General features: G+C 68.5%; 52 protein-coding genes, 1 tRNA gene and 1 pseudogene (1 of these 54 only partly in view). 23 read left to right on the forward strand and 31 right to left on the reverse strand.

Annotated elements, in window-relative coordinates; all coding sequences use genetic code 11:
* The 4 genes and pseudogenes from NK1_RS35040 to NK1_RS20335 all read left to right on the forward strand — a co-directional run.
* Positions 1-798: pseudogene (locus tag NK1_RS35040) on the forward strand (hypothetical protein); the annotation flags it as partial.
* Positions 799-1,082: 284 nt separating this feature from the next.
* On the forward strand, positions 1,083-2,915 hold the full coding sequence (locus NK1_RS20325) for a phosphoenolpyruvate carboxykinase (GTP) (protein WP_063010868.1): 1,833 nt from the start codon (positions 1,083-1,085) through the stop codon (positions 2,913-2,915).
* A gap of 269 nt (positions 2,916-3,184) precedes the next feature.
* Positions 3,185-3,409, forward strand: a complete 225-nt coding sequence (locus NK1_RS20330) for a hypothetical protein (RefSeq protein WP_146161217.1) — start codon at positions 3,185-3,187, stop codon at positions 3,407-3,409.
* A 199-nt stretch (positions 3,410-3,608) separates the two neighbouring features.
* Entirely contained in the window at positions 3,609-3,893 is a 285-nt protein-coding gene (locus NK1_RS20335) for a hypothetical protein (protein ID WP_036506885.1), read from the forward strand.
* Between the two features lie 15 nt (positions 3,894-3,908).
* On the opposite strand, the gene NK1_RS20340 is transcribed toward NK1_RS20335, so the two are convergent.
* Complete coding sequence (locus tag NK1_RS20340) at positions 3,909-4,697, reverse strand: class I SAM-dependent methyltransferase (RefSeq protein WP_063010870.1); 789 nt, start codon at positions 4,695-4,697, stop codon at positions 3,909-3,911.
* 173 nt (positions 4,698-4,870) lie between these two features.
* Here NK1_RS20340 and NK1_RS20345 point away from each other — a divergent pair, with 173 nt between their 5' ends.
* Complete coding sequence (locus tag NK1_RS20345) at positions 4,871-6,109, forward strand: glycosyltransferase family 4 protein (protein ID WP_063011039.1); 1,239 nt, start codon at positions 4,871-4,873, stop codon at positions 6,107-6,109.
* Positions 6,110-6,157: 48 nt separating this feature from the next.
* On the opposite strand, the gene NK1_RS20350 is transcribed toward NK1_RS20345, so the two are convergent.
* Positions 6,158-8,140 (reverse strand): hypothetical protein, encoded by a 1,983-nt coding sequence (locus NK1_RS20350; RefSeq protein WP_063010873.1) that lies wholly within the window; start codon positions 8,138-8,140, stop codon positions 6,158-6,160.
* A gap of 231 nt (positions 8,141-8,371) precedes the next feature.
* Here NK1_RS20350 and NK1_RS20355 point away from each other — a divergent pair, with 231 nt between their 5' ends.
* Together NK1_RS20355 and NK1_RS20360 are read left to right on the forward strand one after the other, a co-directional pair.
* On the forward strand, positions 8,372-8,875 hold the full coding sequence (locus NK1_RS20355; RefSeq protein ID WP_084461263.1) for a DinB family protein: 504 nt from the start codon (positions 8,372-8,374) through the stop codon (positions 8,873-8,875).
* A 71-nt stretch (positions 8,876-8,946) separates the two neighbouring features.
* On the forward strand, positions 8,947-10,266 hold the full coding sequence (locus NK1_RS20360) for a hypothetical protein (protein WP_063010875.1): 1,320 nt from the start codon (positions 8,947-8,949) through the stop codon (positions 10,264-10,266).
* Positions 10,267-10,284: 18 nt separating this feature from the next.
* On the opposite strand, the gene NK1_RS20365 is transcribed toward NK1_RS20360, so the two are convergent.
* Complete coding sequence (locus tag NK1_RS20365) at positions 10,285-10,767, reverse strand: MarR family winged helix-turn-helix transcriptional regulator (RefSeq protein WP_063010876.1); 483 nt, start codon at positions 10,765-10,767, stop codon at positions 10,285-10,287.
* Positions 10,768-10,862: 95 nt separating this feature from the next.
* On the opposite strand from NK1_RS20365, the gene NK1_RS33875 reads away from it, so the two are divergent.
* Genes NK1_RS33875 through NK1_RS20380 form a run of 3 tightly spaced genes read left to right on the forward strand, consistent with a single transcriptional unit; the run spans position 10,863 to position 12,668 of the window.
* A complete protein-coding gene (locus tag NK1_RS33875; protein ID WP_084461264.1) occupies positions 10,863-11,501 on the forward strand; it encodes an SgcJ/EcaC family oxidoreductase in 639 nt (212 codons plus the stop codon).
* Positions 11,502-11,509: 8 nt separating this feature from the next.
* Positions 11,510-12,217, forward strand: a complete 708-nt coding sequence (locus NK1_RS20375) for an SDR family NAD(P)-dependent oxidoreductase (RefSeq protein WP_218023146.1) — start codon at positions 11,510-11,512, stop codon at positions 12,215-12,217.
* Between the two features lie 10 nt (positions 12,218-12,227).
* Positions 12,228-12,668, forward strand: coding sequence for an SgcJ/EcaC family oxidoreductase (locus NK1_RS20380; protein WP_063010880.1), 441 nt, complete (start codon positions 12,228-12,230; stop codon positions 12,666-12,668).
* A gap of 80 nt (positions 12,669-12,748) precedes the next feature.
* Here NK1_RS20380 and pgfA read toward each other — a convergent pair whose 3' ends face one another.
* Positions 12,749-13,888: a cell envelope lipid trafficking protein PgfA gene (gene pgfA, locus NK1_RS20385; RefSeq protein WP_063010882.1), complete on the reverse strand. Its 1,140-nt coding sequence runs from the start codon at positions 13,886-13,888 to the stop codon at positions 12,749-12,751.
* A gap of 233 nt (positions 13,889-14,121) precedes the next feature.
* Here pgfA and NK1_RS20390 point away from each other — a divergent pair, with 233 nt between their 5' ends.
* The gene (locus NK1_RS20390; protein WP_063010884.1) at positions 14,122-15,321 is read left to right on the forward strand and encodes an acyltransferase family protein; all 1,200 of its coding nucleotides are present in this window, start codon (positions 14,122-14,124) and stop codon (positions 15,319-15,321) included.
* Here NK1_RS20390 and NK1_RS20395 read toward each other — a convergent pair.
* From NK1_RS20395 to NK1_RS20405, 4 genes are all read right to left on the reverse strand, one after another.
* Entirely contained in the window at positions 15,302-20,017 is a 4,716-nt protein-coding gene (locus tag NK1_RS20395; RefSeq protein WP_084461266.1) for a DUF3367 domain-containing protein, read from the reverse strand. The genes NK1_RS20390 and NK1_RS20395 overlap by 20 nt on opposite strands.
* Entirely contained in the window at positions 19,998-20,168 is a 171-nt protein-coding gene (locus NK1_RS33880) for a DUF2613 domain-containing protein (RefSeq protein ID WP_083871340.1), read from the reverse strand. The genes NK1_RS20395 and NK1_RS33880 overlap by 20 nt, the downstream gene beginning before the upstream one ends.
* A gap of 127 nt (positions 20,169-20,295) precedes the next feature.
* Entirely contained in the window at positions 20,296-21,396 is a 1,101-nt protein-coding gene (locus NK1_RS20400; RefSeq protein ID WP_063010886.1) for an isochorismate synthase, read from the reverse strand.
* Between the two features lie 94 nt (positions 21,397-21,490).
* Complete coding sequence (locus NK1_RS20405) at positions 21,491-21,994, reverse strand: universal stress protein (protein ID WP_039781540.1); 504 nt, start codon at positions 21,992-21,994, stop codon at positions 21,491-21,493.
* 345 nt (positions 21,995-22,339) lie between these two features.
* Here NK1_RS20405 and NK1_RS20410 point away from each other — a divergent pair, with 345 nt between their 5' ends.
* Positions 22,340-22,783 carry a VOC family protein gene (locus tag NK1_RS20410; RefSeq protein WP_157104367.1) on the forward strand — a complete coding sequence of 148 codons (444 nt, stop codon included), beginning with the start codon at positions 22,340-22,342 and terminating at the stop codon, positions 22,781-22,783.
* A 30-nt stretch (positions 22,784-22,813) separates the two neighbouring features.
* Here the strand turns inward: NK1_RS20410 and NK1_RS20415 are convergent, their stop codons facing one another.
* Positions 22,814-23,161 (reverse strand): DoxX family protein, encoded by a 348-nt coding sequence (locus NK1_RS20415; protein WP_063010890.1) that lies wholly within the window; start codon positions 23,159-23,161, stop codon positions 22,814-22,816.
* A 130-nt stretch (positions 23,162-23,291) separates the two neighbouring features.
* Here NK1_RS20415 and NK1_RS20420 point away from each other — a divergent pair, with 130 nt between their 5' ends.
* Positions 23,292-24,290 (forward strand): sigma factor, encoded by a 999-nt coding sequence (locus NK1_RS20420; protein ID WP_063010892.1) that lies wholly within the window; start codon positions 23,292-23,294, stop codon positions 24,288-24,290.
* A gap of 106 nt (positions 24,291-24,396) precedes the next feature.
* Here the strand turns inward: NK1_RS20420 and NK1_RS20425 are convergent, their stop codons facing one another.
* A complete protein-coding gene (locus tag NK1_RS20425) occupies positions 24,397-25,734 on the reverse strand; it encodes an acetyl-CoA C-acetyltransferase (RefSeq protein ID WP_063010894.1) in 1,338 nt (445 codons plus the stop codon).
* Positions 25,735-26,036: 302 nt separating this feature from the next.
* Here NK1_RS20425 and NK1_RS20430 point away from each other — a divergent pair, with 302 nt between their 5' ends.
* Positions 26,037-27,398 (forward strand): 3-oxoacyl-ACP reductase, encoded by a 1,362-nt coding sequence (locus NK1_RS20430; RefSeq protein ID WP_245660701.1) that lies wholly within the window; start codon positions 26,037-26,039, stop codon positions 27,396-27,398.
* 1 nt (position 27,399) lies between these two features.
* Positions 27,400-28,269: a MaoC family dehydratase gene (locus tag NK1_RS20435; RefSeq protein ID WP_063010898.1), complete on the forward strand. Its 870-nt coding sequence runs from the start codon at positions 27,400-27,402 to the stop codon at positions 28,267-28,269.
* Between the two features lie 133 nt (positions 28,270-28,402).
* Here the strand turns inward: NK1_RS20435 and NK1_RS20440 are convergent, their stop codons facing one another.
* The 6 genes from NK1_RS20440 to NK1_RS20465 form a co-directional block, all read right to left on the reverse strand.
* Positions 28,403-29,905 (reverse strand): DUF5685 family protein, encoded by a 1,503-nt coding sequence (locus NK1_RS20440; protein WP_157104368.1) that lies wholly within the window; start codon positions 29,903-29,905, stop codon positions 28,403-28,405.
* A gap of 68 nt (positions 29,906-29,973) precedes the next feature.
* Positions 29,974-30,573: a TetR/AcrR family transcriptional regulator gene (locus NK1_RS20445; protein ID WP_030514254.1), complete on the reverse strand. Its 600-nt coding sequence runs from the start codon at positions 30,571-30,573 to the stop codon at positions 29,974-29,976.
* A 91-nt stretch (positions 30,574-30,664) separates the two neighbouring features.
* Positions 30,665-31,843 (reverse strand): glycoside hydrolase family 3 N-terminal domain-containing protein, encoded by a 1,179-nt coding sequence (locus NK1_RS20450; RefSeq protein WP_063010902.1) that lies wholly within the window; start codon positions 31,841-31,843, stop codon positions 30,665-30,667.
* Between the two features lie 82 nt (positions 31,844-31,925).
* Positions 31,926-32,954: a phosphogluconate dehydrogenase (NAD(+)-dependent, decarboxylating) gene (gnd, locus tag NK1_RS20455; RefSeq protein WP_062995149.1), complete on the reverse strand. Its 1,029-nt coding sequence runs from the start codon at positions 32,952-32,954 to the stop codon at positions 31,926-31,928.
* Positions 32,955-33,236: 282 nt separating this feature from the next.
* Positions 33,237-34,319, reverse strand: a complete 1,083-nt coding sequence (locus NK1_RS20460; RefSeq protein WP_063010903.1) for a glycoside hydrolase family 183 protein — start codon at positions 34,317-34,319, stop codon at positions 33,237-33,239.
* 172 nt (positions 34,320-34,491) lie between these two features.
* Positions 34,492-36,327 (reverse strand): acyl-CoA dehydrogenase, encoded by a 1,836-nt coding sequence (locus NK1_RS20465; protein WP_063010905.1) that lies wholly within the window; start codon positions 36,325-36,327, stop codon positions 34,492-34,494.
* A 286-nt stretch (positions 36,328-36,613) separates the two neighbouring features.
* On the opposite strand from NK1_RS20465, the gene NK1_RS20470 reads away from it, so the two are divergent.
* From NK1_RS20470 to NK1_RS20485, 4 genes are read left to right on the forward strand one after another with little or no spacing between them, the layout of a single operon-like run.
* Complete coding sequence (locus tag NK1_RS20470; RefSeq protein ID WP_063010907.1) at positions 36,614-38,152, forward strand: arylsulfatase; 1,539 nt, start codon at positions 36,614-36,616, stop codon at positions 38,150-38,152.
* 2 nt (positions 38,153-38,154) lie between these two features.
* Positions 38,155-39,093: an HAD family hydrolase gene (locus NK1_RS20475; RefSeq protein ID WP_063010909.1), complete on the forward strand. Its 939-nt coding sequence runs from the start codon at positions 38,155-38,157 to the stop codon at positions 39,091-39,093.
* Between the two features lie 20 nt (positions 39,094-39,113).
* Entirely contained in the window at positions 39,114-40,034 is a 921-nt protein-coding gene (locus NK1_RS20480; protein ID WP_063010911.1) for a formylglycine-generating enzyme family protein, read from the forward strand.
* Between the two features lie 21 nt (positions 40,035-40,055).
* Positions 40,056-40,661 (forward strand): alpha/beta hydrolase family protein, encoded by a 606-nt coding sequence (locus tag NK1_RS20485; RefSeq protein ID WP_063011045.1) that lies wholly within the window; start codon positions 40,056-40,058, stop codon positions 40,659-40,661.
* A 279-nt stretch (positions 40,662-40,940) separates the two neighbouring features.
* Here NK1_RS20485 and NK1_RS20490 read toward each other — a convergent pair whose 3' ends face one another.
* The 4 genes from NK1_RS20490 to NK1_RS20505 all read right to left on the reverse strand — a co-directional run bounded on the left by NK1_RS20490 (position 40,941) and on the right by NK1_RS20505 (position 44,541).
* Positions 40,941-41,642 (reverse strand): class I SAM-dependent methyltransferase, encoded by a 702-nt coding sequence (locus tag NK1_RS20490; RefSeq protein ID WP_063010912.1) that lies wholly within the window; start codon positions 41,640-41,642, stop codon positions 40,941-40,943.
* Between the two features lie 76 nt (positions 41,643-41,718).
* Positions 41,719-42,825, reverse strand: coding sequence for a glycoside hydrolase family 183 protein (locus tag NK1_RS20495; RefSeq protein ID WP_063010913.1), 1,107 nt, complete (start codon positions 42,823-42,825; stop codon positions 41,719-41,721).
* A 150-nt stretch (positions 42,826-42,975) separates the two neighbouring features.
* The gene (locus NK1_RS20500) at positions 42,976-43,719 is read right to left on the reverse strand and encodes a crotonase/enoyl-CoA hydratase family protein (RefSeq protein ID WP_063010915.1); all 744 of its coding nucleotides are present in this window, start codon (positions 43,717-43,719) and stop codon (positions 42,976-42,978) included.
* A 36-nt stretch (positions 43,720-43,755) separates the two neighbouring features.
* Positions 43,756-44,541, reverse strand: a complete 786-nt coding sequence (locus NK1_RS20505; protein ID WP_063010917.1) for an alpha/beta fold hydrolase — start codon at positions 44,539-44,541, stop codon at positions 43,756-43,758.
* 249 nt (positions 44,542-44,790) lie between these two features.
* On the opposite strand from NK1_RS20505, the gene NK1_RS20510 reads away from it, so the two are divergent.
* Together NK1_RS20510 and NK1_RS20515 are read left to right on the forward strand one after the other, a co-directional pair.
* The gene (locus NK1_RS20510) at positions 44,791-45,123 is read left to right on the forward strand and encodes a hypothetical protein (protein WP_063010918.1); all 333 of its coding nucleotides are present in this window, start codon (positions 44,791-44,793) and stop codon (positions 45,121-45,123) included.
* Between the two features lie 73 nt (positions 45,124-45,196).
* The gene (locus tag NK1_RS20515; protein WP_063010919.1) at positions 45,197-45,976 is read left to right on the forward strand and encodes an enoyl-CoA hydratase-related protein; all 780 of its coding nucleotides are present in this window, start codon (positions 45,197-45,199) and stop codon (positions 45,974-45,976) included.
* A 58-nt stretch (positions 45,977-46,034) separates the two neighbouring features.
* Here the strand turns inward: NK1_RS20515 and NK1_RS20520 are convergent, their stop codons facing one another.
* The 9 genes from NK1_RS20520 to NK1_RS20560 form a co-directional block, all read right to left on the reverse strand.
* Entirely contained in the window at positions 46,035-46,334 is a 300-nt protein-coding gene (locus NK1_RS20520; RefSeq protein ID WP_063010920.1) for a hypothetical protein, read from the reverse strand.
* A gap of 387 nt (positions 46,335-46,721) precedes the next feature.
* Positions 46,722-46,792 (reverse strand) — tRNA-Gly (locus NK1_RS20525).
* A 146-nt stretch (positions 46,793-46,938) separates the two neighbouring features.
* Positions 46,939-48,222 carry a cytochrome P450 family protein gene (locus NK1_RS20530; protein WP_374726634.1) on the reverse strand — a complete coding sequence of 428 codons (1,284 nt, stop codon included), beginning with the start codon at positions 48,220-48,222 and terminating at the stop codon, positions 46,939-46,941.
* 265 nt (positions 48,223-48,487) lie between these two features.
* A complete protein-coding gene (locus NK1_RS20535; protein ID WP_063010923.1) occupies positions 48,488-49,765 on the reverse strand; it encodes a cation:proton antiporter in 1,278 nt (425 codons plus the stop codon).
* On the reverse strand, positions 49,766-50,386 hold the full coding sequence (locus NK1_RS20540; protein ID WP_063010925.1) for a hypothetical protein: 621 nt from the start codon (positions 50,384-50,386) through the stop codon (positions 49,766-49,768).
* A gap of 49 nt (positions 50,387-50,435) precedes the next feature.
* Positions 50,436-51,932 carry a flavin-dependent monooxygenase QhpG gene (gene qhpG / locus NK1_RS20545; protein ID WP_063010932.1) on the reverse strand — a complete coding sequence of 499 codons (1,497 nt, stop codon included), beginning with the start codon at positions 51,930-51,932 and terminating at the stop codon, positions 50,436-50,438.
* A gap of 618 nt (positions 51,933-52,550) precedes the next feature.
* Positions 52,551-53,615 (reverse strand): hypothetical protein, encoded by a 1,065-nt coding sequence (locus NK1_RS20550; protein WP_063010934.1) that lies wholly within the window; start codon positions 53,613-53,615, stop codon positions 52,551-52,553.
* Positions 53,616-53,775: 160 nt separating this feature from the next.
* Entirely contained in the window at positions 53,776-54,168 is a 393-nt protein-coding gene (locus NK1_RS20555) for a rhodanese-like domain-containing protein (protein ID WP_063010936.1), read from the reverse strand.
* A gap of 44 nt (positions 54,169-54,212) precedes the next feature.
* Positions 54,213-54,737, reverse strand: coding sequence for a cysteine dioxygenase (locus tag NK1_RS20560; protein WP_063011048.1), 525 nt, complete (start codon positions 54,735-54,737; stop codon positions 54,213-54,215).
* A gap of 313 nt (positions 54,738-55,050) precedes the next feature.
* Between NK1_RS20560 and NK1_RS20565 the strand changes: the two genes are divergently transcribed.
* Positions 55,051-55,503, forward strand: coding sequence for a DUF6325 family protein (locus tag NK1_RS20565; protein ID WP_063010938.1), 453 nt, complete (start codon positions 55,051-55,053; stop codon positions 55,501-55,503).
* A gap of 187 nt (positions 55,504-55,690) precedes the next feature.
* Positions 55,691-55,882, forward strand: a complete 192-nt coding sequence (locus NK1_RS20570; RefSeq protein WP_063010940.1) for a winged helix-turn-helix transcriptional regulator — start codon at positions 55,691-55,693, stop codon at positions 55,880-55,882.
* Between the two features lie 109 nt (positions 55,883-55,991).
* On the opposite strand, the gene NK1_RS20575 is transcribed toward NK1_RS20570, so the two are convergent.
* Together NK1_RS20575 and NK1_RS20580 are read right to left on the reverse strand one after the other, a co-directional pair.
* The gene (locus tag NK1_RS20575) at positions 55,992-56,597 is read right to left on the reverse strand and encodes a DJ-1/PfpI family protein (protein WP_063010942.1); all 606 of its coding nucleotides are present in this window, start codon (positions 56,595-56,597) and stop codon (positions 55,992-55,994) included.
* Positions 56,594-57,294, reverse strand: the final stretch of a protein-coding gene (locus NK1_RS20580; RefSeq protein WP_063010944.1) for an MMPL family transporter. 1,576 nt of this gene lie beyond the right edge of the window; only the last 701 of its 2,277 coding nucleotides appear in the window; the start codon falls outside the window, past its right edge — the gene reads right to left on this strand; the stop codon is at positions 56,594-56,596. Before NK1_RS20580 ends, NK1_RS20575 begins: the two co-directional genes overlap by 4 nt.

The following is a 57,294-nucleotide window of genomic DNA, read 5'->3' on the forward strand; positions in this document are numbered from 1 at the left end:
GGTCGCGACGGTGGCCGCGCGCAGGCCCTGGCCGCCCTGCGCAACCGGCTGCAGCTGGCCCGGGTCGATCTGACGCACGAGGTGGGCGTCCGCGTCCGCACCGTCAATGCCACCGCACGTGCCGATCTGGACCGCCTCGACCGCCGCTCGCAGCGCGGCTATCCCGAGCTTCTGCAGGCGGCGGTGAATCAGGTCACCGCCGAACTCGACGCCGTGGTCCGCCACCGCCTGATCGAACTGGCTCGCCAGATCGAGGCCGTGGCGGGCTCGCAACCGCAGCCCGTGCTCGCCTCGCCGGCTCCGCCGGCCGATCCCGCCCCCCGGGTCGGCCCCGATCCGGAGCGCCGCCATCGCGGTGTCGAGGACCGATTGATGATCGCCCTGGGCGCATCGGCGGGTTTCGGCCTCGGCCGGTTGATCGTTGCGCCGTTGTCGCTGGTGCCGGCGTTGGATTACGCGACCGTGCCGGTCACCCTGGCGCTCGGCGCGGGCGTCGCGTGGTGGGTGGTGCAGGCCCGGGGGCATCTGGCCGACCGGGCACATCTGCGGCAATGGGCGACCGATGTGCTGGTCAACGTGAAGGCCCAGCTCGAGCAACGGGTGGCGACGGCCCTGGTGGAGGCGGAGTCCGAGCTGACCGAACAGGTGGTGCGCGCGAGCACCGCGCGCACGGTGGAGGCCGATCGCCGGGTCGCGGAGCTGGAGGCGCAACTGCGCCGCACCGCCGCCGAACAGCCCGCTCGAGTGGCCGCCTGCGAACGCGATCTGGCGATCCTGGAGGCCGCGGTCGCCGGGTGATTCCGCCCGGTCGCGGTTTGCTCACCCCGCACAGCAGGGGTGCCGCCGAGGTGGGAAGGTTTCGGCGAGGTCCCGAGTGAGCAACCCCATTCCGTACCGACCGTCACATCGCGTTAACCTCTTTACTTAAGGAATCCGGGTGTCCGTCTCGTTCTCGTACGCCGCCCAGCCGGGGCGCGCTGTTCGGCGAGCCGGGCGGATGTCCACAGCCAACGGCGGCCTTCCTGGTGTTGAAAGCTGTTTCGGCAGTTTTCCGGCCCGCCGCTCATCTCAGGAGAGTTTTCATGACCTCAGCGACCATTCCTGGTCTTCACGGATCCGATGGCACCGCGCCGACCAAGCATGCCGGACTGCTCGCCTGGGTGCAGGAGGTCGCAGAGCTCACCCAGCCGGAGCGGGTCGTGTGGGCCGACGGCTCCGATGAGGAATGGGACCGGCTGACCACCCAACTGGTCGAGGCCGGCACCTTCCAGAAGCTCAACGAGCACAAGAAGCCGAATTCCTTCCTCGCGCTGTCGGACCCCTCCGACGTCGCCCGCGTCGAGTCGCGCACCTTCATCTGTTCGCGCACCGAGGCCGACGCCGGCCCGACCAACAACTGGGTCGATCCGAACGAGATGCGCGCCACCATGACCGAGCTGTACCGCGGCAGCATGAAGGGCCGCACCATGTACGTGGTGCCGTTCTGCATGGGCCCGCTGGGCGCCGCGGATCCGAAGCTGGGCGTCGAGCTCACCGATTCCGAATACGTCGTGGTGTCGATGCGCGTGATGACCCGCATGGGCAAGGCCGCGCTGGAGAAGCTGGGCACCGATCGACCGTTCGTGAAGGCACTGCATTCGGTGGGCGCGCCGCTGGCCGAGGGTCAGGCCGATGTCCCCTGGCCGTGCAACGACACCAAATACATCACCCACTTCCCCGAGGATCGCGAGATCTGGTCCTACGGTTCGGGCTACGGCGGCAACGCGCTGCTGGGCAAGAAGTGCTACTCGCTGCGCATCGCCTCGGCGATGGCGCACGACGAGGGCTGGCTGGCCGAGCACATGCTGATCCTCAAGCTCATCTCCCCGGAGAACAAGAACTACTACGTCGCCGCCGCGTTCCCGAGCGCCTGCGGTAAGACGAACCTGGCGATGCTGCAGCCGACCGTTCCGGGCTGGCGCGCGGAGACGCTGGGTGACGACATCGCGTGGATGCGCTTCGGCGAGGACGGCCGCCTGTACGCGGTGAACCCGGAGTTCGGCTTCTTCGGCGTCGCCCCCGGCACCAACCACAAGTCGAATCCGAATGCCATGTCGACGCTCGAGGCCGGTAACACGGTCTACACCAACGTCGCCCTGACCGACGACCGCGACGTCTGGTGGGAGGGACTCGAGGGCGAGCCCGACCACCTGATCGACTGGAAGGGTAACGACTGGTACCTGCGCGAGACCGAAACCCTTGCCGCGCACCCGAACTCGCGCTACTGCACGCCGATGTCGCAGTGCCCGACGCTCGCCCCGGAGTGGGACGATCCGCAGGGCGTGCCGATCTCGGCGATCCTGTTCGGCGGCCGCCGCAAGACCACGATCCCGCTGGTGACCGAGTCCTTCGATTGGCAGCACGGCGTCTTCATGGGTGCCACGATGTCGTCCGAGCAGACCGCCGCGGCCGAGGGCAAGGTCGGCAACGTGCGCCGCGACCCGATGGCCATGCTGCCGTTCATGGGCTACCACGTCGGTGACTACATGAACCACTGGATCAACCTGGGCAAGAACGCCGACGCCACCAAGTTGCCGAAGATCTTCTACGTCAACTGGTTCCGCCGCGGCGACGACGGCCGCTTCCTGTGGCCCGGATTCGGCGAGAACTCCCGCGTGCTGGAGTGGATCGTCAACCGGATCGAGGGCAAGGCGCAGGCCGAGGCCACCGCCATCGGCAACGTGCCCACCGCCGGCGATCTGGACCTCGACGGTCTGGACGTGGATCCCGCCGACGTCGACGCCTCGCTGAAGGTCGATCTCGACGAGTGGCGCAAGGAGATCCCGCTGATCGAGGAGTGGTTCGAATTCGTCGGCGAGAAGCTGCCGTCCGGCGTGCGTGACGAATTCGAGGCGCTCAAGCAGCGTCTGGGCTAGTCGGAGGGTCGGCCGGGGGACGGCCGGTCCCTGCGAACGACGAAAGCGAGCCGCCCGCACCGTCTTTGCGACGGGGCGGGCGGCTCGTCATTTCCGCCGTTCCGCGTGCGGAATGGCGCGCTTGTCCTATTCTGAATGTGTTCTGCATCTCACGAATACTCCCCGTGGTTGCGGGGAATTAACTACTCGGCTGAACTGACTGCTTGCAGGTGCTCGTGGATTCCGTTGTCTGGCCGACCGGTCGGGGTATGTGGGAGGTGGGTGTGGGCATGACCGAACTCGGGTTCGATGCTGTCTCGGGATTAGCCGGCGCGCGATGGGCCGATCCGGAGGTGGATCTCGCGCCGACGGCGGCGAGTACGCCGCTGCAGCGCGCGGCGGCCCGGTTGCAGGCCGTACTGCCGCCCGGGTGGCAGGTCGAGATCGACCTGGCGGCGCCCCGCCCGCACGGAGATCCGCAGCCGGTGCTGCGAGTCCGCTTGTCCGAGAACTGATTCGGCGCGTCTTCTCCTGCGTCGCGTACGACGCGCAGCGGACATCCCGGACCGATCGCCCAGTCGCGAGGCGCGAAATCCTACCTCGCGGTTCGCTTTTCGCAAAACGCACTATTGCGTTTCCTTCGATTGCAGAGCATGCTTAGAGCAAACGTTTGTCGGACGATTTTACAGATGCAATCGCAGGGGAGTCCGAATCATGGCGGTGCAAGTGGTCGGCCGATCGCTGATGACCAGTGATCAGACCCCACATCAGGCAAGGTCCGTCGGTACCGGGGGCTGGGTGGTGTCCTTTCTGCCCGGCCGGACCTTGACACTCGAACAGGCGGCGGCGGCGCTGCAGGCGGCCGAGGCGGTGGCGGCGGTCCGCTCACTCGCCAACTGCGTCGGCCTGACCCCGCTGGAAACCGTCGGCCTGGCCATGCAGGAGCCGCCGTGGAGTGAGCCGGCTCGGCGCACCCGGCGGCGGGGGTGGCTGGAGTAGATCCCGGATGCGGCCTCAGCGGAGGGGCTTGGCCGCGACGACGACCAGATTGCTGACCAGGAGTTCCCGCACGCCCGGTATGCGCGTCACCCACCATGCCCAGCGCGGGTGGTAGCGGGGGAAGGTGGCGAGGATCTGAGCCCGGCCCCCGGTTTCGCGCGCCCATCGCAGCCCGTCGGCGGCGGTGACGGCGAACAGCGAGCGGCCGAAGCGGTTCTTGGGCTGCTTTCCGGTGCGCCGGGTGTAGCGCCGGGCCGCGAATTCGCCGCCGAGGTAGTGCCACGGCCCCGTTTCGTGCCCGCCGAACGGTCCGAGCCACACCGTGTAGGACAGCACCATCAGGCCGCCCGGTTTGGTGATGCGCAGCATCTCGTCGGCCATCAACCACGGCTGCGGCACATGTTCGGCGACATTCGACGACAGGCAGATGTCGACGGCGTCGTCGCGGATCGGCAGCGCCATCCCGGACCCGCGCACCGCGCCGGTGACGGTGAGCCCGGCGGCGTGCATCTCGGTGGGATCGGGTTCGATCGGCAGATAGCGCGCGCCCGCCGCCGCGAATTCGTCCGCGAAGTACCCCGGACCCCCGCCCACGTCGACGACCACGGTGCCGCGGAGGTCCCGTCCGGTCAGATCCCGATAGAAATCGGCTACGAGGTCGGCGGTGTCGGTGGCGATACCACCGTAGAACCGGGCCGGGTCGGTTTGTTCGAAGCGGAAACTGCCCAACAGGCGCAGTGAACGGCGAAGGGTGGCCCGGCGCGCGAAGCGGGGACGCGGTCCGGTTGCGTCGGATCGAAGCATGGCCGCGCCAGTCTATGCGGCGACCGCGGCGACCCGGAACGGCTGTCGGCCGCTATGGTGGAGCCCACTGTCGTCCGACGTGAACGATCTGGAGAACTGCCGTGCCCGAAACCGGCCCCCGCGAGCGCGCTGCGATGGCGCAGCTCTGTGGGCGCGGCAGCGGCGAGAACGAGATGCGGCCGGGTGCGGACGTACGCGAGGTCCTGCTGCTGTGCTGGCGCGACACCGGACATCCCCAGGGTGGGGGCAGCGAGCGGTACTTGGAGCGGGTGGGTGCGCAGTTGGCGGCGCGCGGGGTGAAGGTGACGCTGCGGACCGCGCACTATCCGGGTGCGGCGCGCCGGGAACGCATCGACGGTATCGAGGTCAGCCGTGCAGGCGGGCGCTTCACGGTCTACCCGCGAGCGCTGGCCGCCATCGCGGCCGGGCGGCTGGGTTTCGGCCCGCTGCGCGGGTTGCGGCCGGATGCGGTGATCGACACCCAGAACGGCATTCCGTTCTTCGCCCGGACGGTCTCCGGTGCGCCGTCGGTGGTCCTGGTGCATCACGGACATCGTGAGCAGTGGCCGGTGGCGGGCCGGGTGGTCGGGCGAATCGGCTGGTGGATCGAATCGCGACTGTCGCCGCGGGTCCATCGGCGCGATCAGTATCTGACGGTATCGCTGCCCTCCGCGGAGGAACTCGCCTCACTGGGGGTGGACGCGACGCGAATCGCGGTGGTGCGCAACGGCGCCGAGCCCGTGCCCGCGCAGTCCCCGACCGGCGCCGCGACCACCCGCACGCCGTATCCGAGCATCGTCGTGCTGTCGAGGTTGGTGCCGCACAAGCAGATCGAGGACGCACTGGACGTGGTCGCGGGCCTGCGTGACCGGCTCCCCGGCCTGCGCCTGGACGTGATCGGCGACGGCTGGTGGGCCGACAACCTGAAGAAGCGTGCGCACAGCTCGGGCATCGCCGACGCGGTCGATTTCCACGGTTACGTCGACGAAGCGCGCAAGCACGAATTGCTCTCCCGCGCTTGGGTTCAGGTGCTGCCCTCCCGCAAGGAAGGGTGGGGCCTGGCGGTCATCGAGGCGGCGCAACACGGTGTCCCGACCATCGGCTACCGCAGTTCCCGAGGCCTGACCGATTCCATCGTCGACGGTGTGACCGGGGTGCTGGTGGACGACTCCACCCAGTTGACCGACACCGTGGGTGAACTACTCGCCGACTCCGAGGGCCGAATGGTGATGGGGGAGAAGGCGCGTGCGCGAGCTCGCGAGTTCTCCTGGGAGCAGACGGGCAACGGAGTGAGCGAAGTCCTCGCCGCCGCCGCCCGGGGACGATTCGTCTCGGGGCTGGTCACCGGACGTGCGACGGTGGCGGCGGCGACCTCGGCGCGAGACGACCGGATGGCCCCGACTCTTCGCTGATCGGCGAGCGATCATCGCCGGCCCGGCCCGGCTGTCGATCGGTGCGCTTCATCGCCCGCGTCGCCGGACGGCGAGGGCCGCCGCGAGCCCGGTCAGGAGTAGAGCCGCCCACAGCAGGTGTGCGGCGACGGCCACGGCGCGGTCGGTGGGGGTGGCCCGGGCCACATCTCGTGCTCCCGGTACGCGATAGAGCGTCAGATCGGCGTCGGAGTACATCGGCTGCAGCCGGCTGAGCGTGGCTCTCGCATCGCCGACCGCTCCCGGCGTGCGGTGTTCGACGAGAATCCAGCCGACGCCCTGAGCGGCGAGGTCGGCGGGGTCCGCGCCCCGGAGCAGCAGGTTCTCCACCCGCTGGGCTCGCGCGCCCTCACCCGCCACCACCCGCCCCCGGACGGGCAGCACGCCCGTCTGCAGGACGTCCGACCGCAGCATGCGGGGCGCGGGATCCAGCACCGGAGCCCTTCCGCTGTAAGGGAATACGCGAAACATTCCGGCGGGCAACACGGCGACGTCGCCGGGGCCGTCGACCACCGCGGCCACCCGCTGCCAGGCCGGCGGGTAGTGCACCGGTCGCAGCGCGCCACCCACTCCCCAGGCCAGGTCGGGCAGGGTGAGGATCAGGGCGGCGATGAATAGAACCGCGATAAGTGGTTGCACGGCAAGGGAATTCGGCCGCAGCCCAGTGCTGTCGGTGTGCGGGGGTTCGCTACCGGCGGAAGGAGAGGTCAGCGCCGCGGGCGCGTCCGTGTGAACCAGGTCGGTCCGGGGTGCAGGTTGCGTGAATTCCGATGTACCTCGGCGGCGGAAGGACGCGAGGGCCCCGCAGCCCGCGGCCGCGCAGAGGGCGTAGGCGGGCATGGCGAGCGCGACGTACTTCTGGGTGTCGCGCAGCAATCCGGCGCCGGGGATGCGCTCGATCAGGGATTCGCCGATCGAAAGACCCCATCCCGTCGCGCCCAGGGCCGGCAACAGGATGCAGATCACGGCCAGCACCAACAGCATTCGCCGTGAACAGCGCGTGGACCGTTCACCCGGCGCCGCCACCGCGCGCACGCCCGCCAGCACGATCCCCAGCAGCACGAGGGTCGACAACACGGCGAAAAGCGTTGTCCGAGAGCCGGGTACCGCCGCGCCGTTCCAGATTCCCCCCAGTCCGGCCAGGCTTCCCACGCTGCCGAGCCCCGGCTCGGCCCGCGCGGCGAAGGCCGCCACGCCCGCCGGATCGGACGGTTCGGCCCCGCTGCCGGACAGCGCCGTAGCCACCAGCCACGGACCCGCGCTCACCAGCCACAGCGCCACCGTGGCGACAAGGTTCCGCCGCCCCACCGTGAGTACCGCCACCAGGCCCGCCAGCAGCGATCCGGTCGGTGTCACACCCGCCGCGGCGAGGACGCCGCCCAGCATCGCCCACGAACCGGCGGTGTGCACCCACCCCGGCCTCGTCCGGTTACCGGGCACCTGCTCGGAGGTGTCTCCTCGCGGCTCGCGGCCGATATCGGCCCGCGTCGTGGTGTTGCCGGGATCGCCCGGCGGATACGCCGTGTGGCCGTGTGATGGACGCGTCGCCGGACGAGCACGTCCGGCCCCGGTCCTTATCCGCTGTCCGAGGACGACGGTCCAGGGCAGTGCCGCGTATCCGGCGAGTAAGCTCCAGTGGCCCTGCAGCAGCCGTTCGGCGACATAGGGATTCCAGATCGCGACCGTCGCGGCGACCAGCTGAGGCGCCAGGGACACCCGCAGCAGGCTGTGCGCGAGCCGGGCCGCGCCCCATCCGGCGGCCGTGAGCGCCAGCACCAGAATCGCCTTGACGACGATCCCCCCGTCCACCACCACCGACAGTGCGGCGAGCAATCCGTCCTGCGGTACGGCGCGCGGCGCCGCGTCACCCAAGCCCAGCGCCGCATCGGTCGGGTAGGACCGGGGTGTGCTCACGCCATCGCGCAGCAGCAGATACCCCGGGCCCAACAGCGGTCCGACGACGATCAGGGCGAGCGCCAGGCTGTAGGCCACCGGAACGATCCGGGCCCCCATCGGCGCGGCGCCGAACGAACGCAGCTGCGAGCTTCTGGTGTCGTCGCCTTGTTCTCGAGCCCCGGTCACGCTGAGTCACCCTACGTCGGCCGCACCCGCGGCGACGGTTCCCCGTCCGGCTCCCTGCACCTGCCCGCCGATCTGGCTGCACGGTGAAGGTGGCGTCCGGGAGCGCGGGGAAAGATATGGTCTCGCTGAGACGGTGTCAACGCGGCGAGACGGGGTTGTGCGATGGATCGATGCGCCGAATGCGGTTACGAGTACCGGCCGGACGAGGCGCCGCGGGCCGCGACCGCGATCCTCGCCGGTGTCACCGAGCTGGCCGCCACGCTGAACGACTGCCCCGACGCGCGGCGTCGCCGCCTTCCGGAGCTGTGGTCGCCGTTGGAATACGGCTGCCACGTCCGGGACGTACTGCTCGTGCAGCGCGAACGCATACTGCTGGGGCGCCGCACCGACCGCCCGGCCCTCGACACCATGGGCCGCGACGAACGTGCCGATCACGACGGCTATGCCGAGCAGGATCCCGCCGACGTGGCGCAGGAACTGCTCGTCTCGGCGCGACTGCTCGCGAATGTTCTCGACCGCCTCGACGCCGACGACTGGAACCGGCGGGTGGTGTACAACTACCCCGATCGCGTCGAGCGCGAACTGCGCTGGGTGGCGGTCCACACCGTCCACGAGGTCCGCCATCATCTGCTCGACGTGCGGCGCCAGCTGGTGGACGAGGACTGAAACACCCGCACGACGGGGTTGTCGTCGGGCCTCGGGTGTGCCGGGCGGCCCGCAGGTGGGAGCATGGCGGGATGCCTGCCCTGCGCCGTCTACCCGTGGTCGCGGATATGACCCTGGTGACCGCTGGGGCCATGACCGCCAATATCGCCGGCTATCTGCTGCAACTGCTGGCCGGGCGCTGGCTGGGCGTGGCCGGCTACAGCGCCTTCGCGAGCCTGCTGGCCGTGCAGTTGCTCGCCGCGGTGCCGGCGTTGGCGCTGCAGAACGTGGTCGCGCGGGAGTTGGTGCGCGGCGCCGCGGTGGCGACGGTGCGCGGCCTGACCCGGCGCTGCGCGATGATCGTGGCGGTCGTCGCGCTCGCGCTCATACCCGCCGTCGCGATGCTGCTGCACGTGAGCGCGGTCGCCGCAGGCGGGGCGCTGATCGCCGCGCCGGTCCTGGTGTTGCTGTCCGGCGAGCAGGGAATTCTGCAGGGAACGAACCGATTCCGTTCGCTCGCAACCGTTCTCGGCGGTTCGGCGATCACCCGGGTCGCTCCGGCGCTGATCGCGCTGGCCATCGGCGCGGGTGCCGCGGCCGCGCTCTGGGGCGCGGCTCTCGGCTTGCTGGTCGCTACCACGGCGGCGAATCGGATCTCCCGGATCGCACTCTCGGCGACGGAGGCCGGCTCGAACCCGCCGCCGAACGCGGCCGAAGTCGCGCGGGCCCCTGTCGAGGTCCGGAGCGCCGGTACTCGGATCGGGGCGGCACGGGCCGCCGATGTGACCGCGGTCCTGCGCGCGGCCCAGGTCCAGGCTGCCCTGATGGCGCTGTCGTCCGCGGATCTGATCATCGCCCGCATCGTTCTCGACGAGGCGGACGCCAGCCGCTACGCCCTCGGCGCGATCGCCACCAAGATCGCGTTCTGGCTCCCGCAGGCCGTCGGCGTCGTGCTGTATCCGCGGATGGCGCAACCGCAGCATTCCGTGCGCGCGCTGCGGTCCGCACTCGGCGTGCTGGCGACCGTCGGCCTGGTCGCCGTGGCCGGCGCGGCCGTGCTGGCGCCGCTGGCCCCGCTGTTCGCCGGCCGTGACTACGCGCCGATCCAGGATCTGCTGTGGTTGTTCGCGCTGGCCGGCGCACTGTTGGCGGTGCTGCAGGGAGCCCTGCTGTCGGCCATCGCCGCCGACCGCACCGCACCGGCCGCCGTCATCTGGGCCGGATTGGCGGTCGAAGTGGGCGTCGCCGTGCCCTTCGTACGCAGCCTGCCGGCGTTGATCACGCTGGCCACCGCCATCGTCGCGATCGTGACCACGCTGGTGGTCACCGTGGTGATCCGGACCGTCCGTCGCGATCCGGGCGCTACGAATGTCGCTGTGGGAGAGAAGCTTTCGCCGTTACGTGCCGAATGACGTGGGCGGGAAGGAAACTCACTCGCCCGGCGTCTCCGATTCGGTGACCTCCTCGGCGGTGATGTCTTCGGCGGCGCGCTGGTACGCGTCGGCCGCACGGGCGAAATAGTCGAACAGCAGTTCCCGCTGTTCGGGGGTGTAGCCGCGCACGATGTCGCCGATGCGGCGACGGGCCGGGGCCAGGGCGCTGTCCAGGCCGGCGGGCCGGTCCACCGGTTCGACGATGACCTTGCGCCGGTCGGCCGGATCCGGCGCCCGGCGCACGTAGCCGCCCTGTTCCAGGCGATCGATCAGGCGGGTGGTGGGCCCGGTGGTGAGGCCGGTGCGGGCGCCGAGTTCCCCGGGCGTCATCGCGCCGCTCAACTCCAGGATGTTGAGCGCGTAGAGGTCGGTGGCGCCGAGCCCGACCGCTTTCGCACCCGCTTGAGCGTGCAGCACAACGGAACTCAGATAGCGGCGAAAGACCTGGCTGGGGTCGTTCTCGCGACTCGTCGTTGACACGGGACACACCTCTCTCGTAACCTCTTCCTCAACGAAGAAACTTCTTCAAAGAAGTAAAATCTTCTAAGCAGAGAATATCACGAGAGGACCTGCTCATGACCGTCGACACCGGCCCCAGCGCACCCGCCCGACCCGGCAAATCCCGCCGCCGCACCGTGGTCAAGGCGCTCGGCGCCACCGTGCTGGGCCTCGGCATCGCCGCGGCAGGCGGATACATCTGGTTGGATCAGACCTCCGATGTGCGCAATACGGGCGTCGCCGAGTGCACGAGTGTGCGAGCCGAGGGCGGCAGCGCCGAGGATCTGCGGGCGGTGTGCTCGACCATCGGCGATATGACGGCCGCGTGGGATCGCAACGATGCCGACGCCTACGGTGCCGCCTTCACCGAGAACGCCACGTACACGACCTTCGTGGGCACCTACTACAGCGGACGCCGCGATCTCACCGAGGCGCACCGCGCGCTGTTCAGCGGTTTCCTGAAGGGCAGCAAACTGGCCGATTCGTTCCTGGGCGCCCGGTTCTACGGTGGTGACGTCGCCATCGTCACCAGCCGGGGCGACCGGTACGACGGTGATCGCCCGCACGAGTTGTCCAAGACCCAGACCTACACGCTGGTCCGCGAAGCCGACGGCCGGTGGCGGATCGCGAGTTTCCACAACACCGCGCGACAGTCGGTGTTCGAGCGGGTGTCCTTCCTGTTCGACCCGGCCACCAAGCCCGAGGCCGAACGGTGAAGGCGCTGGTGACCGGTGCGAGTGCCGGCATCGGCCGCGCCTTCGCCACCGGCCTTGCGGCAGAGGGGTTTTCGGTGACCGCCGTCGCCCGGCACGACGATCGTCTGGCGGAGCTCGTCGGTGAACTCGGTACCGGCCACGATCATCTCGCCGCGGACCTCACCACCGAGAAGGGAGTAGCGGCAACCGCGCAGTTGCTCCGCCGGGGCGGTTACGCGCTGCTGGTCAACAACGCCGGAACCGCCGTGCCCGGAGACTTCACCGAGGTGGCGATCGAATCGTCGCTCACCACCATCGATCTCAACTGCCGGGCCGTGGTCACACTCGCGCACGCATTTCTCGCCACCGCCGGCCCCGGCAGCGCGCTCGTGAATGTGTCCTCGACGCTGGGACATTCACCGAAGCCGGGCCTGGATGTGTACAGCGCCTCCAAGGCATTCGTCACCGCGTTCTCCGAAACCCTGTGGCACGAACAGAAAGCGCGTGGGGTCCATGTCATGGCCCTGTGCCCCGGTGTCACCGCGACCGGCTCCCAGACCGCCGCCGACGTACCGCCGTGGCTGGTGCAGTCGCCCGAGGACGTCGTGCGCCGAGCGCGAAAAGCCCTGGCCCGCAAGGAGGGCCCGGTCGTACTCACCAGCCCGGCCAACCGGCTCTGGACCACCGCCATGCGGCTGCTGCCGCGCCGAACCGCTCTGACCCTGCTCGCCGACTGAGGAGACGAACATGTCCACGACCACCGACACCACCGCCATCCGCGCTCTCATCGAGCGCAGCCGCGACGCCTGGAACCGCGGCGACGGCGCCGCCTACGGCGCCTGTTTCACCGCCGACGCCACCGACGTCACCTATCTGGGCACCGTTTACCACGGTGGCACCGAGATCGGCGGCGCGCATCAGGCGCTGTTCGACAGTTTCCTGAAGGGCACCCGGCTCACCGTCGACATCGTCGAGATCCGCCGCTACGGCGGCGATACCGCCGTCGTCGTCACCCGCGGGGAATCGTCGAAGGGGCGGCCGAAGAAGCTGGGCAAGCTGGCCACCTACACCGTGGTCCGCGAAGCCGACGGCGAATGGCGGATCGCGGCGGTGCAGAAGACCCAGCGCAAAACCCTCATGGAGGCGCTGACCTTCCGCATGCAGCCCGCCACCAGGCCGGCCGGGTAGGCCCGCGAAACGCGAGTGGCTCCCCGTTCCGAAAACCGGGGAGCCACTGTGCGACCGGGGAACCTATCGGTTCTCGCTGATCACAGGTTCTTGCGGATGTCGATCTGCTGCGTCGGCGCTTCCGAGAACGGCTGTCCCGGCTTGTCGCTGGGCGGGGTGGTCTGCGGCTTCTTGACCAGCCGGCCCGGCTTCGAGGAGCCCTCGCCGCCGCGCAGGCCCAGGATCAGACCGGCGATCAGCGAGATCACGCCCAGCACACCGAGGATGATCGGCAGCGTGCGGCTGTAGAGCGAGATCTGATCCATGTACTTGCGGGCCTCGTCGGCCTGCGAGCGGACGGTGTCCGGATCGAAGGTCAGCGTGGTGTTGATCGCGTTGACCTCGGGCTTGTCCGCGCTGCGCGCGTAGTACTGGTGCAGCTGCTCGGAGCCGTTGACGACGGTGCCGGTCTGCGGCTCCACCCACACGTCGCGGGTGTTGGTGTAGTAGCGGTTCATCGTGACGTCGCCCTCACCCTGCACGCCCCACTTGGCGGCCGGGAAGGTGAGGCGGTTGGTCGGCGCGGAGGTGACCTTGGACAGATCGGTCGGCGGTACCTGCTGGCGGAAGTGGTAGACCTTCAGATCGTTGATCTCGGTCTCTTCCACGAACTTCATATCGAACGACTTGCGGGCGTTGATGTCGAAGTACGGGTAGGTGGTCTTCTCGGTGCCGATCGGGAAGCGGTACTGGAGACCGGTGTGCTGCACCGGATCCGGGACGCTGTTGCCCTTGCTGTCGACGGTGGTCGCGATCGAGCCGTTGGGGTCGTCGTCGATCGGCTGACCGGTCTTGCGGTTGATGGTGACGCGGTCGATGATCGCCGACAGCAGGCCGGTGTCACCGGTCTTGTCCTTGCGGCGCAGCGTCTGACCGGCCTGGATCGTCATATTGGTCTTACCCGACGGATCCTCGACGGTGAGGAAGCGCTGCGAGATGAGCCCGACATTCTTGTCGATCTGGACGGGGCCCTCACCGGAGGTGAGCGATTTCGCGTCCAGCACCTCGCTCGGGGCGTCCGGCTTGTTGGATGCGATGGTGGTGATCTCGAGGTCGAGGGGAGTTTTGGCCAACTGGCTCACCCCGTAGGTCGGAATCAGTATCGCTGCGACGATCAACAGCGCACCGAGTCCCACGAGCAGGCAGGCCACCGTCCTCTTGGTACCGGCACTGAGTGCCATGCAAACTCTCCTCGTCGTCGAACAAGCCTCGTCCGGGTGCGCTCATAACCGGGTGCGGTCATAACACAAGCACTCGTGAGCCCCGACACTAACAGTCCGGCACCTTAACCCGGCGAGCTGAGTACGGAAAACACCCCGGAGAAGTACGGGCGTCCGGCGAGGCGCGGTCCACGCTCACGCCGTGGGGAGCCGCACGCGGTGGCGGCGAACCCGGCAGGGCACACTGGATCGCGATGACCGCAACGCCCGAAATCGCCACATCCAGCACCGACGTGCCGGCTGCCCCGGCGTCGCGCCCCGCTCCGGCGGTCCCCGGAACCCGGAAATTCGTTCCCGCGCTGGAGGGTCTGCGCGGACTGGCCGCACTCGGTGTGGTGTTGACCCACGTGGCCTTCCAGACCGGCGCCGCGGGAACGCCGGTGATCGGGCGGGTGTGGGAGCGGTTCGATATGGCCGTGGCCGTGTTCTTCGGCCTCTCCGGTTTCCTGCTGTGGCGCCCGCACGCCGCCGCGGCCCGCGGCCTGGGCACCGCCCCGCGAGCCGGGCGCTATCTTCTGCACCGCGCCGCTCGCATCCTGCCCGCCTACTGGGTCGTGGTCTGCGTCGCGCTCACCCTGCTGCCGTCCGCGGCGCATTCGGCCGGACTGCGCGTGTGGGGGGCGAATCTGGCGTTGGTGCAGGTCTTCGTCCCGCTGACCCTGACCGACGGGCTCACCCAGATGTGGAGTCTGTCGGTGGAGGTGGCCTTCTATCTGGTGCTGCCGCTGCTGGCCTGGGCGCTGGCCGGATTGCGCGGCTCGGCGGCGCGGCAGCGGGTGTTCGCGGTGACCGCGATCGGAGTGCTGTGCCTGGGCTGGAATTTCCTGCCGGTGCCCACCCCGGACGCCATCCACGCCGACAACTGGCTGCCCGGATATCTGCCCTGGTTCGCGGCGGGCATGGTGCTGGCCGAACTGGCCGAGATCCTGGGCGCCCGATCGCGGGACGAGGACGCGGCGCCGCGGTGGCAGCGGTGGTTCGGCGACCGCCGGCTGATGTGGTCGGTCGCCGCGGTCGCGTTCGCGCTGTCGGCCACCGACCTGGCCGGGCCCGCCGGACTGGCTCGCGCCGCGGCGTGGCAGTACGCGATGAAAATGGGTCTAGGGGCCTTGATCGGTTTCGGTCTGCTCGCCCCGCTCGTGGTCGGTGTCGCGCGGCACCGCTTTCTGGAGAGCCGCCTGGCGCTGACGATCGGACGCTGGTCCTACGGCATCTTCATCTGGCATCTGGTGGTCCTGGCGATGATGTTCCCGATCTTCGGTTTCATCCCGTTCAACGGCGGGTTCCTGCACGTGCTGGCCTTGACGGTCGCCTTCACGATTCCGCTGGCCGCCGCCAGTTACGCGCTGGTCGAAGAACCGGTGCGGCAGTGGGTCAAACGCCGGTTCGGGTAGCGGAACCCGCTCGCCCCCACGGTTTCCGCGCGGGCAGTGCGGCGACGCCCACGGCGACCACCGCCACCAGCGCCGGGAACTGGGCCCACAGCGAGCCACCCATATAGACCTCTCCCGACCGCCACGGCCCGGTGGAGAGCGCGGCCTCGCCCAGAATCGTTCCGGCCCCGGCCAGCACGGCGAGCGCGAGCGGCGCCTGCGGCAGCACCCGTACCGCGACGACACCGATTGCGGCGCACACCGTCCCGATCGGTCCGGCGATGAGGAAGGCGGCGATCAGCACACCGGCAACGCCCAGCCACCAGCTGTTCCAGGTCCGAGGGGGTGGGTCGGAGGACACGGCCGAGGAGGCCGGTGCAGGGGCGCTCGAAGCACCGTCCGGCCGGGGCGTCGTGCCGCCGCCGATTCCGTGTGCGAGCGCACCGTCTGCCCTCATCGGTGCACCGTCCGCCGGGGCGGGCGAGTCGGCCGCCGGCAGGGCGGTGTCGCCGGGTGTTGCGCCTTCTGCGGGGAGCGGCGTGGTGTCGTCCTGCGGTAGTTCGGCCGTGCGATGGTTTCGTTTGTGCCCCAACCGTTTACGCAGTCGCCCGGGTACCGGCAGGGCCAGCAGCACCAGCGGGATCAGTAGGAGCAAACCGCCGAAGATGGCCAGGCGATACCAGCTGTCGATCGGAAATCCCACGGTCACCGGGCCGTGCGCTTCGGCGGGAATTACCCAGCCCTGCTTCCATCCGTCGACTACGACGGGCCGCAACGTGTGGCCGTCTTCGGTGTGCGCGGTCCAGCCGACATTGGTACTGAGCGGCAGCACCAGCAGGCGATCGCCGGCCGGCCGCGTCGCGCCGCCACCGTCCGTAGCCGGTGCCGGGGGAGCGGCAGCCGCGAAAGCCGTGTTGTCCAAACGCAATTCGTCGACCGAGAACAGTTCGGCCGGAGCGACCGTGACGTCGACGGAACCGGCCGGAAGGTCCACCGTGGCACCGCCGTTCGCGGTGTCGCCGGGCGCGCATACGGTGGCGGAAACCGGCTTCCCCGTGCGCAATTCATCGGCCGTCGCGGTCACGCTCGTGTGCAGCACCCGCCCCGCGACCGCGAGGGTCGGGCCGTGGTCGCAGTCCACCGTCACCGGCCGGTCGCCGGGTGCGGGCGCCGGATAGTCCGGTCCGAGCACCGACACTTCCGCCAGGCCCGGCGGCTGCTCCTGGGTGAGACCGAGCGCGGTGCGGTCCAGCACCGGCTTCCAGGTATCGATACTGATCTCGATGTGGTCGGTGACGCGCGGATACAGCTCCAGCCGGATCGGAGTGGGCGGTGCGGACATCGGCGCGGGGGTGTCGGTCGACCTCGGCTGCGGGGCGGGTGCGTCCCGCGGTGGTGTGGCGGTCGGCGAGGTGCGGGCCGGTGATTCGGCCGTCGCCTCCGGATCGCGTCCCTTCGGCGCGGGCGGAATCTCGCGCACCTGCGGCCCGTCACCGAGATTCACCGCGATCGAGGTCGGCCGCGCGGGCAGTGCGCCCATCGGCGGGGTCACCTCGAGGCCGGTGACCAGTTCCGGGCGCGGCAGCGCAACGGTCAGCGTCGGTTTGGCGCCGGTGCGATTGCGCACGGTGTCCTCGGGGGCGATCCAGCTGGTGCGCGGATCGCCGTCGGTTGCCGCGAAGGCCGAACCGCGCAGATCGCCGACATCGGCCTTGCCCCGAGCGATGGGCCGCTCCGGATCGGTCAGCAGACTTTCCAGCGCCGGGCCCTGCCGGGTGCGCAGGGTCAGCCGCGGTGCGACCGTCACCGGATCCGGCACATCGAGAGTGCGTTCGAAGGCGCCCGGTTCCTCGGCGGGCAGCGCGAGGCCCTTACTGCAGCGCACGCGATCCGGCGCATCGAAACATCCACTGCGGCCGGGGAATTCCTGTCCCAGATTCCAGCCGCGCACCGGCGTTCCGGCCGGAACGGGCGGCAGCACCGTGCGGTGGCGAATGGTGACCGGCGTCGGCGCGTCCCGGTTCGAATAGTCGAACAGCTGCACCTCGCTGATACCGAATTGTCCACCGCCGGTGCCGTTCTCGGTGCGGGTCGCCGTGATGGTGAGCCAGTCGGTGCGCCCCGGCGGCAGCGAAACCGACACCGGCGCACCGGGTTCCGTTATCCGCGCGGCCACCGTGCCGTTGGCGGTGCGCACCTCGATCCACTTCACCGGATCGCCGATGGCGGCGGGACTCGTGGTCACCTGCAGTGCCCCGGCCTGGATCGGATGGTCGAGGCCGAGCCGGAGCCATTGTCCGACAGCGTGTTCGGCACTGGTGCTCAACCACGCGGTACTCGGGTCGCCGTCGAAGGCGGCCGCGGTCGAACTTCCCGGGGCCGCACCGCCGAGCTGAGTGGCATCGGCCGCGGAACTGGAGGCCGTGACGGTGGCGCCGGACCACTGCCCCTCCACCGGCTGCGCGCCGGATACGGGATAGTCGGGGACCAGGTTGTGGGTGCGGCGGGCGTCGGTGGGCGCGCGCAGCGCCGAATTGTGGTTGTCGACTCGCCCGAAATCGGCCTCGCGATCCATCGGGGTATCGGTGATCGTGGTCGCCGAGGGAGTCAGTTGCGCGCGTGCGGCATCGGCGGCCAGCAGGGTGGCTCCGTTCGCGCCGGATCCGTTGCGACGCAGCCGTTCCAGCACTTCCGGGCCGCCCTGGACGACCGGCACGGAATCCAGCGGAACGGTCCGCGCCCCGGGGAAGCTCGCGGGAGCGCCGGGGCCACTGCGGACCTCGGCCGGTTGCCCGCTGTCGCCGTCGCTCACCCGGTAGATCTCGACCGCGGGATACGTCGGGCGCAGGTCACCGTCGGCGACCAGACCGTCGCCGTGGCCCACCTCGATCGGGTTGCCGAATTCGGCGACCTTGGTGATCCCGGGTGAGCCCTCGATCGCCTCGTGCGCCAACATCGGACGGGTGGAGCGGGAGGTGTCGGGGTCGAGATCGTTGCGCAGCACCAGAATTCCGATGCCCTGATCGATCAGCGTCGGGGCGAGCCCCGTGGAGGGCCGGCCGTCGGCGATCAGCCGCTGCACCGAATCCATCGCCCGGATCGCCCCCGGCGGTGTGAGGGGCACGGCATCGCGCACCGCCCACGGCGTGCGGGCCAGGGCCTGCAGCGGTTCGTCCCGCGTCAGTCCCCAGATCTGGCTGCCGAACGGCGCTCCGGGCACCACCAGCGCCCGGGTGTCGGAGGCATTGTGCGCCAGCCAGTCCGCGGTCTGCTGCCAGTACGCCGGCACCTTGTCGTAGGCGCCGCGCGGGGCGAGCTTCCCGGTCCATGCCAGCGAGGTCGACAGGGCCAGTGCCGCCAGTAACAGCGCCGCCACCGCGACCATCCGGTTGCGTTCCGGATGTGCGAAGGCGTTGCGCCACACCGGCATCGGCACCGAGGCGGGCAACGGCACCCGGCGCAGCAGATGAGCGAGCCCGATCACCAGCGGGATCCGGATCAGCGGTTCCAGCTTGTGCACATTGCGTAGCGGGGCGCCGCCGGAATCCAGGAAGATCCGCACCGACTCGGCGAACGGGCCGCCGAGCTGTCCGGCGTATCCGGCGCAGATTCCGACCAGGCCGGCGATCAGAACGAGCGTGAACCGTCCGCGGCCCGGCATGGAGCGCAGCGCCAGCCCGGCCATTCCGGCCGCCGCGAGCGCTCCGGTCGCCAGCACCGCCGCGGGCTGGGTGACCAGTACCGCGCCCGCGATCCGCTCCGGTGAGACGTACGGCGTCCAGCTGTCGGTGCCGCGCAACACCTCGCCCAGCGACGCCCACTGGGTGGTCACCCCGGACGATTCGATGTAGTCCAGGAACGGCGGGCTCACCTTGCCGAGCACCAGCAGCGGCACCACCCACCAGAAGGTGCCCAGAATCAACAGCGGAATCCACGCCCGGGTGAAGCGCCACCAGGTGCGATTCGGGCGAAACGACGCCCACCACAGTGCCGCGGGCAGGAAGGCGGCCACCGTCGCGACCGCGTTGACCGAGCCCATCAGCGCCAGCGCGAGGGCGCTCGCCGCGGGCGAGGTCGCACCCCGCATCGAGACCGAGTCGGCGGTCGGCCGGTGCGGCAGCAGGCGCCGCCATCCGGACCGGACGGCATGGATCCGCGGCATCCCGGCGCCGCCCAGCGCGGCCGGTGCGAGCAGCACCCAGGGGGCCAGCATCATCGGCAGGGTTTCCGAGGAGATGGATCCGAGCGTGGTCAGCACCCGCGGCGAGAGCGCGAACGCGACCGCCGCGACCACCCGGGAACCGCGGGTGCCGATGCCCAGCACCTCACACAGCCGGACGATGCCCCAGAAGCCGGCGAGAATCAGCAGCGCCCACCAGATCCGCTGGGTCACCCACGCCGGAAGTCCCAGCACATGGCCCAGTGAGAAGAAGGCGCCGTGCGGGAAGAAATATCCGTACGCCTGGTTCTGCACCTGGCCCATCGGCGCCTGACTGCTCCACAGATGGGCGGCGCGCTGCAGGAATCCGACCGGATTCTGGGCGAGATCGTATTTGGTGTCGGCGACGGTATTGCCGGGTGCCTGCAGAAAGGTCAGCAGGAAGGCGGCGAGAACGGTACCGGCGAACCAACGCCGGCCCAGTGGTGCGGTGGCCGAGGAACGGGAGTCGGCGGAGGGGGCAGCGGCGGGCGCAGCGTCAGCGCGCGCCGTACTCAACGTTGTTCAGCAGCGACGACGACGCGTCGCCACTGCGATCCACCTCGGGCCGCGAATTCTGCGCCGTCGCCGTCACGACGACGAACACCGCGATCACGCCGAGCAGCGCTCCGGCGACGGCGCTCGCAACCCCCGGGACGGCAAACTTCATCGCGTACTCCCAACATCGACACAGGCGTCTTGCGAGCCAACCTACAACATGGGCGCGCCGCAGGCGGCACGCAGCACGCCCAACCCGCCGCTCGGTCGGCCCTCTCGCGCCCTCCGAGCAGCCCCGATCAGCTCGGCTGATCCGGTACCGCGCAGGCCAGGCCGTTCAACAGGGTGCGCAGTTTGGCCGTCGTCTCGTCGAGTTCGGTGCGCGGGTCGGACGCCGCCACGATGCCGCCGCCACCGTAGGCCTGGACGGTGCGCCCGTCCGCGGACACGTCGGCACATCGGATCGCGACCACCCATTCACCGTCACCGCGGGTATCGCACCAGCCGACCGCGCCGCCGTAGAAACCGCGCGGCTCCTCGTATTCGGTGATGGTTCGCAGGGCGAGGTCGGTGGGGGTCCCGCAGACCGCGGGCGTGGGATGCAGCAGCAGCGCCAGGTCGAGCGCGGTGGTGGCGGGGTCGCGCAGCCGGCCGGTGATGGGTGTCGCCAGATGCCAGACGTCGGCGGTGTTGATCAACTCGGGACCCTCGGGGATCGCGAGTTCGGCGCAGACCGGGGTGAGTTGTTCGCGGATCCACTCGATGACGAAGGCGTGCTCGTCGCGATTCTTGGTACTGGACAACAACTCCCGCGACCGTTCGGCGTCGACGGCGGGATCGGCGTGCCGGGGCAGTGTCCCGGCGAGCGGACGCAGCGTGACGGTGTCGCCGTGCCGCGCGACCAGCACCTCCGGCGTGGCGCCGACCAGATGTGCGCCGGTCCGGCCGGCGGGAGTCAGATCGACGGCGAAGACATTGGCCTGAGGATGGCGAACCAGCAGGTGCGCGGCGATCACCTCGGGTTCGAGCGGCTGCCGCGCCTCGGCGATCAACGAGCGCGCGGCGACCACCTTGCGTAACGGCTGCGCCGGATCCGACAGCTGCTCCACCAGTTTCGTCACCCGGGCCACATGTTCGGCCGGGCTGGGAATCTCCGCGACGACCCGGACCTCGGGCAGCGGTGGCACCGCCGCCGGACGCCACGGGCCCGCGCTGTGTTGCGCCTGTTCCGGTTCACACAGGGCGGCCGCATCGCCCGGATCGAACGGGATCGCGCCGACGATCAGTTCCGCCGCACCCTCCCGCAGGGCCGCCGCCGCCCGCCGCGCATCGTCGAATGCGCGCCGGATGCCGGTGGTACGGACCACGCCCCCCGGTTGTGCGAGCAGAAAGCCGTCCATAGTTTCCCGACGATAGTCGTGTCCGCAGCGGGCGGCGCCCGGGCAGCGACGCAGATCTCATGTGGGCAGACTCATGTGAAGGGGGGCGGCACCGTCACAGCTGTCCGGCGAGATCGCTGACCGGAATCGGTTCCTTTCCCGGCGGTACCAGCAGAATCGGCCGGTGGCAGTGCTTCAGCACCGCCTCCGCCACACTCGAATGCAGCAGGGCGCGGATGCCGGTGGAGCCCCGCGTACCGGCGACGATGATGTCGACATTCAGCTCGTCGGCGACGTCGACGATCGCATTCCAGATGGTCGAGGTGCATTCGGCGGTGCGTGGCTCCGCATTCAATCCCGCCAATTTCGCCAGCCGTACGCCCTCGGCATTGATCTGTTTGGCGTCGACGTAGGCGATATCCTCGATCTCCTCGTCCGGAAGCCATTCCGGCTGCATCACCCCGGAAAGTCCGGACAGCCGCGCGGCCTGGCGCACCATCGGCTCCCACGCCGTGAGCACGACCGCCCTGGGCGCGGACAGAAACCGCCCCGCATATTCCACGGCCCGCTTCGCATTCTCGGATCCGTCGTACGCGATGAGCATCAAGTCGCAAGTCATGACGACCTCCCGGACCTCCGTGCCGTGAGTGTGTGGGCGTCCCGCGACTACCCGCGACCCGAGACTACTCGCGCGATCAGCGTCGATGCGGGATGTCGATCGGTATTCGCCGATTCGATTCGAAACCGTTCCGTTCCGTCGCCGCATTTCGGTCCGTACCCGATGCGACCATTCGGTCCGGACCGATCGGACTGTGTGCTGAACCTCACTCGTGGCTGACAATTCGCGCGTGATTCACCGAATCACGTGTAACTGCTGCGATTTCCGGTATTCACTGGAACAACCGACGAACGGAGCCGGGGTGCGGCGCCGGGAGATGGACAGTGAGTGAGGTGCATCGTGCGATTGAAAGAGATTGCTACGCCACAGGATTGGGCGGACACCTATCGGGAGCTGTTCGGATTACCCTACGTGCGCGTCACCTCACCCGGATATGTGGTGTTACCGCTGGGCGACTCGGTCGCCGCGGTGAATACGCCGGAACCGCTCGGTGCGCTGGTACTCGGTGAATTGACCGTGCGCGGTATTCCGGGACCGGTGCTGGTGCGCGAACATCCGCCGCGCCGAACGTTCATCGCGGTATTCGACGGTTATCCGGATGTGGATCGGACCCTGCGATTGCAACGCCACGGCGTCGATATCGGATCCCATCGCAGCAATGTCATCCTGCCCACCGGATTCGGGCGGCACACCCACGAGGGCCGGTGGTGGGCGCGCGCACCTCAGCGCGACGAATCGCTGCCGCTGCTGTCGGAGGTGGTGGCAGCGGTGGAGCGTATTGCCGCGTGAGCCGGGCGCGCCGCGGATCCCGGGTCGGTGTCAGGCGAGGGCACCCAGGCAGGCCGCCGCCGAGGCCAGGACCAGGCACGGCATCGGATACGGCAGATGCGCGTACCAGCGTGCCCGCACGATGGTGATCACCGCGCCGACGAAATACAGCACCAGCCCGACGGCCGCGGCCAGCCCGATCGCCGGGAACACCAGCCCCGCCAGCAGCCCCAGTGCGCCCGCTGCCTTGATCGCCGCCAACGGCATCAGCGCCCAGTCCGGTACCCCGTAGCTGCGCATATTGCCACGCACCCACTCCGGGGCGACGAAGTCGACGACGGTCGCCCCGAAGATCACCACGGCGGCGACGATCGTGACGGTCACATATGCGGTGTGCATGACACCCTCCTGCTCGTTCGGCGCCCTGATCTGCGATCGTGAAGAGGTGGGTCCGAGCCCACGGCGCGGGCGAACAGGGCGAATCCGTCCCACATCCGGTTCGACGTGCGGGGGCCGAGAAAGGTGACCGGTGCGCGATCGGGACGAGCTGGCGCGGCGCTTCGAAGAACACCGCGAGCTGTTGCGCGCTATCGCCTATCGCATGCTGGGCTCACTGAACGAGGCCGAGGACGCGGTGCAGGAAGCCTGGTTGCGCCTCGATCGGGCCGCGGGGACGACCGAGACGAAGCATGGTGGGCGAGGCGCGGCGGAGGGGGGTGCGGCGGGCAACGGGGCTGCGGATGACGATGCGGCGGACGGGCCCGGGATCGGCAATCTCGCGGCGTGGCTCACCACCGTCGTCTCGCGAATCTGCCTGGACCAGTTGCGTTCCCGAGCCGCGCGGCGCGAGGAACTCGTCGACCCCGCGGACGGATCCGTCGCACTCGAATCCACCGGTGCGGGCCCTCGGCCCGGCGTCTTCGCCGAGCCGGAAGCCGAAGCGGTACTGGCCGATTCGGTCGGTCGCGCGCTGCTGGTGGTGTTGCGCACGCTGAGCCCGGACGAGCGTGTGGCCTTCGTACTGCACGACATGTTCGCCGTCCCGTTCGACGATATCGCCCCGATCGTGGGCCGGACCGCGGCGACGACGAAGAAGCTGGCCAGTCGCGCCCGCCACCGCGTGCGCGGCGACACCGCGACGCCCGCGGCCGAACTCGCCCGGCATCGCGAGGTGGTCACCGCATTCCTGTCGGCGGCGCGGGCCGGCGACCTCGGCGCCCTGCTCGCGGTGCTCGCACCCGATGTCGTACGCACCGCGGACCCCGCGATTCTGCCGCCCGGCATCGCGTCCGTCGTGCGCGGTGCGGCGGCGGTGGCTGAGGAAACGGTGCTGCTGCGCAGTCGTTCTCGCGTGGCGGGCCTCGCCCTGGTCGACGGTCGGCTGGGTCTGGTCGTGGCACCGCACGGGACACTGGCGGCGGTCTTGCTGCTCACCGTGCGCGAGGACCGGGTGGCCGCCTACGAGGTCGTCGCCGACCCGGGCCGATTGGACGCCCTGACGATCGCGGTCCCGCCGCCCGCGCGCTGACTGCCCTGATCTCGAGGTGCCGGATGTTCTCCGGAAATACGACGACGCCGGCCCGTTCGATACGGACCGGCGTCGTTTCGTCATATGCGCCGAGCGGCGTCGCGGATCAGCGCTCCAGGATGGCGACCACGCCCTGGCCGCCGGCCGCGCAGATGGAGATGAGCGCGCGTCCGGAACCCTTCTCCGCCAACTGCTTCGCGGTCTGGGCGATGATGCGTCCACCGGTCGCGGCGAACGGGTGCCCCGCCGCCAGCGAGGAGCCGTTGACATTGAGCTTGGTGCGGTCGATCGCCCCGAGGGCGCCGTCCAGGCCCAGCCGCTCCTTGCAGTACTGGTCGGATTCCCACGCCTGCAGGGTGGCCAGCACGACCGAGGCGAACGCCTCGTGGATCTCGTAGTAGTCGAAATCCTGCAGGGTGAGGCCGTTGCGGGCGAGCAGGCGCGGCACCGCGTAGGTCGGCGCCATCAGCAGGCCGTCCGGGCCCCACACGTAGTCGACCGCCGCCACTTCGCTGTCGACCAGGTAGGCCAGCGGCTTCAGGTTGCGCTCGGCGGCCCATTCCTCGCTGCCCAGCAGCACCGCGGAGGCGCCGTCGGTGAGCGGGGTGGAGTTGCCGGCGGTCATGGTGGCATCCCCGAGCTTGTTGCCGAAGACCGGCTTGAGGGTGGCCAGCTTCTCCAGCGAGGAGTTCGGGCGCAGGTTGTCGTCGCGGGTCAGGCCCAGGAACGGGGTGACCAGGTCGTCGAAGAAGCCGCGGTCGTAGGCGGCGGCCATGTTCTTGTGCGAGAGGTAGGCCAGTTCGTCCTGCGCCTCGCGGGCGATGCCGAACTCCTTGGCGGTGATCGCCGCGTGGTCACCCATCGACAGGCCGGTGCGGGGCTCGGCGTTGCGCGGGATCTCGATGCCGACCATGCTCGGGCGCAGCCGGCCGACGAGCTTGACGTAATCCTTGTTGTTGCGCGCCCGGTTGGCGTCGAGCATCCATTCGCGCATGGATTCGCTCACCCCGATCGGCGCGTCGGAGGTGGTGTCGGTGCCGCCGCCGATACCGGCCTCGATCCGGCCCAGTGCGATGGCGTCGCCGACGGTGACGATCGACTGCAGGCCGGTGCCGCAGGCCAGCTGCAGATCGTGCGCGGGGGTGTAGGGCGAGAGTTCGCTGCCCAGCACGCTCTCCCGGACCATGCCGTGCTCACCGACCCGTTTGAGCACCGCGCCGCCGACGACCATGCCGAGCCGCTCGCCCTGCAGCCCGAATCGGCTGACCAGGCCGTTCAACGCGGAGGTGAACATGTCCTGGTTCGAGGCGTGGGCGTAGCGGCCGTCGGAGCGAGCGAACGGAATCCGGTTACCGCCGAGGACGGCGACGGGCTTGGCCTGCTTGGCCTTGTCGGCCCGGCTGCTCGATGCTGCGGTCTTCGCCGAACGGGCTTTGGTAGTCACTCGAGTCTCCTTTGGGGGACGGTCGGCCGGCGGAGCTTGCGGAGCCGGCCGGGGTGGTAGGCGCTGTCTCGTCGGGTTTCTTGGGTCCGGAGCCGGGAATGCCGCGTGTCGGGGACGAAGTCGATACCCGGCCGACTGTACTGATGGCGGTTCCGTCGGTTTACATTAAACTTACTCTGGAGTAAGTTAATTGTCGACACCGTACCCCGGAGATGTGGGCTACAACGCGCGGGGTAATGGGGAATACGGATACGGCAGACGTCCAGATCGTCCACATTCGATACAAGGAGAAGGTAGGAACAGTGGCAGCCAGCAAGAGCAAGGGCGCTCCCAACCTTTACGGTTCGTTCGTCAATTCCGCCCCCGGCGCCTTCCTGGCCGGCAAATTGGGCCTGCCGCAGCCGGAGAAACTGCGCCGCTACGCCCCGGGCGAGCCGGCATTGCCGGGCCCCGTCCTGCTCGGCGGTAAGGGCCGCGTCGCCGACGCCGCGCGCACCCTGCTGTCGGACTACACCTTCGTCGACGCCCCCACCCAGGGCGTGAAGGTCGGCGCGCTGGTCTTCGACGCCACCGGCATCGGCACCGTCGAGGAACTGTCGCAGCTGTTCGAGTTCTTCCAGCCGGCCATGCGCTCGATCGCCCCCTCCGGCCGCGTGCTGGTCGTCGGCACCACGCCGGAACTCGCGGGCAGCGTCGACGCGCAGATCGCGCAGCGCGCGCTGGAGGGCTTCTCCCGCAGCGTGGGTAAGGAACTCCTGCGCGGCGCCACCGCCAACCTGGTCTACCTGCACCCGGAGGCCGCCGCGGCTGCCACCGGGCTGGAGTCGACCCTGCGCTTCATCCTCTCGGCCAAGTCGGCGTTCGTCGACGGCCAGGTCTTCCGGGTCGGCAAGGACGACAACGCCGCCGCCGGCATCGACTGGACCAAGCCGCTCGACGGCAAGGTCGCCGTGGTCACCGGCGCCGCCCGCGGTATCGGCGCGACCATCGCCGAGGTGTTCGCCCGCGACGGCGCCACCGTGATCGTCGCCGACATCCCGGCCGCCGGCGAGGCGCTGTCGCAGACCGCCAACAAGGTCGGTGGCACCGCGCTCGCGGTCGACGTCACCGCCGCCGATGCCGCGGACAAGATCGCCGAATTCGCCACCGAGCGCTTCGGCGGCGTCGACATCATCGTCCACAACGCCGGCATCACCCGCGACAAGCTGCTCGCGAACATGGACGCCGCCCGCTGGGACGCCGTGCTCAACGTCAATCTCGCCGCGCCGCACCGCATTACCGAGGGCCTGGTGGCCAAGGGTGCGCTGAAGGAGGGCGGCCGGGTGATCGACGTGTCCTCGATCGCCGGTATCGCCGGCAACCGCGGCCAGACCAACTACGGCGCCTCCAAGGCCGGTGTCATCGGCATGGTGAACGCCGAGGCGCCCAAGCTGGCCGAGAAGGGCATCACCATCAACGCCGTCGCCCCCGGTTTCATCGAGACCGCGATGACCGCCGCCATTCCGGTCGGCACCCGCGAGGCGGGCCGGCTGCTCAGCTCGCTGCTGCAGGGCGGGCAGACCGTGGACGTCGCCGAGACCATCGCCTACTTCGCCAGCCCGGCCTCGAATGCGGTGAACGGCAACATCGTTCGCGTCTGCGGCCAGGCCATGATCGGAGCCTGACGTGGCAACCCAGACCATCTCGCTGAACGAGCCGCCCAAGACCGGCAGCCTGTATCTCAAGGCCGCCCTGGGTGCCGTTCCACTGCCGCTGGTGTCGGCGCGCAAGTCCGAGATTCCGGACCGCGCGGTCGAGTGGAACGGCGTCCGCGTCGATCCCGACCACCTCGCGGCCTACTGCCACGCGACCGGGCTGCGCTTCGGCGACTCCCTGCCGCTGACCTATCCGTTCGTGCTCACGTTTCCCGTGGTGATGCAGCTGGTGGTGGCCCGGGACTTCCCGTTCGTCGCGGTCGGCGCGGTGCACGCGGAGAACCTGATCGAGCGCACCCGCGAGATCTCGGTCAGCGAACCGCTCGACATCCGCGCCCACGTGGAGAACCTGCGCGAGCATCCGAAGGGTCTGCTGGTCGACGCCATCAGCGAGATCAGCGTGGGGCGGGAACTGGTGTGGCGGCAGGTGACCACCTTCCTGCACCAGCAGCGCACCTCGCTGTCCGGTGGCCCGAAGGCGGCGCCGAAGCCGGACGAGGTGCCGCCGCCGCCGTTGCGCACGCTGAAGGTCGACCAGGCGATGATCCATCGCTACGCGGCCGCCTCCGGTGATCGCAACCCGATCCACATGTCGGCGCTCGGGGCGAAGGCCTTCGGCTTTCCCCGGTCGATCGCCCACGGCATGTGGTCGGCCGCCGCGATCCTCGGCGTCATCGAGGGCCGGGTGCCCGCGAAGACGGCCTACGCGGTAAAATTCGGCAAGCCGATCCTGCTGCCGTCCACGGTCAACGTCTACGCCGACCAGACCGCCGGGGGCTGGGATCTGTCGCTGAAACATCCCAAGAAGGGCTACCCTCATCTGACCGCGACGCTGCGCTGAGCAGCGAACGGCACACGAACAGCCGCCCACCTTCTCGGCGGCCGCATATCGGATCGCATGGGGGATTCGATATGCGGCGAAGGCGAAAAGGTGGGCGGCTGTCGTCGTACCGGGCCGGCCATCCGCGGCCCGGTCAGCAACTGCAGTCGCAGCCGCAGCAATCGCAGTCACAGTCGCCGCAACCGTTGCAACAGCTGCAGCAGTCGCCACAGCTCTCGCAGTCGCCGCAGTCGCAGCAATCGCAATCGCAGTCGCACCGCTGCAGCCACGCATCCCGGTGTTCGCCGCTGCACGGTCGCCGATGCCCGGCACAGCAGGCGTAGCCGGTGCAGTACACCCCGCAGATGATCCCGATCCCCTGCCAGAAGGTGGGCCGTCGCGGGGGCTCGTGCGGTGGTTCGTCCGAGGGCGGATCACTCGGCGGCCGATCGCCGAACGGCGGCGGGATGTCGGAGGGCTGCACCGGACTCGGGGGATATGGTCCCCGGTCGGGATAGACTGCCGGATCCACCTGCGGCCCACCGGGATTCGGCTGATAGGGCGCAGGTCCCGACGGGTACGGACCGCGCTGGTAGGGATTCGGCCGAATGTGCCCGGCTGCCACCGGGTAGCCCAGCAACTGTGCCGTCGCGTTGGTATCGGCAACATGGGGAAGGGTTGCGCCACTACGCTTTCCGCAGCCGCAGGCGGATGTCGCGTCGCCGCATGCTACGGCCGCGGTTCGGCCCAGCTTCCGGACGACGCCGCGCAGCGGATCCAGCAACAGCCAGCGGACGGCGGGAACGTGCGCGAGCTTCGCTTGATGCAGCGCACGGCGTATTTCGGCGTCGGACTCACGCAGCAGACCGTGTGCCCGTTCGGTGCTCACTCCGGTGGCGAGCAGCGGATTGAAGCGATTCCGGCGGCGGTCGTCGTCGAGATCCTCGATGGCGTCGGCCAGATGGGCGATGCGCCCGAAATGCCGGCCGACCTCTCGCAGGGCGGTGACATTCTCCGGGCGGCCCGCCAGAACGGCACTGTGCGCGAAAAGTTCAGCGGCACACGTCTGTGTCGGCTCGGTGAGGGTGGCGAGCAACTTCAGCGGCGTGGAATCGGCTGTCCGCGAAGGGTTCCGTACTGCCCGCTCGAGTTCCGCTTGGCGGCCGATCGCGGCGATCAGCGGTTCGATGTCCAGGTCGATCTCGGCGGCGTCGGCGCGGGCCGAGGCGAACCAGCGATCGGCCACCTTCCGCATGGGCCGCCGGGCGAGCGGGCCCGCGTCGCCGTCGTCGGCGTGGTCGCGAATCTTGGCCGCTCCCAGCAACAGTGACGCGGTCGTCGCCAGCCGCACCCCGGGGGATCCGGCCGCGGCGACCGAGGCGCGTTGCATGCCGCGCAGCGCACACGGCCCGGCCGCGGTCCGCTCGGCCGCACCGGCCTGTGCTTCGGTGAGCACATTCAGCACGATCGCGTCGGTATTGGTCGCGGTGCGCGCCAACTGGCCGTGCCCGTCGCGCAAGCCCAGGCACAGTCCGCACATATGCGTGCGCCAATCTGCCGCATCCAGGCCGTATTTCGCCGCGCTGTGCGCGCACGGCGTGAGAAGTCCGAACAATTCCGCCCCGTAGAACCCCGGCCGCATCGGCAATCCGGCCATCTGTGCAATCCGCACTCTGGCAGGTGCCGGCAGCGCCGCGCAAGTCGGACCGCGCGATTCGCCGGTGTCTACTCGGCCTTCTTCTTACCGGCCAGACCGCGCCAGGCCAGATTGTCGAGCAGGTCGACCGCGCTGGCGACATCCACCTCACCGCTGGCGATCCGGTCGGCGATCGCCTCGCCCGCGCCGATCACCGCCACCGCGACGATGTCGAAATCCGTTCCGGGCTCGGCATATTTGGCGCTCGACTCGAGCAGTTTCGCGGTCAGTTCGATGATGCGCTCGCGACTGTTCGCGATCTCGGAGGCGAACGGTTGCTGCCCGAGGGCCTGCCGGTACAGCACCGACCACGACAGCCGGTTGTTGTCGACATAGGACAGGAACGCCTCGAGCCCGGCGCGCAGCTGCTCGTGCGGGGTCAGCTTGGGATTGCCGGCCACCGCGACGGCCTCGATGAAGCGTGCGCTCTCGCGCTGGATGCAGGCCCGGAACAGTTCGTCCTTGGAGCCGTAGTACAAATACAGCATCGGCTTGGAGATCTTGGCCTCGGCCGCGATGGCATCCATCGACGTGTCGTGATATCCCTTTCGGGAGAAGACCTCGACGGCGGCGTCCAGCATCTGCTGCTCACGAACCGCCCTGGGAAGCCGCTTCGTTCCGCCTGCCATCCACCACTCCTAGCCCATATCGAAACCCCTATCTTACTCCAAGGTAAGTTTCCGAGGGCAACGAATTGCCACCGATTCGCTGAAGCCGGGCTCAGCAGGGGAGCTGGATGCCTTTGTACTTGGCCACCCGCAGGACCGAATCGTCGACCTGCTTCATCGTCAGTTTCCCGTCGCGAACTTCCTGCTCGAGCCGGTCCAGCACCGAACCGACGGCGTCGGTGCTGATCCACAGCGCCTCGTCGGCACCGGCCTCCAGGGCGGCGGCGACGGCGTCCTCGATGCCCATCCGCGCCGTGATGGCCGCCATGCCGCTCAGGTCGTCGGTGAAGATCGGGCCGTCGTAGGGCTTGGCGTTGTAGCCGGTGCCCTGGCGCAGCAGTGCCATCGCGGCCGGGCTGATGCTCGCCGGAACGTTGGGTGAGGTCAGACCGGGAACGTCGAGATGACCGACCATCACCGCGGCGCCGGAGTCGATCAGGTTCCGGAACGGCACCAGATCCACCTGCTGCATCTGATCCAGCGGCGGTGTGCGCACCGCGCCGGTGTGGGAATCGCCCGATCCGTGTCCGTGGCCGGGGAAGTGCTTCATCACCGCGCCGAGACCGGCATCATGCATGGCCCGGATGTAGGCGCCGGCGTATTCGGTGACGACCTGCGGATCCTGGGAGTAGGAGCGGTCGCCGATCACCGCGTCGTCGGGCTCGTCGCTGACATCCACGTCGGGCGCGAAGTCGACGGTGATACCCAGCTTCTTCATGGCCTGACCGCGGGTCAGGCTCTGCTGGTAGTACTCGTCGGTCGACATGGTCTGCGCGGCGACCCGGGCCGAGGGCGCCTGCCCGATCAGATTCTGCAACCGCGACACCCGGCCGCCTTCTTCGTCGATGGTCACCATGAGCGGCGTGCGCGCGGCGGCCTTCACCTGGTCGAGGCCCTGACCGGACAGCATGGACTGGTCGGTCCAGCTGCCGACGAAGATGCCGCCCACCTGTTCGCCGCGCACCACCTGTTCGGCGTCGGCGGTGTTCTTCACGCCGACGGTGAGCAGCTGCGCCAGCTTCTGCCGGGTGGTGAACTGCGCGAGATAGCCTGCGGCGCAATCCTGCTGGTTGCCGGTCGTGGTGGTCGCGGCGGTGCCGCCGGCCGCACTCGTGGTGCCCGGTGCGGCGCTGGGGCTGGTCGTGGTGGTGGAGCTCGAGCCGCCCCCACCCGAGCACCCGGCGAGGGCGACTGCGGCTACTGCGAGAACGATCCCGGCAACGTTGCGCATGGACCGACCGTAGCCGTCGGCCCCTACCGCCGATGCGGTAGGGGCCTTCGTTCCGGTTCGGCGTGCGCCGATCCGCCGCTGCCTACTTGCCCGGCAGCTCGTTGTGCCCGCCGAACGCCTTGCGCATGGCCGAGAGCACCTTGTCCGCGTAGAGCGCCTCACCGCGCGAGGAGAAACGCTCGTACAGCGCGGTCGAGAGCACCGGCGCGGGCACACCCTCGTCGATCGCGGCGTGGATGGTCCACCGGCCCTCGCCCGAATCCGACACCCGCCCACCGAAGCTGGTCAGGTCGGGATCGGCGTGCAGTGCGGCCGCGGTCAGGTCGAGCAGCCAGGACGCGACCACCGAACCGCGCCGCCACACCTCGGTGACCTCCGGCACGTTGATGTCGAACTGGTAGTACTCGGGGTTTTCCAGCGGGGACACCTCGGCCGAATGCGCGTCGTCGAGCTCCTTGCCGATATTGGCCTTGTGCAGGATGTTCAGGCCTTCGGCGTAGGCCGCCATCGCGCCGTATTCGATGCCGTTGTGCACCATCTTCACGAAGTGCCCGGCACCGGCGGGGCCGCAGTGCAGGTAGCCCTGCTCGGCGGGGGAGGGCTCACCGGTGCGACCGGGGGTGCGCTCGGCGGCGTCGACACCCGGGGCGATCGACCGGAACAGTGGCTCGAGGTGGGCGACCTGCTCGGCCTCGCCGCCGATCATCAGGCAGTAGCCGCGGTCCAGGCCCCACACGCCGCCGGAGGTGCCGATGTCGAGGTAGTGGATTCCCTTGGGCGCCAGCGCCGCGGCCCGCTTGATGTCCTCGTGGTAGCGGCTGTTGCCTCCGTCGATGATGATGTCGCCCGGCTCAAGCAGGTCGGCGACCTGGTCGATGACCGCACCGGTCGCGCCGGCCGGGATCATCACCCAGACCACGCGCGGCTTCTCGAGCAGCGCGATGAAGGCCGGGTAGTCGGTCGCACCCTGGAAGCTGTCGCCCAGTTCGTCGGTGAATTCCTTGATCTGGTCCTCGTGCCGGGAGTAGCCGACCGCGGTGTGCCCGTCCTTGACGATGCGCCGCACGATATTGGCACCCATTCGGCCGAGCCCGATCATTCCCAGCTGCATACTCTTCTCCTCGAGTCGTCCGAGCTTCGGCAGGTCCGAGCTCTGCTTGCTGCTGCACCGCGGCGTGAGATCAGCGCCCCGTACCGCAATCGCCCTCGATTGTCCCCGGTGCCCCGATCGAGAATTTCTCCGGTGTCGAAACGAATCGTGTAACGCCCCGAGCCCGGCCCCGATAATCAGATCGGCTCCGTGCAGTTGCCAGACCCCCGACCCGGCAACCGCACGGAGCCGTCTTCGTATCCTCCGGGCTCTCGCCCGTCGACAACTCCGGCTCCCGCCCGCCTACAGCGGCGTGCGCATCAGCACGACGTTGTACTGGTTGTGCATGGTCAGCAGGAAGTACAGGTCGCTGCCGGTTTGATACGGGTAGATCATCGGCGCGTACATGGTCGGCAGATTGCGCACATCGACCAGCACCCGCGGCGCACTCCACGGACCCTCCGGATTCGGTGCGGTCCGCAAGACCACGGAGTCGAAGGGATCGGTGGTCAGCATTACGTACTGGCCCAGATGCGCGTTCCACTGCACCGACAGCTCGCCCACACCACCGACGATCGGCTTGGCGGCATTGGCGTCCTTCGGCTTCCACGCGCCGCCGTCCCAGTACTCGTAGGCGTCGATGTTGGCGATATCGGCTTCCTTGACCCGGGAGATGAATCCGGGCTGGTTGCGGCCCGCCGGCGTCCCGTACTTGTAGACGTAGCCGCCGGCCTTCAGGAAGGCGTTCTGCTGGAAGCTCTGGAAGCCGTTCTCGTTGCCGCGGCGGGTGGTCGGCAGCTGCGCCCAGGTCTGGCCGTCGTCACCGGAGACGGCCATCGTGGAGAAGTTGGTGTCCCAGTGCCCGTCCGGACCCCACTCCCGCACCGACATCATCGACATGTACTGCACGCCGTCGACCGAGATGCCGGCGGTCGGGATGAAACTGATCTCGATACCCGGAATCTTCGGGCTGGGCAGCGGATTGTCCACGAAGCTCGTGTAGTTCAGGCCCCCCGACGGGTCCGCACCGGCCGGGCTGCGGAACAGCACGTTCGAGCGCCACGCCCAGATGCTGCCCGCCAGGACGTTCGGCACGCCGAGTCCGGCGGTGTCGCCGTAGGCGGTGATCATCTGCCCGCGCCCGTCGTCCCACATGATGCCGAGGTCGGTGCCCAGCACGTTCTGGTTCTGGGTCCGGTTCGGCGAGGCCATGCCGGTGGCCTGGTAGACCGCCTGTGTCGGGCCCGGCAGCTGCGGCAATCCGTTGATGCCGTTCAGCCCCGGAATCGGATTGATGTTGTTCGGGTCGGCTCCGGCCGGCGATGCCGTCAGGCCGAGCAGCGCGACCGCCGCGCAAGCTCCGGCCAGGGCGGACAGTCGTCTCATATTCCGAATTTCCTTCCATGAGTCGCGCCGTGGGTATTGTGCCTGTCCTCGGCCGACGGCGTGCGATATGCCGACGAAACACTCGTCACATTTATAACTCGGGACGACAGCGGCCCCGCCTCCCGAATGCGAGAGGCGGGGCCGCTGTATTCACGTGGTGGCGAGAAGACGATCAGAAGGCCGCTTCGTCGAGCTCCATCACGTCGTTGTCCAGGTTGGACAGTACGGTGCGGGTGGCGGTCAGTTCCGGCAGGACGTTGCGGGCGAAGAACTGCGCGACCGCGACCTTACCGGTGTAGAACGCCTCGTCGGAGCCGGTGGCGCCGTTGTCGAGCGCCTTGATGGCGACCTCGGCCTGACGCAGCAGCTGCCAGCCGATCAGCAGATCGCCGACCGCCATCAGGAAGCGGACCGAACCCAGGCCGACCTTGTACAGCTCCTTCGCGTCCTCCTGCGCACCCATCAGGTGCCCGGTCAGGGTGGCGGCCATGGCCTGCACATCCTCGAGCGCGGTGGCCAGCAGCTTGCGCTCGCCCTTCAGGCGGCCGTTGCCGGCCTCGGACTCGATGAACTTCTGCACCTGGCCGGCCACGTGGGCCAGCGCCACGCCGCGGTCGCGGGCGATCTTGCGGAAGAAGAAGTCCTGCGCCTGGATGGCGGTGGTGCCCTCGTACAGCGAGTCGATCTTCGCGTCGCGGATGTACTGCTCGATCGGGTAGTCCTGCAGGAAGCCGGAGCCACCGAAGGTCTGCAGCGAATCGGTCAGGTACTGGTAGGCCCGCTCCGAGCCGACACCCTTGACGATCGGCAGCAGCAGGTCGTTGACGCGGAACGCGAGGTCCTTGTCGGCGCCCGAGACGAGCTGAGCGATGTCCTCGTTCTGGTGCGCGGCGGTGTAGAGGTAGATGGCGCGCAGGCCCTCGGCGTAGGCCTTCTGCGTCATCAGCGAGCGGCGCACGTCCGGGTGGTGGGTGATGGTGACGCGCGGCGCGGTCTTGTCGGTCATCTGGGTCAGATCCGCACCCTGCACCCGCTGCTTGGCGTAGTCGAGCGCGTTCAGGTAACCGGTCGACAGGGTCGCGATGGCCTTGGTGCCCACCATCATTCGCGCGTTCTCGATCACGTCGAACATCTGCGCGATGCCGTTGTGGACCTCGCCGACCAGCCAGCCCTTGGCGGGCACGCCATGGCCGCCGAAGGTGACCTCACAGGTGGCCGAAACCTTCAGGCCCATCTTGTGCTCGACGTTGGTGACGAACACGCCGTTGCGCTCACCCAGGGTCTGGGTCTCGAAGTCGAAGTGGAACTTCGGCACGAAGAACAGCGACAGGCCCTTGGTGCCCGGGCCGGCGCCCTCGGGGCGGGCCAGCACCAGGTGGAAGATGTTTTCGAACATGTCGTCGGAGTCACCGGAGGTGATGAACCGCTTGACACCCTCGATGTGCCAGGAGCCGTCCTCCTGCTGGATGGCCTTGGTGCGGCCGGCGCCGACGTCGGAACCCGCGTCGGGCTCGGTCAGCACCATGGTGGCGCCCCAGTTGCGCTCGACGGCGATCTCGGCCCACTTCTTCTGCTCGTCGGTGGCGTTGTTCCAGAAGATCTGGCCGAACGGACCACCGGCGGCGTACATCGCGACGGCCGGGTTGGAGCCCAGGATCATCTCGTTGAGGGCCCAGACCACCGAACGCGGCGCGGGCAGGCCGCCCAGCTCCTCGTTCAGGCCGACCTTGTTCCAGCCGGCCTCTTCGTAGGCCTTGAAGGACTTCTTGAACGACTCCGGAATGGAGACGCTGTGGGTGGTGGGGTCGAACACCGGCGGGTTGCGGTCCGCGTCGGCGAAGGACTCGGCGACCGGGCCCTCGGCCAGGCGGCGTACCTCGTCGATGATGTTCTTGACCGTGTCGGTGTCCAGGTCACCGTAGGCGCCGGAATCCAGCACCGAGCCGATGCCCAGCACCTCGAAGAGGTTGAACTCCAGGTCGCGGACGTTGCTCTTGTAATGGCCCATCTCTGTTACTCACTCTCCGTTGAGTCGGTGCGGGTCGGTGTGTGCCGTTCCCGCCCATGTGTCTCCACACCGGGTAGTCGAACGGAATATCCGCCTTCTACTCGCGGGTAACTTACACCGTATATTACCGATGAGTAATGGGCTTGGAAAGCGCTGACCGGGCGATGTGACGAGATGAACACCCGAGCCCTGCCTCACCGCAATCACCCCCCGCGGGTGAGGTGCCCGCAGGCCGGCGCGGGCAGGATTTCGGCAGGGTAGTTCACCTGCGCCGGAGGAGGCCGCTGTGCCGGATTCGAAGCCGAACATTCTGGTGATCTGGGGCGACGACATCGGGATCACCAATCTCAGCTGCTACAGCGACGGCCTGATGGGCTATCGCACGCCCAATATCGACCGGCTCGCCGAGGAGGGCATGCGGTTCACCGACTCCTACGGCGAACAGAGCTGCACGGCCGGGCGGGCCTCCTTCATCACCGGCCAGAGTGTCTATCGCACCGGGATGAGCAAGGTCGGCATGCCGGGTGCGGGCATCGGCCTGTCGGCGCAGGATCCGACCATCGCCGAGTTGTTGAAGCCGCTCGGCTACGCGACCGGCCAATTCGGCAAGAACCACCTCGGCGACCTCAACGAATTCCTGCCGACGGTGCACGGATTCGACGAGTTCTTCGGCAACCTCTACCACCTGAATGCCGAGGAAGAACCGGAGCTGCCGGACTATCCGCACAAGGACACCTACCCGCGTCTGTACGACCTGCAACGTCCACGCGGAGTCCTGCATTCGTGGGCCACCGACGAGGACGATCCCACCGAGGATCCCCGGTTCGGGCGCGTCGGCAAGCAGCGCGTCGAGGATACGGGCCCGCTCACCAAGAAACGGATGGAAACCATCGACGACGATGTGGTCGAGGCGTGTATCGATTTCATGGCCCGCCAGCAGGAGGCCGATACGCCGTTCTTCGTCTGGCTGAACTTCACGCACATGCATCTGCGTACCCATACCAAGCCGGAAAGCGTTGGGCAGGCGGGTATTTGGCAGTCGCCATACCACGACACGATGATCGACCACGATCGCAATGTGGGCCGTGTGCTCGATGCCCTCGACGAGCTCGGGCTGGCCGACGACACGATCGTCATCTACAGCACCGACAACGGCCCGCACGCCAACACCTGGCCCGATGGCGCGACCACGCCCTTCCGCAGTGAGAAGGACACCAACTGGGAGGGCGCGTTCCGGGTGCCCGAGGTGATTCGCTGGCCGGGCCGCATCCCGGCCGGTGCGATATCCAACGACATCGTGCAGCACCATGATTGGCTGCCCACCTTCCTCGCCGCGGCGGGCGAGCCGGAGATCGTGGAGAAGCTGAAAAAGGGGCATGCGGTAGGAGACAAGACTTTTCGTGTTCACATCGACGGCTACAACCTGCTGCCCTATCTGACCGGCGAGGCCGAACACAGTCCGCGCCGGGGAATGGTCTACTTCTCCGACGACTGCGACGTGCTCGGCGTGCGGTTCGAGAACTGGAAGATCGTCTTCATGGAACAGCGCAAGGAGGGCACGCTCGGTATCTGGGCCGAGCCGTTCACCCCACTGCGGGTACCGAAGCTGTTCAACCTGCGTACCGATCCTTTCGAGCGTGCCGACGTCACCTCGAACACCTACTGGGACTGGTTCCTCGATCACGACTACATCGCGCTGTACGGAACCGCCATCTGTACGGCCTTCCTGGAGACGTTCAAGGAATTCCCGCCGCGACAGGAACCGGCGTCGTTCACGATCGATCACGCCGTCGCCAAACTGCACGACTTCCTCGCGCGGGACTGACGATGGCGGTGTCGCTGGAATCCTGGAACGACGGGGAAACCACCTCCGCCATCGTCGATTTCGTCGCTCGCGTCACCGATCGCGACGGAGACGGATATGTCGAACCGTCCGCACGGATCGCGGTATTCGACAACGACGGCACCCTGTGGTGTGAGAAACCGATGCCGATACAGCTCGATTTCACCATCCGGCGACTGGCCGAAATGGCGGAGCAGGAACCGGAATTGCGCACGCAACAGCCGTGGCGGGCGGCCTACGAGCAGGACCTGCAGTGGCTCGGCGCGGCGATGGTCAAGCACTATCACGGTGACGACGACGATCTGAAGTTGTTGATGGGCGCGGTGACTCGCGCCTTCGGTGAGATCACCGTCGAGGACTACGACGCGCGGGTGGCGGCATTCTTCGCCGACGCAGCCCACCCGACTCTCGGCCGCCCGTACCACGGTTGTGGTTTCGCGCCGATGGTCGAATTGCTGTGGTATCTGCGCGACAACGGATTCACCACCTACATCGCCTCCGGTGGCGACCGGGATTTCATGCGCCCGGTCGCGGGTGATCTCTACGGGGTGCCGCCGGAACGAGTGATCGGCAGTGCGCTCGGGCTGACCTATCGCGAACAGGAAGGCCGCAGCGACCTGCTCTACAAATCCGCGATGGATTTCTTCGACGACGGACCGGAGAAACCGATCCGAATCTGGAGCCGGATCGGCCGCCGGCCCATTCTGTCGGTCGGCAATTCCAACGGCGATCTGCCCATGCTGTCGTTCTCCGAACTCGCGGGCGCGCCGTCGCTGCGCATGCTCATCCTGCACGACGACGCCGATCGCGAATTCGACTACGTCGCCGGCGCCGAGGATGCCCTCGCGCACGCGCGTCGCAACGACTGGACGGTGGTCAGCATGAAAAATGACTGGGCGCAGATCTTCACACCCGATTCGTAGGAACGGCCGTGACTGTGAACATGTCGATCGCCACCGATGTACGGCAGATACCCGCACAGACCTTCACCATGGGTTCCGACCGCCACTATCCGGAGGAGCGGCCCGCCCACCGGGTGGCCGTGGACGCCTTCGCCATCGAGACTCGGCAGGTCACCAACGCCCAGTACGAGCGGTTCGTCGCCGAAACCGGATACCGCACGGTCGCCGAACGTCCGCTCGATCCCGCCGACTTCCCGGGGGCGCCGGTCGAGAACCTGCAACCCGGCTCGATGGTGTTCACCGGGACCTCGGGCCCGGTCGACCTGCGGCACCTGAACCTGTGGTGGCGCTGGACGCCCGGCGCCTCGTGGCGCTATCCCGAGGGGCCCGGGTCGTCGATCGCCGACCGGCCCGACCACCCGGTGGTCCATACCGCGCACGAGGACGCGGCCGCCTACGCGATATGGCAGGGCCGGGCGCTGCCGACCGAGGCGCAGTGGGAAGCGGCGGCCCGCGGCGGTGTGGACGGCGCCGAATTCACCTGGGGTGCGGAGGGCGAAGCGGGTGATGTGCGACTGGCCAACTATTGGCACGGCGCATTCCCGTGGCGCCCGGACCCCGGTTACGGTCGCACCGCAGCCGTCGGTTCGTATCCGCCCAACCCCTATGGCCTGTTCGATATGGCCGGCAACGTGTGGGAATGGACCGACGACTGGTACGCCGAACGCCATCCGGACGGCGGCGGATGCTGCGTCCCGCGCAATCCGCGCGGTGGGGACCGGGAACGGAGTGTCGACCCGCGCCAGCCGCAGTTCCGGGTGCCGCGCAAGGTGATCAAGGGCGGTTCGTTCCTCTGCGCCGACAGCTACTGCCGCCGGTACCGGCCCGCGGCGCGGCGCCCGCAGATGATCGACACCGGCATGAGCCATATCGGCTTCCGGTGCGTGGCCGCGGCGCGTTGAACGGCGATTACCGTGGACCACGTGCGCATCGAGACGACTGCGGGGGATGCCGAGGTGGAGATCGAGCGGGGTACCGGCGATCGTTTTCTGCTGCTGCTCACCCACGGTTCCGGCGGCGGGGTGGAGGCCGGGGATCTGCTGGCCGTCCGCGATCGCGCGGTGGCGCTGGGCGGAGTCGTCGCGCGGGTGGTGCAGCCGTATCGAGTCGCCGGCCGCCGGGCGCCGGGATCGGCGACCGTGCAGGACGCGGCCTGGCTCGAGATCGTCGCCGCCCTGCGGGACCGGGTGCCCGGCGTACCGCTGATCCAGGGCGGTCGCAGCAACGGCGCCCGGGTCGCCTGCCGAACCGCCGTGGCGGCCGACGCGAAAGGCGTACTGGCCCTGTCTTTCCCCTTGCATCCGCCCGGCAAGCCGGAGAAGACGCGGCGTGACGAACTGGTGGCAGCGTCCGCGCACGTCGATGTGGTGGTGATCAACGGCGAGCGCGATCCCTTCGGCATTCCGGATCCCTCCGATGCCGCCGAGGTGAAAGTCGTTCCTCGTCAGCCGCATTCCTTCCGCGCCGGATTCGATCTGATCGCGCAGACGGTGGAACCGTGGCTGCGCCGGTGGGCAACGCTGGATTGAGCGGAGCCGAAAATCTCTGCGGACCACGAAATCTCAGGTCCCAGCTCCGGGAATACCCCGATGTCGTGCCGGTATCCGGGAGGTAATTTCGACTGCGGTCGGGATTTCGAGAGGAGAGTGATCACTCGGTTACGACCGGTTCGGGTACGACCGCTATGGCCGTGACCGATTCGGCCATGACCGATTCGGTGACGACCGGACCGCTCCGCCCGCACAGTCCCACGGACCGGCGCCGCTACCCACCGGCAGCGCCGGACTGTGAGGCGTCGCCACCCCGGATCACGCGTCCGGGGTGGCCGTCGCTTGCTCCTCCGGATCGGGCACGGTCGCGGTGGCGACCACGAGGGCGTCGATGGCGTCGCGCCCCTCGGTCTCGCGGATCACCCGCTGCGCGGTGTCGACCCGGATATGTTCTGCCGCAGCGAGATCCGCCACCACATCGTCGGGAGTGAACAGGATCGCCGGATCCTGTGGCCCGCCGTAACCGTCGGCGATATTGGTGGTGTCGTGGCCGAGGACGAGGAGGGTGCCACCCGGACTCAGCCGCTCGGCCGCCGAGAGCAGCAGGGTGCGCCGCTGTTCGGCCGGCAGGTGGATGTAGACGGCGAGAATCAGTTCGAACGGGCCGTCGATCCCGGCTCCGGCCAGATCGGTGACGTCCGCGCATTCCCAGTCGATCCGGCTGCGCACCGAACGCGACAGCCGCGAGGCGACCGTGCGTCCCTTGTCGATGCCGACCTGGGAGAAATCGACCGCCCGCACCTGCCAGCCGTGCGTGGCCAGCCACAGCGCGTGCCGCCCCTCGCCGCACGCCAGATCCAGGGCACGCGGCAAGTCCGGCGGCTCCTCCCCGGGCGCGTCGGGCACCAGGTGGACGCGGCGCTCCAATCCGAAGATGTGCTCGACGACCGTCGCGTTCGGCGGTGCGCCCCACACCAACTCGCTCTGCGCATAGCGCTCGTCCCACTCGGCGGCGTCCATGGGGGCGAGTCTAGCCAGCGACAGCGCGACGCCCGGCCGAGCGGAACCCGGCCGGGCGTGGGCTGTTCGAGGCGAACTACAGCGTCGTGCGCATCAGGACGACGTTGTACTGGCTGTGCACCGTGGTGAGGAAATACAGCTCCCGCCCGGTCTGGTACGGGAAGATCGAGGGGGCGTACGCGGTCGGCAATTCGCGCGTATCGATCAGCACCTCGGGTGGACTCCACGGCCCCTCCGGGGAAGACGCCCGGCTCATCACCACCGAATTCCACGGATCGGTGGTCAGCATGACGAACTGCCCGAGGTAGTCGTTCCACATCACCGACATCTCGGCTACCCCGCCGGTGATCGGGCGGGCGGCGTTCACATCGTTCTTGCGCCAGGCGCCGCCGTCCCAGTACTCGTATTCGGCGAGATTCTGGATGTCGTTCTCCCGTACGCGCGCGAGGTAGGCGAAGTGATTGCGGCCCGAGGGCGTGCCGTATTCGTACACCCAGCCGCCGCTCTTCACGAAGGCGTTCATCTGGAAGTTGGCATTGCCGCCCTCGTTGGGCCGGCGGGTGAAATCGAGGTCGGCCCAGGTTTCCCCGTTGTCGGCGGAAGCGGCCAGGCCCGAGTAGTTGGTGGTCCACTGGCCGACGTCGTCCCAGCTCTTCACCGACATCAGGCTCATGTACTGCACGCCGTTGACCGAGATTCCCGCGGTCGGGATGCGGCTGATCTCGATGAACGGAATCTTGGGGCTGGGAATCAGATCCCGCGCCTGGCCGAGCACGTCGCGCACGGCGCTGTCGAAATAGATGCCGCCCGACGGATCCTGGGTGTGACTGCGCACCAGGATATTGCTGCGCCACGCCCAGAAACTGCCCGCCAGCAGATTCGGCAGCCCCACGCCGGCGGTATCGCCGAAGGCGGTGAGCATCTCGCCGCGGCCGTTGTCCCACATGATTCCCAGGTCGGTGCCGAGGACGTTGTAGTTCTCGGTGGCATTCGGGCTGGCCATTCCGGTGACCTGGAAAATCGCTCGCGAACGGCCGGCCAGATTCGGTAATCCGGTGGTGCCGTTGAGAACCGGAATCGGATTGATGGCATTCGGGTTGGCGGCCGCGGGCGCGGTCACGGTCAGAAGTACGGCCGAGGCGCCCGCTATCGCGGACAGCAGGACGGATACGGTCTTGGACAAATGCAGCCCTTCCCGTTCTCGCCGATGCGCCCCCGTTCACCGGCTTCGCTGGCAAAGTGTGAAAATGCTAACAGCGAATCGCAGGTAAATGGGTTTCCCGCTCGCACTTTCGGGTAATTCCCGGGTCGGCGGTGTGTCCCTTTGTCGGATCTACCGACGGCCGAGCGCCTGCCGGACCAGAAGTGGTATCTGGGTCGCCCGTTCGATTCCGAGGGTGCGGCGGGTGCCCGTATGCCAGGTGCGCTCGAACAATTGTTTGGCGGCGGCGACGGCGGGTGCCGGGCGCGCCGCGATACGATCGGCCAATTTCTCGGCATCGGCGCGCGGATCCTCGCTGACCTCGGTGATCAATCCGATGCGCGCGGCATAGGCGGCGTCGACGGGGTCGGCGGTCATGGTCAGCAGGAGCGCCTTGTCCACGCCGATCAGACGCGACAACGTGACCGCGCCCGACATATCCGGGATCAGGCCGTGGGCGACTTCCATCACGGCGAAATCGGAATCCGGTGTGGCGAAACGGATATCGGCCGCCAACGCCAATTGCAGTCCGCCGCCGAAACAATGGCCGTGCACCGCCGCGATCACCGGCTGCGGCAGTCGCCGCCACGCCCAGCACGCCTCCTGAAAGGCATTGGTGCCCAGCCACGGTAGCGGCAGGAAATTGCGCACGATACTCAGCGGGTCGCCGGTCGCCTTCGCGATATCCAGACCACTGGAGAAACTGGGCCCGTTGCCGGCGAGGATGACGGAGCGAATCTCGTCGCGTTTTCCGATCACCCGCGCCACCCGCACGAGATCGTTCAACATGTCGATGGTGAGCCCGTTGTGTTTGTCGGGCCGGTCGAGTTCGACGTAGGCACGATCACCGTCGAAGGTCAGGGATACGTCGCTCATCGCTCACTCCGTGCTGCTCGGATCGGCCTCCCGTGGTTACCCGCGGGTAGGCATCTGCTCGAGGATTATCTTCGCGCAACCGGCCGGGTCGTCGTAGAACGGTGTGTGGCCGCTGCCGGGCAGGGTGACGTGCCGGGCCTGGGGAAGCCACTGCCGCGCCCGCCGGCTCTGCGTCCGATAGGTGAGCAGAATGTCGCGGTTGCCCCAGGCGATCGTGACCGGAATGCGGGCGAGCCGCCCACCGTCGCGCAGCCGCGCGTGATCGAAAGAGGCCAGGGCCGAGCGGAATCCGGGGGCGCCGAGGACGCCGTCCACGGTCTCCACCGCGGTCCGGGTGTCCAGCGCCCACGGCCGGCCGAACACGATGCTCAGGAAGGCGGTCCGCCCGGCCGGCGTGCCGAGAATGGCCGGCAGTTGCTTGCGCAGCCCGCGGCCCAGGGTGGCCGCGCGGGCGAGCGCCTGCTGACACCAGATGCGCCCGGCGTCGGACCAGAAGCCGATCGGTGAATACGCGGTCACCGAACTCGCCACACCGCGGGCCCCGAGGTTCAGCGCGATCAGGCCGCCCATGGAGTTGCCGGCGAGGTGGGGACGCTCCAGGCCCTGTTCGGTGAGGAATGCGTGCAGGGCGTCGGTGAGGGTGTCGACCGTGGTGTGCGGGAGCGGGTCGGACCCGCCGAAACCGGGAAGGTCGACCGCGATGACGTCGAAATGGGCCGCCAGCGTGTCGATGACCGGTTCCCACACCTGCCAGCGACTGCCGACGCCGTGGATCAGGACCAGGGGTTCACCGGTGCCGACCCGGTGATGGTTCAACATCATTCGAAACTCCCGCACCGAGACTCGGACGCCGACGAGGAACGGGGACACCCTAGCAATCATTGACGCGATGCCAACAGAGGTCACGGCCCCGCGAACGACGGATCCGGCCGCGGCGCCGTTGTGAAGGCTCCGTATTCGCGACACTCGGACTGTTGTCCGGCCGCGTGATGCGGCAGTATCACCTGCGCGGTTCGTGTCCGGTCCCGCCGGAGCGCGCCATAGCTGATACGCCTGAGAATTGAGGAACAGTTGAGGATTTCGCTGATCGCCGCCGTCTGCATCGCCCTGCCGCTGCTGGGTGCGTGCGGCTCCGACAAGGATTCGGAGCCGACCGTCACCCAGGCCGACCTGTCGAAGTCCCTGCAGTCCAGCGGCCTCAAGGATGCGAAACTCGCCGATTGCGCCGCCAAACTCTATGTGGACGAAGGCATTTCGCAGGACGGCCTGCGCAAGATGACCAAGCCCGGCAGCAATGCCCAGGTGGCCGACGGTTCGATGGGCGGCCTGAGCAAGGAGGACTCCGACAAGGCGCGCGCGGCGACCCAGAAGATCGCGACCACCTGCGTCGCGGCGCCGCAGTAGTACCGCGCGCCGATCACCGATCGCTCGACGAGTTCGCCCGCCCGAACGCCTCCGGACCGATCTACCGTGGGGTATGGCCACAGCGGAGTACCAGCACCTGCTCGTCGAGCGCAACGGTGAGACCGTTCGCATCACGATGAATCGGCCGGACCGGCGCAATGCGCTCTCGGCCGAGCATCTGAGGGAGTTGTTGTCGGCATTTCGCTGGGCGGGCGGCAGTGATGCCAGCGGGATCGTTCTGGCCGCGAACGGTCCCGTCTTCTCCGCCGGGCACGATTTCGCCGATGTCGCCGCCCGCGACCTGCTCGGCGTCCGCGACCTGCTGGCCCTGTGCACCGAGGTCATGTCGACCGTCGAATCCGTGCCTCAGGTCGTGGTGGCACGTGTGCACGGCCTGGCGACCGCCGCCGGATGCCAGCTGGTGGCCTCCTGCGATCTCGCCGTCGCCGCCGAATCGGCCGGCTTCGCTCTGCCGGGCGGTAAGGGCGGCTGGTTCTGCCACACCCCGGCCGTTCCGGTGGCCCGGGCGATCGGCCGCAAACGCCTGATGGAACTCGCCCTCACCGGCGATCCGATCGATGCCCGCACCGCCGCCGACTGGGGACTGATCAATCGCGCCGTCCCCGACGCCGATCTGGACCGGGCGGTCACCGACCTGCTCACCAGGGCCACCCGGGGCAGCCGGGCGAGTAAGGCGCTGGGCAAGCGGACGCTGTACGCACAGCTCGACCGCCCCGAGGACGACGCCTACGCGATCGCGCTCGAGGTCATGGCCGCCGCGTCCCAGCTGCCCGGTGCGCGCGAGGGTATGGATGCCTTCCTGAACAAGCGCACGCCGGTCTGGCCGGACTAGGCCGGCCGTCGGCGGGAGGGCGCCGATTCGGCCGTGATCGAGCCGAATCGGCGTCGGTCTAGTGCCCCGCGGTGTTCGGGTCCTGCTGGGCGAGCACGAAGGTGCCCTGCCCGTCCGGGCCCAGTCCGGTGTCGAGAATCTTGTCGTCCAGGAAGTCGACGACGTGCTCGTCGAGGAAGACCCGCGGGCCTTCCGCATTGAGCACCTGATCCTGGTCCGCGGGCCCCGCGGCTACTGCGAGCTGCAGGGTCTCGGCGCCGTCGTTGGTGGAGATGCGCAGTCCCGCATCGTCGGGCATCCCGTCCGCGGAGGTGATGGTGCGAACGGCCTCGATGGCAGTGGGCGTGAGCATGAGCATCTGTCCGGTTTCCTTCCGCCGTCGTCACAGGTCACGGTCGGTGCGATAGATCCGTGCCGTGGACCGGCCCTCCGACCCGGCCGCTCGACGTCCACGGCACCCAGCACCTCGGGAGGGGTAGCCACGATTCGCCCCGCCTAACCTTTCGGCCGGAATCAGCGCTGTACGCGGGCTCGGGCGTTTCGGTCGCCGCGGTTGCAGGGATCTCGCCGTGCGGCGGATCGAGGTGACGTTCGGCATCGACCTCGGCGTCGGCTGATGAAGACTCCGGCCGAAGTCATCGGCTGTCGGTAGCTCACCGGCAGCCGAAGTGAAAGAGAGACAAGGGAATTCGTCCGGATGGACGTATCGCGCACCCGATGGGCGCTGTCGCGGGGAAGAAGAGAGAGCCGGTGACGGGAATCGAACCCGCACTCTCAGCTTGGGAAGCTGATGTTCTACCACTAAACTACACCGGCCGGCGCGTGAGGCACTGCAGAGAAGATAGCAGAGGCCGTCCCCGAGGTCACAACTTCCCACCTAGAACGGCCCGGCCCCGATGGGGCGAATCGCCACCCGGCCGGGCGACCGTCGCGGCGGTCGCCCGGGCCGGGGGATGCGGTTGCTACATCACGGGCAGCGGTGGCGATTTCGGAAAGACGACCGGCAACGAGGTCAGTGCCCGGTGGAACGGGCCGGGCCGCCATTCCAGTTGTGCGGCCGGGACGGCCAACTGGATCTCCGGCAGCGCGTCGAAGAGTTGGTCGATGGCGTTCTGGACCGTCAGATAGGCCACCGATTTGGCGGGGCAGGCGTGCGGCCCGGTACTCCAGGCCAGATGCGAACGGTTGCCGATACTGCTCGCCGCTTCGCCGCGGATCTTCGGATCGTTGTTGCATGCCGCGAGGCTGATCAGGACCGGCTGGTTGGCGGGCAGCCACACGCCGTCGATCATGATCGGCTGCCGGGGATAGGTGGTGCAGAAGTTGGCCATCGGCGGGTCGTTGAACAGGATTTCGTCGAGGGCGTCGGTGGTGGACAGGTTGCGGCCGAGGATGTCGCCGAACCGGAATCGCTCATCGGTGAGGATGAGCATCAGCGCATTGTTGATGAGGTTGCGCTGGGCCTCGAAGCCGGCGCCGTAGAAGGACATCAGCTGGGCGAACACCTCGATATCGTTGAGGCCGTTCGGATGATGGGCCAGCTGTGAGGTGACGTCGTCGCCGGGCTGCTCGCGCCGGAACGCGATGAGTTCCATGAGCGCTTCCTTGAGCATGTCCATACCCTGCTGACCCCTGACGGTGTCGAACCGGGCCGCCATGCCGTTGGCGACTCGGGTCCCGATGTCGGCGGGGCAGCCGACCATCCGGTTGAGGACCTCGAGGACGAGCGGGAACGAGTACTGCATGACGAGATCGGCCGATCCCTGCTCACAGAAGGAGTTGACCAGCGGAACGGCAACCCTTTCCACGATCGCGGGCACGCTGTGGAGGTCGATGTGGTCGATCGCGGCGACCGACGGAGCGCGGTAGCGGGCATGGGGCGCACCGGTGTTGTACCGGGCCGCCGGATACCACTCCATCATCGGGCGCACGGGTGAATCCTGCGGAATGGTCTTCTGCCAGGTGCGCGGATCGGAGGGAAAGTGGTCCGGGTCGTTGAGGATGCGAACCGCGACGGCGTAGTCGATGACCAGGGTGGCAGGCACACCGGGGGCGAGCTCGACGGGAACGAGGGAGGGGTACTGCCCTCGCATCTCGCGATAGGCGGCGTGGGGATCGGCGACGAATTCGGTTGTGTACATCGGGAATCGGTCGTCGTCGGCATCGAAGGGCGAGCCGTGCTGGACGGGGCACATTCCGGTCGCCGTGGTGTAGGGCTCGGGGAGGGGTGACTGTGGTGTGGTCAAAGACGGGACTCCAGACGGATGGAACAGAAATTCGACGAGAGCTCGGCGGGTGCGGCACGTGTCGCACTCACATGGGCGGTGCGAGGAAGACTGTATGCCGGACCGTCTCGACGCCCACAGATCTGCAGACTTCGATGACCTGTCGTGCGGTGCCTGGCGGTTCGCCCACGCAAGCAACATAGCAGCGACGCGGGGACGGTGTCTGCGAACATGGGAGGAGGGCTGCCGCCGCCGGCGCCCGGAGTCGATCGGATGTACTTGCGGTTCAGTGCTTTCCGCTCATATCCGGCGTCTGCACTGCCGCGGTCACGGCGTCCGGATCCGGATGGTGCTCCGAGTCCGGTGCGTGCGGCGGACGCCACGACAGGTCGCCGCCGCGCGATATGCCGAGCAGACGGAGCATCGGCGCCGTCGAGGCGGTCGTCACCAGGGCCATTATCACCAACAGTGAATACAACTGGGTGCCGATGAGGCCGCTCGTCAAGCCCACGTTCAGAATCACCAGTTCGGTCAGACCTCGGGTGTTGAGCAGCGCTGCCACGGCGGCGGCCGCCCGCGACCGCATCCCGGTCAGCCGGCCCGCGACGTAGACGCTGCCGACCTTTCCCGCCACCGCCACCACGATGACCGCGATCAATTCGCCGATCGAGGTCGCGTCGACCGAGCCGAGATCGACGGCCAGCCCGGCGATCACGAAGAAGCCGGGCATCAGCAGCAGGCACAGAATTCGCACACCGGACTCGACCGTCCGGCGGCGTTCGCGCGGGAATATGACACCGAACGCGAAAGCGCCGAAGATCAGGTGCAAGCCGATCCATTCGGTGATCGCGGCGAGCCCGAGCGCACCACCCACGCCGAGCACGATCATCGTCTGCTGGGTGCCCGATTCCGAGATCCGGGCCAGCAGCGGCCGCACGAACCACCACAGCAGGCCGACCAGCGGGAGGAGCAGGACGAGCCGCCACCCGACGCCGCCCGGGTGCGCGAGCGCGAGCACGACGGCCAGGACCGACCACGCCACCACGTCGACCAGCGCCGCGCAGGCCAGGCTGAGCTGTCCGATCTCGGTGCGAACCAGATTGCGGTCGTGCAGGATTCGCGCCAGCACCGGAAAGGCGGTCACCGCCATCGCGCAGCCGACGAACAGGGCGAAGTGCAGCCGGTTGCCGGTGGTGTGGCGTGCCAGGACGGTGATCGCGACCGCGCTTCCCAGCGCGAAGGGGATCGCGTAGGCCGCCGCCGACACCGCGGGTATCGAACGGCGGGCACCGCGGAAGATCTCCCGATCGAGTTCCAGACCGGCGACGAACATGAACACCGCCACTCCGATATTGGCGAGCAGCGTCAGATACGAGCGTCCGGCTTCGGGAAACAGGGTGGCGGACAGGTGATGTCCGATGACGGTGGGACCGGCGAGGATTCCGGCCGCGATCTCGCCGATGACCGGTGGCTGCCCGATCTTTTCGGCGAGCCAGCCGAGCAGGTGTGCGGCCGCCATGATGAGAACCAGGTCGAGCAGGACCGTGATGGTGGGAGCAGGCACTCAATTCTCCTCGGAGACATCATCTCGCAGAGCCGGTTCCGGCAGCGGCCCGGTCGTGTGTGCGGGCGGGACGACCGCGGGATGGAAAACTTCGCGGATATAGCACACGGGACGGCGGCCGAGCGTCATGATGTATGCCCTGGACGCACTGGGCCGGCCGTCCGGCCACGGCCGGATACCCGCCCAGAGCAGGCGGCGGCGCTGGGGCAGGCCGCGGGTGAGCAAGCCGTGGCCGATCGGCATCCGGACATCGTCGATGCCGCTGGTGGCGGCCGACTGTGGCACGGCCACAACGTAATTGATCGAGACGATCGCCAGTGCCGGAGTGACCAGACGGGAGCGCCGGACCAGCGCGCCCTCGGCATCCCGCAGCCGGAGTTCGTCGACGATGAATGTGGGCAGTGTGCGGGGCGGAACCTGGTGCTGGCGCAGGACGTGCACGCTCAACGTCGTCTCGAGGATGTGTTCGAGCGCCGTGGTCGTGAGGCCCTCGCCCGACAGCAGGGATCGGGTCGTGGGGTGGTGGAATCGCTCGATCTGCGTGGCCGGGTTCGTCCGGAATCCCGGCCCGCTGGGCGTCGGTTCGCTCAGCGGGCCGGGGGCGGATCCTGTGACGGTCACTGTCGACTCCACGTCTCGGTTCGCACCGGGAGTCCTGGTGACGTCACCGCTAGAGTGCGGCGCCGGCGCCCTTGCGGGGCGGTTGGACCGGCAGCGCCACGGCCTCGCGCTCGGCGTCGGAGCGCGGGCGGCTCGTCAGGCCGAACACCGGTTCGGTGGTGATGCGGATCTCGCCCATCTCGGTGTCGGACAGCGGATCACGCCAGTGGTCCCAGACCGGCGACATATCCAGTCCGCCCATGTACTTGATGTTGACCCCGTCGGTGTCCGGGGCGGTGTGCAGGCGCTCCGCCTCGGAGACGATGACCTCGGTGCCGGTACGGTCCTGATCGCCCGTGGTCTCGCCGACGTCGGTCAGACCGGCCATGATCCGGGTGAACGACTGTTCGGGTGAATCGCCGTCGTGGACGTCGGTGAGTTTGTGCGCGTGCGCGAAGTATTCCTCGGAACCGATGTAGTGCTCGTACATCCGGGAGACCAGGGAGAGGAACCGGGTGTAGCCGCGGCGGTAGGTGTATTCGTAGTACGCCAGCGCATCGGTCTCGGACATCTCACCGCGCAGTGTGGTCGCGATCGCCGCCGCGGACACGAGCCCGGAATAGGTCGCCAGGTGGACTCCGGTGGACAGCAACGGGTCCAGGAAGCATGCCGCGTCGCCGACGAGGACGTAGCCGGGCCCGCAGAACCGGTCGGCGACATAGGAGTAGTCCTGTTCGGCCCGCACGTCGGCGATCTGCTCCGCACCCTCGAGCATTTCGCACATCGGCTTGCTCTCCCGGATGGTCTCCACGTAGTACGACTGGCGCGAATCGTGCCCGCGCAGCTTTTCCGCGGCCACTCGCGCCGAGATCACATAGCCGACGCTGGTACGACCGTCGGCGAGCGGAATGTTCCAGAACCAGCCGCCCTCCGGGGTCGACACCACGTTGATCGCGCCCTCCGGGCTGTCCGGGTGCAGATGTGCGCCCTTCCAGTACGACCAGATCGCGACGTTGCGGAAGGCGGGATGTTGGCGCCGCATACCGAAGTGCTTGGCCAGCAACCCGTCTCGGCCGGTGGCGTCGACGAGGAAGTCGAACTCGGCGGTGTGGACGGTGTCGTCGCCGGCCTCGACCCATTCCGCCGCGGTCGGACGTTCACCGTCGAACAGGATGTTCTTGACGGTCGCCTGTTCGATGACCTGCGCACCCTGGTCGGCGGCGTTGCGCAGCAGGAGGTCGTCGAAGGTGGCCCGGTCGACCTGCCAGGACCATGCCTCGGCATCGACGAGCTTGGACCAGTCCAGCAACCAGGTGTCGTTCTGCCACTGGAAGTAGCCGCCGCGCTTGATCTGGAAGCCGTGCGCGGCGACCCGGTCGTAGGCGCCGGATATCCGCAGCGTGGACAGGCACGAGGCCAGCAGTGATTCTCCGATGTGGTAGCGCGGGAACGTATCCCGCTCCAGGAGGGTCACCTGTACTCCGGACCGTGCGAGCAGTGCGGCGGCGGTGGACCCCGCCGGGCCGCCGCCTACCACCAGAACGCGCGGAATTTCGTTGTTCCCCATAGCAACTCCCTGGAACTGCGTACGAACGGACGGTGCGCCGGATCGGCTACCGGACCGAGTCCGGATGGCATGTCCTACGACAAAATCCGAAACCTCCGTAGCCGCTTGTTAACTCGATTTCGGCACACGGGAAATCAGTTTATCAGCAGTACTTGAATCATCAAGGGAAACAGCAAGTTTCGATGCAAGTTCATGCAGGTCATGAGTAGCTGAAAGATAGCTGATGCAGGTACGAAAATGCCGCTGTCTGTGATGCGCGGCTAGGGGTCACGACAGGGGACGCGACGTTGCGTTACGTGAGTGCCGTTTTCGGCGAGCAAAGCGGAAGAAACAGTGACGACGACCCGAGACGGGGTCGCGGTCCCGGTTGGTCACGTCCGGCATCACCCCACTTCCACCGACTCATCCAGAGTAAGGCCTTTGTCCGGTTCCCGCGTGGCATCCGCCGGATTCCGGCGGCTCCCTTCCGGGTCTGCCCTGGTCGCGAGGTGTGCGACGCAGAATCCTTGGGGCCGAACAAGATTGCGGTATGCCGGCGAGGTGGCGGACGCCCGTGCCGGGCCGCGGCGCCGTGCGTCAGGGCGCTGACGCCCGGCACCGCGACCCGTGCCGGGATGCTCAACCGGTGGTCGTCTCGGCGGTCAGTGCTGCGGTCGTCTCGGCAGCGCGCTGCGCGTCCGCGACACTGCAGCGGCCGAGACCGCACGCGGTCGCGACGCCGAACGCCGTACGCCCGGCCGCCTGTTCGAACAGTTGCAGGGCGTGAGCGCTGTCGTCGGCGGAATCGGGTGACACCACCCCCGCGATGACGTTCCAGTCCGGGTCCAGCCGGCGCAGGGGCGCATAGAACGCGGCGTCGCGGGGCGCGGGTTCGGCACCGTACGCACACGGAATGTGCACCGCCGGAAAGGGAGTGCCGTCTGCGCGCAGCCGGCGTGCGGTGTGCTTCAGCAGGGTGACCGCGGGCGCCAGCGAACGCGGGCTGAGCAGCGCCTTGTGCTGGTAATCGCCGTAGCACAGGTGGACCACCGCCTGTGCTCCGATCTCGTGTATCCCGGTGAGTACCCCGGCCAGCTGGCGAGCCAGCAGCGGCCCCGCCGCCCATTTCGCACCCAGTTGGTCGGCCTTGACCATGCCCAGCAGCGCGAACGGTGATTCGACCTGCCAGACCACGCGATCGCCGTAGCGCGCGTTCACCTCCGCGATCTCGTGCAGTGCGGCCTCGGTGAACACCGGCAGATGCCGCAGCGCGGCCACGATGAGATCGGAGCGGCGCAGCGCCGGACCGAGCGGGAAACCGTTCGACACCGCCGCACCGGCGAAGACGAACATCGCAAGATCCAGCGGATTGGGTTGGCTCAGTTGCAATCTCGTCCCGTCCAGTTCGGGCCGCCCGGCGCGCACCTGGTCGAAGGCGGCTACCACGGCGTCGATGCGGTCGAGCCGGTCCATCGCCACGTGCCGCGGTTCCAGCTTCACCCCCGGGCGCAAGCCGTAACTCGGGAAATCGCTGTAGTCGGAGTAATCGCCGGTCCGGACGACATCGAAGACGTCCTCGTGCTCTCTGCGCCGGCGGAGGTAGTCGAGGATCCAGTCCGGATCCAGATCACAGGGCAATCCGGTCACGGGATGGCCCGCACTGCGATCGGCGAACCACTGCAGCACCGCAGCATCCCCGGTCATCAACTCGGCTGGAACACTTCCGACATAATGCGCACACCTGGTCATCGCACTCCTCGTAATTCCGTTTGCCCGTCTACATTCTCAGCCAGATCGTTTGCAGGTGAAAGAATTCCGGGAACCGGGAGGTAGACGCGGTGCTGCGAGGAAGGTGCCGGCGGTGCTACGGAACGGCGGGAGTGCCGCCGGGAGCTACCGGCAGGCCGGCCGCCTTCCAGGCCCGGAACCCGCCGGCCAGATCGGTGGCGCGGGCCAGTCCGAGACGCTGTGCGTCGGCGGCGGCCAGGCTGGACGCGTATCCCTCGTTGCAGACGATGATGACCTCGGTGTCGGACGTCAGGTCCGGGAGCCGATGCGCACCGCCGGGGTCGAGCCGCCATTCCAGCACGATGCGCTCGACGACGACCGCGCCGGGGATCTCGCCCTCGGCGAGGCGGTCGGCGTGCGGGCGGATATCGACCACGAGCGCGCCCTCGGCCAACCGCTGCGCGGCGGTGACGGGCTCGACGCGGTTCAGCCCGGCGCGTGCCCGGGCGAGCAGGTCCTCGGCGCTCATACCGTCACTCCTCGGCGATCATGCGATGGCGGCTACCGGCATGGTCACACACCGGTGAAATCCCGCAGCGACCGGTATTCGCGGACCGGTCGCAGTGGTGGCGAGTAGGCGTGCACCGTGGTGGCCGGTCGAGCGCTGCGGTTGTGCAGCTGGTGGGCGCGTTCGGGGCCGAACGCGATCGTGTCGCCGGCGCGGCGACCGGCCGAGCGTACGGGGCCGGTGGGGTAGCGATAGTCCTCGTCGAGTTCGCCGATCGAGACGGTGAACGAACCCGACGCACCGCCGTGGTCGTGCGGTTCGGTGCCTTGGCCGGGCGCCCACGACAGCAACCACAGTTCCACGCCCATCGTCAGCGCGAGCCGGGTCCACCAGCGCCGCGTGGTGTCGAACCGCACGATATCCAGCAGCGGTGTGGCCAGTTCGCTCGCCACCACCGCGGTGAGTTCGTGCAGTTCGGCCGGTGTCCACAGCGGGCGTTCGGCCACCACGGCCTCGCGAAGTAGTGGCACGTCGACGCCCGGATGAATATCTTTCGCGTGCTCGAGTCGCACAGGCACGGACGTCGTCACCACTACCCCTTCCACACCGCGGTCACGCGAATTCTTCGCCGCCACACGCGGTTTGCCACCATCCAGACTCACCGTGAGCGAAACTCCGCGGCCCGCCGCACGGGATGAACGAGTGGCGGGACTGCCACGTGAATGAGACACCGTGTCCGACGGCCTGCGCCCCGGGAATCGATTCCCGGTTTATCCGCGAGCGGCGCGGCTTCGAATCATTAGGTGTTACGCCGGTGGCAGAGGTCCTCGTCGCCGACGGCGTGACATCAGCTGCTGTCTCGCCGAATCACCGCGGTGATCCGGCCACGGATGAGGTGCTCGGATGACCAGTGCTGCCGGAATCGATGAGATGGGACCGATCGACTATCTCGTCATCGAGTTCCCCGCGGGCCGCCCGCCGGACGGTTCGGCATTGCCGGTGCTGCGCGATCTGGTCGGCCGGGGCATCATCCGCGTGCTGAACCTGGCGTTTCTCCGGAAAGAGGGCGACGGGTCGCTGACCGGCATCGACATCGCCGATATCGGGCTCGACTGCGAAGCGAGCGTGGCCTTGTTCGCCGAGGAGACGACGGGTGTACTCGACGACGGCGATCTGCGGGAGGCGGGCGCCGCGCTGCACCCCGGGCGTTCGGCCGCCGTGCTGATCTACGAAAACACCTGGGCGGCACCGCTGTCGGTGGCCTTGCGGCGCAACGGCGCCGAAACCGTCGCCGCCGGCCGCATCCCGGTCGAGGCGATCCTGACGACCTTGGACAGCCTCGACGACAAGAACTGACACCGGTTATTCAACTGCCGAGGACGTGGATGCGCACCTCGTCCGTCCACTGCACGTACTCGACCCGCGTCCCGTCCGGGTGCCGGGTACGAACAGACGGGCATAGGTCTCGAGAATCCGCACCCCTCGCACGCTACGGTCGATCCCTACGCTGGGGAAGTACGCACTTCCAGGTGAGAGGTACGCGGTGAGCGGAACGGAACAGGAGCAGGCGGCGGCCGTCGCCCGCTACGACCACCACACCCCGAATCCGCGCGTCGACTATTCCCTGACCCCGGCCGGGCGCGACCTGCTCGCCACGGTCCATCAGCTGTGCACCTGGTCGCGCGCGCATCTGCGCGAATTGCTCGACGGGGCGCCCGAGCGGGCGGGCGCGTAGCCCGAGCCCCCGCGGTAATGGCCGGTCGAACGCGGATCGTCCCTCGCGCTCGACCGGCCGAGACGAAGCGGTGCCAGGCTGTGGCCCCGGGGTCCGGCACCGGACCTCGTCACCGCACGTCGGGCTCGTCCGCGAGGTAGGGCGGGGCCGGTTCGTACTGCATGTGTTCACGCACCCGCCGGGCGTGATCGCGGCCGTGCAGGGCCCCGATCAACCACAGCGCCATGTCGATGCCCGCCGAAATGCCTTGGGAGGTTACGAGATTGCCGTCCACGACGTAGCGGCTCCCGGTCACCACGGTGACGTCGCCGCGGGCCTGGAGCGATTCGTGGAACAGGCGATGCGTGGTGATGCGCCGCCCGCTCGCCAGACCCGCCTTGTGCAGCAGGAACGCCCCCGTGCACACGCCCGCCGTCCAGCTCACCCCGGCCGAGGTGGTGCGAATCCAGTCGACCAGGGCCGGATTGTGGACCTGGAGGCGGGTGCCCTGGCCTCCGGGCACCAGCAGCACGTCCAGGGAGGGGTGGTCGTCGAAGGTGTGATCCGGCAGGACGCGCATCCCGTTGACGCAGCGGATCGGATCGGTGCGTTCGGCGATCAGCACCGCGCGGTCCTGGTACTCGCGCAGCATCGCCGAGACCATGAACACCTCCCACGGCCCTGTGAAGTCGAGTTCCTCGACGTCCTCGAACAGCAGTACCCCATATGTCGTCATGAACGTGGTTCCTCCGAGAGCTGACGTGGATCGGACGATTCGATGCTGCCCAGCGCTGGTCCCGCCGGACCTTCTTCCCGCCACTGATGGCGATTGTGCCAGCGCGCCAACGGTTTCGGCGCCCACCAGTTGGCGCGCCCCATCACCTTCATGAAGGCCGGCACGAGAAGTATGCGAACGAGGAAGGCGTCCATCAGCACGGCCAGCGTCAAGCCGAAGCCGAGGCCGCGCGCGAAGGACACCTGCGACACCATCATCGCGGCGAAGGCGATGGCCATGACGGTGGCGGCGGCCGTCACGATCCGTCCGCTGCGGGCGAGCCCCACCGCGACGGACTGCCTGCTCGCGGCGTCGGAGCGATCCGAGCGCAGCCACTCCTCCCGGATGCGGGAGAGGACGAACACCTCGTAGTCCATGGCGAGACCGAAGGCCATGCAGCCCAGCAGAATCGGCATGGTCACCACGGTGCGCCCGATGGCGGTGGTGCCGAGCCCTCCCAGGTGGTGATCCTGGAACACCCACACCATCGCGCCGATCGCGGCGGTCAGCGACAGGACGTTCATGACGATGGCCTTCAACGGCAGCACGACACTGCCGGTCATCATGAACAGGAGGGCGGCGGTGGCCAGCACCATCAGGGCCAGCGCGAGCGGTAGCCGGTCGCTGATGCCGTGCACCGCGTCCAGATCGCGTTGGG

Source organism: Nocardia kruczakiae NBRC 101016, assembly GCF_001612965.1.
Classification (GTDB): Bacteria; Actinomycetota; Actinomycetes; order Mycobacteriales; family Mycobacteriaceae; genus Nocardia; species Nocardia kruczakiae.

What these genes read in the sequence shown, in the direction of transcription:
- NK1_RS20335 (WP_036506885.1), top strand. Translation starts at nt 3,609, where the DNA reads ATGGCGGTGCAAGTGGTCGGCCGATCGCTGATGACCAGTGATCAGACC.
- NK1_RS20325 (WP_063010868.1), top strand. Translation starts at nt 1,083, where the DNA reads ATGACCTCAGCGACCATTCCTGGTCTTCACGGATCCGATGGCACCGCG.
- NK1_RS20345 (WP_063011039.1), top strand. Translation starts at nt 4,871, where the DNA reads ATGCGGCCGGGTGCGGACGTACGCGAGGTCCTGCTGCTGTGCTGGCGC.
- NK1_RS20445 (WP_030514254.1), bottom strand. Translation starts at nt 30,573, where the DNA reads ATGGCAGGCGGAACGAAGCGGCTTCCCAGGGCGGTTCGTGAGCAGCAG.
- NK1_RS20360 (WP_063010875.1), top strand. Translation starts at nt 8,947, where the DNA reads ATGCCTGCCCTGCGCCGTCTACCCGTGGTCGCGGATATGACCCTGGTG.
- NK1_RS20450 (WP_063010902.1), bottom strand. Translation starts at nt 31,843, where the DNA reads ATGCGCAACGTTGCCGGGATCGTTCTCGCAGTAGCCGCAGTCGCCCTC.
- NK1_RS20465 (WP_063010905.1), bottom strand. Translation starts at nt 36,327, where the DNA reads ATGGGCCATTACAAGAGCAACGTCCGCGACCTGGAGTTCAACCTCTTC.
- NK1_RS20550 (WP_063010934.1), bottom strand. Translation starts at nt 53,615, where the DNA reads ATGACCGGGGATGCTGCGGTGCTGCAGTGGTTCGCCGATCGCAGTGCG.
- NK1_RS20390 (WP_063010884.1), top strand. Translation starts at nt 14,122, where the DNA reads ATGACCGCAACGCCCGAAATCGCCACATCCAGCACCGACGTGCCGGCT.
- NK1_RS20460 (WP_063010903.1), bottom strand. Translation starts at nt 34,319, where the DNA reads ATGAGACGACTGTCCGCCCTGGCCGGAGCTTGCGCGGCGGTCGCGCTG.
- NK1_RS20405 (WP_039781540.1), bottom strand. Translation starts at nt 21,994, where the DNA reads ATGACTTGCGACTTGATGCTCATCGCGTACGACGGATCCGAGAATGCG.
- NK1_RS33880 (WP_083871340.1), bottom strand. Translation starts at nt 20,168, where the DNA reads ATGAAGTTTGCCGTCCCGGGGGTTGCGAGCGCCGTCGCCGGAGCGCTG.
- NK1_RS20520 (WP_063010920.1), bottom strand. Translation starts at nt 46,334, where the DNA reads ATGCTCATGCTCACGCCCACTGCCATCGAGGCCGTTCGCACCATCACC.
- NK1_RS20490 (WP_063010912.1), bottom strand. Translation starts at nt 41,642, where the DNA reads ATGGACGCCGCCGAGTGGGACGAGCGCTATGCGCAGAGCGAGTTGGTG.
- NK1_RS20400 (WP_063010886.1), bottom strand. Translation starts at nt 21,396, where the DNA reads ATGGACGGCTTTCTGCTCGCACAACCGGGGGGCGTGGTCCGTACCACC.
- NK1_RS20380 (WP_063010880.1), top strand. Translation starts at nt 12,228, where the DNA reads ATGTCCACGACCACCGACACCACCGCCATCCGCGCTCTCATCGAGCGC.
- NK1_RS20480 (WP_063010911.1), top strand. Translation starts at nt 39,114, where the DNA reads ATGTCGATCGCCACCGATGTACGGCAGATACCCGCACAGACCTTCACC.
- NK1_RS20330 (WP_146161217.1), top strand. Translation starts at nt 3,185, where the DNA reads ATGACCGAACTCGGGTTCGATGCTGTCTCGGGATTAGCCGGCGCGCGA.
- NK1_RS20475 (WP_063010909.1), top strand. Translation starts at nt 38,155, where the DNA reads ATGGCGGTGTCGCTGGAATCCTGGAACGACGGGGAAACCACCTCCGCC.
- NK1_RS20555 (WP_063010936.1), bottom strand. Translation starts at nt 54,168, where the DNA reads ATGAGCGCCGAGGACCTGCTCGCCCGGGCACGCGCCGGGCTGAACCGC.
- NK1_RS20500 (WP_063010915.1), bottom strand. Translation starts at nt 43,719, where the DNA reads ATGAGCGACGTATCCCTGACCTTCGACGGTGATCGTGCCTACGTCGAA.
- pgfA (WP_063010882.1), bottom strand. Translation starts at nt 13,888, where the DNA reads ATGGCACTCAGTGCCGGTACCAAGAGGACGGTGGCCTGCCTGCTCGTG.
- NK1_RS20575 (WP_063010942.1), bottom strand. Translation starts at nt 56,597, where the DNA reads ATGACGACATATGGGGTACTGCTGTTCGAGGACGTCGAGGAACTCGAC.
- NK1_RS20340 (WP_063010870.1), bottom strand. Translation starts at nt 4,697, where the DNA reads ATGCTTCGATCCGACGCAACCGGACCGCGTCCCCGCTTCGCGCGCCGG.
- NK1_RS20565 (WP_063010938.1), top strand. Translation starts at nt 55,051, where the DNA reads ATGACCAGTGCTGCCGGAATCGATGAGATGGGACCGATCGACTATCTC.
- gnd (WP_062995149.1), bottom strand. Translation starts at nt 32,954, where the DNA reads ATGCAGCTGGGAATGATCGGGCTCGGCCGAATGGGTGCCAATATCGTG.
- NK1_RS20350 (WP_063010873.1), bottom strand. Translation starts at nt 8,140, where the DNA reads ATGGGGGCCCGGATCGTTCCGGTGGCCTACAGCCTGGCGCTCGCCCTG.
- qhpG (WP_063010932.1), bottom strand. Translation starts at nt 51,932, where the DNA reads ATGGGGAACAACGAAATTCCGCGCGTTCTGGTGGTAGGCGGCGGCCCG.
- NK1_RS20505 (WP_063010917.1), bottom strand. Translation starts at nt 44,541, where the DNA reads ATGATGTTGAACCATCACCGGGTCGGCACCGGTGAACCCCTGGTCCTG.
- NK1_RS20355 (WP_084461263.1), top strand. Translation starts at nt 8,372, where the DNA reads ATGGATCGATGCGCCGAATGCGGTTACGAGTACCGGCCGGACGAGGCG.
- NK1_RS20415 (WP_063010890.1), bottom strand. Translation starts at nt 23,161, where the DNA reads ATGCACACCGCATATGTGACCGTCACGATCGTCGCCGCCGTGGTGATC.
- NK1_RS33875 (WP_084461264.1), top strand. Translation starts at nt 10,863, where the DNA reads ATGACCGTCGACACCGGCCCCAGCGCACCCGCCCGACCCGGCAAATCC.
- NK1_RS20440 (WP_157104368.1), bottom strand. Translation starts at nt 29,905, where the DNA reads ATGGCCGGATTGCCGATGCGGCCGGGGTTCTACGGGGCGGAATTGTTC.
- NK1_RS20515 (WP_063010919.1), top strand. Translation starts at nt 45,197, where the DNA reads ATGGCCACAGCGGAGTACCAGCACCTGCTCGTCGAGCGCAACGGTGAG.